This is a genomic window from Curtobacterium sp. 1310 (genome assembly GCF_017834105.1).
Taxonomy (GTDB): Bacteria; Actinomycetota; Actinomycetes; order Actinomycetales; family Microbacteriaceae; genus Curtobacterium.
This window is the reverse complement of record NZ_JAFICY010000003.1, coordinates 281,326-335,402: the sequence shown is the minus strand read 5'-3', so window position 1 is coordinate 335,402 and position 54,077 is coordinate 281,326. Positions and strand designations below refer to the sequence as shown.

At 73.1% G+C, this 54,077-nt stretch carries 62 protein-coding genes and 1 pseudogene (2 of these 63 only partly in view); 30 read left to right on the top strand and 33 right to left on the bottom strand.

What is annotated here, in order from left to right; all coding sequences use genetic code 11:
• On the bottom strand, positions 1-41 hold the 5' end (the start) of the coding sequence (locus JOD95_RS09980) for a hypothetical protein (protein WP_245172042.1). It extends 208 nt beyond the left edge of the window; 41 of the gene's 249 nt are visible here — the first part of the coding sequence; its start codon is at positions 39-41; the stop codon falls past the left edge of the window.
• Between the two features lie 116 nt (positions 42-157).
• Here JOD95_RS09980 and JOD95_RS09975 point away from each other — a divergent pair, with 116 nt between their 5' ends.
• Positions 158-379 (top strand): hypothetical protein, encoded by a 222-nt coding sequence (locus JOD95_RS09975; protein ID WP_066657269.1) that lies wholly within the window; start codon positions 158-160, stop codon positions 377-379.
• A gap of 55 nt (positions 380-434) precedes the next feature.
• Here JOD95_RS09975 and JOD95_RS09970 read toward each other — a convergent pair whose 3' ends face one another.
• A complete protein-coding gene (locus tag JOD95_RS09970) occupies positions 435-1,808 on the bottom strand; it encodes an L-serine ammonia-lyase (RefSeq protein ID WP_209684844.1) in 1,374 nt (457 codons plus the stop codon).
• 87 nt (positions 1,809-1,895) lie between these two features.
• On the opposite strand from JOD95_RS09970, the gene JOD95_RS09965 reads away from it, so the two are divergent.
• Positions 1,896-2,714 carry a shikimate 5-dehydrogenase gene (locus JOD95_RS09965; protein ID WP_066657283.1) on the top strand — a complete coding sequence of 273 codons (819 nt, stop codon included), beginning with the start codon at positions 1,896-1,898 and terminating at the stop codon, positions 2,712-2,714.
• Positions 2,715-2,767: 53 nt separating this feature from the next.
• Here the strand turns inward: JOD95_RS09965 and JOD95_RS09960 are convergent, their stop codons facing one another.
• The 4 genes from JOD95_RS09960 to JOD95_RS09945 form a co-directional block, all read right to left on the bottom strand.
• Entirely contained in the window at positions 2,768-3,211 is a 444-nt protein-coding gene (locus JOD95_RS09960) for an SRPBCC family protein (protein WP_066657286.1), read from the bottom strand.
• A 3-nt stretch (positions 3,212-3,214) separates the two neighbouring features.
• Positions 3,215-4,660 carry an NAD(P)/FAD-dependent oxidoreductase gene (locus JOD95_RS09955; protein WP_066657289.1) on the bottom strand — a complete coding sequence of 482 codons (1,446 nt, stop codon included), beginning with the start codon at positions 4,658-4,660 and terminating at the stop codon, positions 3,215-3,217.
• A gap of 36 nt (positions 4,661-4,696) precedes the next feature.
• Positions 4,697-5,413 carry a hypothetical protein gene (locus JOD95_RS09950; RefSeq protein ID WP_235426401.1) on the bottom strand — a complete coding sequence of 239 codons (717 nt, stop codon included), beginning with the start codon at positions 5,411-5,413 and terminating at the stop codon, positions 4,697-4,699.
• Positions 5,414-5,538: 125 nt separating this feature from the next.
• A complete protein-coding gene (locus JOD95_RS09945) occupies positions 5,539-6,225 on the bottom strand; it encodes a hypothetical protein (protein WP_066657291.1) in 687 nt (228 codons plus the stop codon).
• 116 nt (positions 6,226-6,341) lie between these two features.
• On the opposite strand from JOD95_RS09945, the gene JOD95_RS09940 reads away from it, so the two are divergent.
• Positions 6,342-6,617, top strand: a complete 276-nt coding sequence (locus JOD95_RS09940) for a hypothetical protein (protein WP_209684843.1) — start codon at positions 6,342-6,344, stop codon at positions 6,615-6,617.
• Between the two features lie 48 nt (positions 6,618-6,665).
• Here the strand turns inward: JOD95_RS09940 and JOD95_RS09935 are convergent, their stop codons facing one another.
• The 8 genes from JOD95_RS09935 to JOD95_RS09900 all read right to left on the bottom strand — a co-directional run bounded on the left by JOD95_RS09935 (position 6,666) and on the right by JOD95_RS09900 (position 13,834).
• Positions 6,666-7,193 carry a GNAT family N-acetyltransferase gene (locus JOD95_RS09935; protein WP_209684842.1) on the bottom strand — a complete coding sequence of 176 codons (528 nt, stop codon included), beginning with the start codon at positions 7,191-7,193 and terminating at the stop codon, positions 6,666-6,668.
• A gap of 217 nt (positions 7,194-7,410) precedes the next feature.
• Positions 7,411-8,514 carry a glycine betaine ABC transporter substrate-binding protein gene (locus JOD95_RS09930; RefSeq protein ID WP_209684841.1) on the bottom strand — a complete coding sequence of 368 codons (1,104 nt, stop codon included), beginning with the start codon at positions 8,512-8,514 and terminating at the stop codon, positions 7,411-7,413.
• The gene (locus JOD95_RS09925) at positions 8,511-9,290 is read right to left on the bottom strand and encodes an ABC transporter permease (protein ID WP_209684840.1); all 780 of its coding nucleotides are present in this window, start codon (positions 9,288-9,290) and stop codon (positions 8,511-8,513) included. The genes JOD95_RS09930 and JOD95_RS09925 overlap by 4 nt, the downstream gene beginning before the upstream one ends.
• Positions 9,287-10,564 (bottom strand): ATP-binding cassette domain-containing protein, encoded by a 1,278-nt coding sequence (locus JOD95_RS09920; protein WP_066657297.1) that lies wholly within the window; start codon positions 10,562-10,564, stop codon positions 9,287-9,289. Before JOD95_RS09920 ends, JOD95_RS09925 begins: the two co-directional genes overlap by 4 nt.
• On the bottom strand, positions 10,551-11,198 hold the full coding sequence (locus tag JOD95_RS09915) for an ABC transporter permease (RefSeq protein ID WP_066657303.1): 648 nt from the start codon (positions 11,196-11,198) through the stop codon (positions 10,551-10,553). Before JOD95_RS09915 ends, JOD95_RS09920 begins: the two co-directional genes overlap by 14 nt.
• Positions 11,199-11,496: 298 nt before the next feature.
• On the bottom strand, positions 11,497-12,117 hold the full coding sequence (locus JOD95_RS09910) for a hypothetical protein (protein ID WP_209684839.1): 621 nt from the start codon (positions 12,115-12,117) through the stop codon (positions 11,497-11,499).
• A gap of 57 nt (positions 12,118-12,174) precedes the next feature.
• Entirely contained in the window at positions 12,175-13,053 is an 879-nt protein-coding gene (locus JOD95_RS09905; protein ID WP_245172041.1) for an aminoglycoside phosphotransferase family protein, read from the bottom strand.
• 115 nt (positions 13,054-13,168) lie between these two features.
• Positions 13,169-13,834, bottom strand: a complete 666-nt coding sequence (locus JOD95_RS09900; protein ID WP_209684838.1) for a ScbR family autoregulator-binding transcription factor — start codon at positions 13,832-13,834, stop codon at positions 13,169-13,171.
• 79 nt (positions 13,835-13,913) lie between these two features.
• On the opposite strand from JOD95_RS09900, the gene JOD95_RS09895 reads away from it, so the two are divergent.
• Positions 13,914-14,345, top strand: coding sequence for a hypothetical protein (locus JOD95_RS09895; RefSeq protein WP_158407778.1), 432 nt, complete (start codon positions 13,914-13,916; stop codon positions 14,343-14,345).
• Positions 14,346-14,394: 49 nt separating this feature from the next.
• Here the strand turns inward: JOD95_RS09895 and JOD95_RS09890 are convergent, their stop codons facing one another.
• Together JOD95_RS09890 and JOD95_RS09885 are read right to left on the bottom strand one after the other, a co-directional pair.
• Positions 14,395-15,546 (bottom strand): PP2C family protein-serine/threonine phosphatase, encoded by a 1,152-nt coding sequence (locus JOD95_RS09890; protein ID WP_209684837.1) that lies wholly within the window; start codon positions 15,544-15,546, stop codon positions 14,395-14,397.
• Positions 15,543-16,319 carry a ThuA domain-containing protein gene (locus JOD95_RS09885; RefSeq protein ID WP_200884121.1) on the bottom strand — a complete coding sequence of 259 codons (777 nt, stop codon included), beginning with the start codon at positions 16,317-16,319 and terminating at the stop codon, positions 15,543-15,545. Before JOD95_RS09885 ends, JOD95_RS09890 begins: the two co-directional genes overlap by 4 nt.
• 98 nt (positions 16,320-16,417) lie before the next feature.
• Here JOD95_RS09885 and JOD95_RS09880 point away from each other — a divergent pair, with 98 nt between their 5' ends.
• Entirely contained in the window at positions 16,418-16,870 is a 453-nt protein-coding gene (locus JOD95_RS09880; protein ID WP_209684836.1) for a DUF3817 domain-containing protein, read from the top strand.
• A gap of 192 nt (positions 16,871-17,062) precedes the next feature.
• Here JOD95_RS09880 and JOD95_RS09875 read toward each other — a convergent pair whose 3' ends face one another.
• Entirely contained in the window at positions 17,063-19,273 is a 2,211-nt protein-coding gene (locus JOD95_RS09875; protein ID WP_209684835.1) for an NADP-dependent isocitrate dehydrogenase, read from the bottom strand.
• Between the two features lie 113 nt (positions 19,274-19,386).
• The gene (locus JOD95_RS09870) at positions 19,387-19,875 is read right to left on the bottom strand and encodes a hypothetical protein (protein ID WP_066657341.1); all 489 of its coding nucleotides are present in this window, start codon (positions 19,873-19,875) and stop codon (positions 19,387-19,389) included.
• A gap of 162 nt (positions 19,876-20,037) precedes the next feature.
• Between JOD95_RS09870 and JOD95_RS16695 the strand changes: the two genes are divergently transcribed.
• The 3 genes from JOD95_RS16695 (at position 20,038) to JOD95_RS09855 (ending at position 23,690) form a co-directional block, all read left to right on the top strand.
• Positions 20,038-21,132 carry a M23 family metallopeptidase gene (locus JOD95_RS16695; protein WP_209684834.1) on the top strand — a complete coding sequence of 365 codons (1,095 nt, stop codon included), beginning with the start codon at positions 20,038-20,040 and terminating at the stop codon, positions 21,130-21,132.
• 223 nt (positions 21,133-21,355) lie between these two features.
• Positions 21,356-22,672: a hemolysin family protein gene (locus JOD95_RS09860; RefSeq protein WP_209684833.1), complete on the top strand. Its 1,317-nt coding sequence runs from the start codon at positions 21,356-21,358 to the stop codon at positions 22,670-22,672.
• Positions 22,673-22,784: 112 nt separating this feature from the next.
• The gene (locus tag JOD95_RS09855; protein WP_209684832.1) at positions 22,785-23,690 is read left to right on the top strand and encodes a helix-turn-helix transcriptional regulator; all 906 of its coding nucleotides are present in this window, start codon (positions 22,785-22,787) and stop codon (positions 23,688-23,690) included.
• 39 nt (positions 23,691-23,729) lie between these two features.
• Here JOD95_RS09855 and JOD95_RS09850 read toward each other — a convergent pair whose 3' ends face one another.
• Positions 23,730-24,005, bottom strand: a complete 276-nt coding sequence (locus JOD95_RS09850; RefSeq protein ID WP_209684831.1) for a hypothetical protein — start codon at positions 24,003-24,005, stop codon at positions 23,730-23,732.
• 47 nt (positions 24,006-24,052) lie between these two features.
• Here JOD95_RS09850 and JOD95_RS09845 point away from each other — a divergent pair, with 47 nt between their 5' ends.
• From JOD95_RS09845 to uraH, 4 genes and pseudogenes are all read left to right on the top strand, one after another.
• Positions 24,053-24,691 (top strand): SAM-dependent methyltransferase, encoded by a 639-nt coding sequence (locus JOD95_RS09845; protein ID WP_209684936.1) that lies wholly within the window; start codon positions 24,053-24,055, stop codon positions 24,689-24,691.
• A gap of 218 nt (positions 24,692-24,909) precedes the next feature.
• Positions 24,910-25,392 carry an FBP domain-containing protein gene (locus tag JOD95_RS09840; RefSeq protein ID WP_209684830.1) on the top strand — a complete coding sequence of 161 codons (483 nt, stop codon included), beginning with the start codon at positions 24,910-24,912 and terminating at the stop codon, positions 25,390-25,392.
• A gap of 47 nt (positions 25,393-25,439) precedes the next feature.
• Positions 25,440-25,913: pseudogene (gene uraD, locus JOD95_RS09835) on the top strand (2-oxo-4-hydroxy-4-carboxy-5-ureidoimidazoline decarboxylase); the annotation flags it as partial.
• Positions 25,908-26,246, top strand: a complete 339-nt coding sequence (gene uraH / locus JOD95_RS09830; protein ID WP_209684935.1) for a hydroxyisourate hydrolase — start codon at positions 25,908-25,910, stop codon at positions 26,244-26,246. The pseudogene uraD and the gene uraH, both read left to right, overlap by 6 nt.
• Positions 26,247-26,456: 210 nt before the next feature.
• Here uraH and JOD95_RS09825 read toward each other — a convergent pair whose 3' ends face one another.
• Positions 26,457-27,860: a nucleobase:cation symporter-2 family protein gene (locus tag JOD95_RS09825; protein ID WP_245172040.1), complete on the bottom strand. Its 1,404-nt coding sequence runs from the start codon at positions 27,858-27,860 to the stop codon at positions 26,457-26,459.
• Between the two features lie 197 nt (positions 27,861-28,057).
• A complete protein-coding gene (locus JOD95_RS09820; RefSeq protein WP_209684829.1) occupies positions 28,058-29,044 on the bottom strand; it encodes an aldo/keto reductase in 987 nt (328 codons plus the stop codon).
• 95 nt (positions 29,045-29,139) lie between these two features.
• On the opposite strand from JOD95_RS09820, the gene JOD95_RS09815 reads away from it, so the two are divergent.
• The 8 genes from JOD95_RS09815 to JOD95_RS16405 all read left to right on the top strand — a co-directional run bounded on the left by JOD95_RS09815 (position 29,140) and on the right by JOD95_RS16405 (position 36,743).
• On the top strand, positions 29,140-29,373 hold the full coding sequence (locus JOD95_RS09815; RefSeq protein ID WP_066657355.1) for a hypothetical protein: 234 nt from the start codon (positions 29,140-29,142) through the stop codon (positions 29,371-29,373).
• Positions 29,374-29,492: 119 nt separating this feature from the next.
• On the top strand, positions 29,493-30,041 hold the full coding sequence (locus JOD95_RS09810) for a thioesterase family protein (protein WP_209684828.1): 549 nt from the start codon (positions 29,493-29,495) through the stop codon (positions 30,039-30,041).
• Between the two features lie 42 nt (positions 30,042-30,083).
• Complete coding sequence (locus JOD95_RS09805) at positions 30,084-30,668, top strand: YdeI family protein (protein WP_209684827.1); 585 nt, start codon at positions 30,084-30,086, stop codon at positions 30,666-30,668.
• A gap of 83 nt (positions 30,669-30,751) precedes the next feature.
• A complete protein-coding gene (locus JOD95_RS09800; protein ID WP_209684826.1) occupies positions 30,752-31,633 on the top strand; it encodes an aldo/keto reductase in 882 nt (293 codons plus the stop codon).
• A gap of 155 nt (positions 31,634-31,788) precedes the next feature.
• Positions 31,789-32,370, top strand: coding sequence for a PadR family transcriptional regulator (locus tag JOD95_RS09795; RefSeq protein WP_209684825.1), 582 nt, complete (start codon positions 31,789-31,791; stop codon positions 32,368-32,370).
• Entirely contained in the window at positions 32,367-33,101 is a 735-nt protein-coding gene (locus tag JOD95_RS09790) for an ABC transporter ATP-binding protein (RefSeq protein WP_209684824.1), read from the top strand. Before JOD95_RS09795 ends, JOD95_RS09790 begins: the two co-directional genes overlap by 4 nt.
• Positions 33,098-35,878, top strand: coding sequence for an FtsX-like permease family protein (locus JOD95_RS09785; RefSeq protein ID WP_209684823.1), 2,781 nt, complete (start codon positions 33,098-33,100; stop codon positions 35,876-35,878). The genes JOD95_RS09790 and JOD95_RS09785 overlap by 4 nt, the downstream gene beginning before the upstream one ends.
• A 100-nt stretch (positions 35,879-35,978) precedes the next feature.
• The gene (locus JOD95_RS16405) at positions 35,979-36,743 is read left to right on the top strand and encodes an SGNH/GDSL hydrolase family protein (RefSeq protein ID WP_066657389.1); all 765 of its coding nucleotides are present in this window, start codon (positions 35,979-35,981) and stop codon (positions 36,741-36,743) included.
• A gap of 86 nt (positions 36,744-36,829) precedes the next feature.
• On the opposite strand, the gene JOD95_RS09775 is transcribed toward JOD95_RS16405, so the two are convergent.
• On the bottom strand, positions 36,830-37,495 hold the full coding sequence (locus JOD95_RS09775; protein ID WP_066657394.1) for an SDR family oxidoreductase: 666 nt from the start codon (positions 37,493-37,495) through the stop codon (positions 36,830-36,832).
• Positions 37,496-37,626: 131 nt separating this feature from the next.
• Between JOD95_RS09775 and JOD95_RS09770 the strand changes: the two genes are divergently transcribed.
• From JOD95_RS09770 to JOD95_RS09755, 4 genes are all read left to right on the top strand, one after another.
• Positions 37,627-38,778 (top strand): sorbosone dehydrogenase family protein, encoded by a 1,152-nt coding sequence (locus tag JOD95_RS09770; RefSeq protein ID WP_066657396.1) that lies wholly within the window; start codon positions 37,627-37,629, stop codon positions 38,776-38,778.
• A gap of 75 nt (positions 38,779-38,853) precedes the next feature.
• Complete coding sequence (locus JOD95_RS09765) at positions 38,854-39,759, top strand: helix-turn-helix transcriptional regulator (protein WP_066657399.1); 906 nt, start codon at positions 38,854-38,856, stop codon at positions 39,757-39,759.
• The gene (locus JOD95_RS09760) at positions 39,756-39,983 is read left to right on the top strand and encodes a hypothetical protein (protein WP_066657403.1); all 228 of its coding nucleotides are present in this window, start codon (positions 39,756-39,758) and stop codon (positions 39,981-39,983) included. The genes JOD95_RS09765 and JOD95_RS09760 overlap by 4 nt, the downstream gene beginning before the upstream one ends.
• Positions 39,984-40,006: 23 nt before the next feature.
• The gene (locus JOD95_RS09755) at positions 40,007-41,188 is read left to right on the top strand and encodes an MFS transporter (protein WP_066657406.1); all 1,182 of its coding nucleotides are present in this window, start codon (positions 40,007-40,009) and stop codon (positions 41,186-41,188) included.
• A 9-nt stretch (positions 41,189-41,197) separates the two neighbouring features.
• Here JOD95_RS09755 and JOD95_RS09750 read toward each other — a convergent pair whose 3' ends face one another.
• Together JOD95_RS09750 and JOD95_RS09745 are read right to left on the bottom strand one after the other, a co-directional pair.
• On the bottom strand, positions 41,198-42,169 hold the full coding sequence (locus tag JOD95_RS09750; RefSeq protein WP_209684822.1) for an NAD(P)-dependent oxidoreductase: 972 nt from the start codon (positions 42,167-42,169) through the stop codon (positions 41,198-41,200).
• 144 nt (positions 42,170-42,313) lie between these two features.
• Positions 42,314-42,799 (bottom strand): DUF4126 family protein, encoded by a 486-nt coding sequence (locus JOD95_RS09745; protein ID WP_066657411.1) that lies wholly within the window; start codon positions 42,797-42,799, stop codon positions 42,314-42,316.
• A 98-nt stretch (positions 42,800-42,897) separates the two neighbouring features.
• On the opposite strand from JOD95_RS09745, the gene JOD95_RS09740 reads away from it, so the two are divergent.
• The 3 genes from JOD95_RS09740 (at position 42,898) to JOD95_RS09730 (ending at position 46,819) form a co-directional block, all read left to right on the top strand.
• Positions 42,898-43,539: an SDR family oxidoreductase gene (locus JOD95_RS09740; RefSeq protein ID WP_066657413.1), complete on the top strand. Its 642-nt coding sequence runs from the start codon at positions 42,898-42,900 to the stop codon at positions 43,537-43,539.
• 154 nt (positions 43,540-43,693) lie between these two features.
• Positions 43,694-44,938 (top strand): DUF2254 domain-containing protein, encoded by a 1,245-nt coding sequence (locus tag JOD95_RS09735; RefSeq protein ID WP_209684821.1) that lies wholly within the window; start codon positions 43,694-43,696, stop codon positions 44,936-44,938.
• Positions 44,939-44,971: 33 nt separating this feature from the next.
• Positions 44,972-46,819: a BCCT family transporter gene (locus JOD95_RS09730; RefSeq protein ID WP_209684820.1), complete on the top strand. Its 1,848-nt coding sequence runs from the start codon at positions 44,972-44,974 to the stop codon at positions 46,817-46,819.
• A 65-nt stretch (positions 46,820-46,884) separates the two neighbouring features.
• Here JOD95_RS09730 and JOD95_RS09725 read toward each other — a convergent pair whose 3' ends face one another.
• Positions 46,885-47,586 (bottom strand): SDR family oxidoreductase, encoded by a 702-nt coding sequence (locus tag JOD95_RS09725; RefSeq protein WP_209684819.1) that lies wholly within the window; start codon positions 47,584-47,586, stop codon positions 46,885-46,887.
• A gap of 69 nt (positions 47,587-47,655) precedes the next feature.
• Between JOD95_RS09725 and JOD95_RS09720 the strand changes: the two genes are divergently transcribed.
• Both JOD95_RS09720 and JOD95_RS09715 read left to right on the top strand, forming a co-directional pair.
• Positions 47,656-48,066: a MerR family transcriptional regulator gene (locus JOD95_RS09720; RefSeq protein WP_307810415.1), complete on the top strand. Its 411-nt coding sequence runs from the start codon at positions 47,656-47,658 to the stop codon at positions 48,064-48,066.
• Positions 48,067-48,107: 41 nt separating this feature from the next.
• Positions 48,108-48,932, top strand: a complete 825-nt coding sequence (locus JOD95_RS09715) for a DNA-formamidopyrimidine glycosylase family protein (RefSeq protein ID WP_209684818.1) — start codon at positions 48,108-48,110, stop codon at positions 48,930-48,932.
• Here JOD95_RS09715 and JOD95_RS09710 read toward each other — a convergent pair.
• A complete protein-coding gene (locus tag JOD95_RS09710; RefSeq protein WP_209684817.1) occupies positions 48,890-49,441 on the bottom strand; it encodes an AAA family ATPase in 552 nt (183 codons plus the stop codon). The two genes, JOD95_RS09715 and JOD95_RS09710, sit on opposite strands and share 43 nt — an antisense overlap.
• Before the next feature lie 176 nt (positions 49,442-49,617).
• Here JOD95_RS09710 and JOD95_RS09705 point away from each other — a divergent pair, with 176 nt between their 5' ends.
• The gene (locus JOD95_RS09705) at positions 49,618-50,019 is read left to right on the top strand and encodes an arsenate reductase ArsC (protein ID WP_209684816.1); all 402 of its coding nucleotides are present in this window, start codon (positions 49,618-49,620) and stop codon (positions 50,017-50,019) included.
• Positions 50,020-50,040: 21 nt separating this feature from the next.
• On the opposite strand, the gene JOD95_RS09700 is transcribed toward JOD95_RS09705, so the two are convergent.
• The 7 genes from JOD95_RS09700 to JOD95_RS09670 form a co-directional block, all read right to left on the bottom strand.
• Positions 50,041-50,427, bottom strand: coding sequence for a DUF1304 domain-containing protein (locus JOD95_RS09700; protein ID WP_209684815.1), 387 nt, complete (start codon positions 50,425-50,427; stop codon positions 50,041-50,043).
• Positions 50,428-50,449: 22 nt separating this feature from the next.
• Entirely contained in the window at positions 50,450-50,707 is a 258-nt protein-coding gene (locus tag JOD95_RS09695; protein ID WP_209684813.1) for a VanZ family protein, read from the bottom strand.
• Positions 50,708-50,734: 27 nt separating this feature from the next.
• Positions 50,735-51,451, bottom strand: a complete 717-nt coding sequence (locus JOD95_RS09690; RefSeq protein ID WP_374191730.1) for a CoA pyrophosphatase — start codon at positions 51,449-51,451, stop codon at positions 50,735-50,737.
• Positions 51,448-52,158, bottom strand: a complete 711-nt coding sequence (locus JOD95_RS09685; protein WP_209684810.1) for a copper resistance CopC family protein — start codon at positions 52,156-52,158, stop codon at positions 51,448-51,450. The genes JOD95_RS09690 and JOD95_RS09685 overlap by 4 nt, the downstream gene beginning before the upstream one ends.
• 79 nt (positions 52,159-52,237) lie before the next feature.
• Positions 52,238-52,675, bottom strand: a complete 438-nt coding sequence (locus JOD95_RS09680; RefSeq protein ID WP_066657448.1) for an ester cyclase — start codon at positions 52,673-52,675, stop codon at positions 52,238-52,240.
• A gap of 165 nt (positions 52,676-52,840) precedes the next feature.
• Positions 52,841-53,626, bottom strand: a complete 786-nt coding sequence (locus tag JOD95_RS09675; protein ID WP_209684808.1) for a DUF4097 family beta strand repeat-containing protein — start codon at positions 53,624-53,626, stop codon at positions 52,841-52,843.
• A gap of 62 nt (positions 53,627-53,688) precedes the next feature.
• Positions 53,689-54,077: the 3' portion of a response regulator transcription factor gene (locus tag JOD95_RS09670; RefSeq protein ID WP_209684806.1), read on the bottom strand. 274 nt of this gene lie beyond the right edge of the window; 389 of the gene's 663 nt are visible here — the last part of the coding sequence; its start codon lies off the right edge, out of view; it ends in the stop codon at positions 53,689-53,691.

Genomic DNA, 54,077 nt, shown 5'->3' with positions numbered 1-54,077 from the left:
TCGACGCCGTCGCCGAGGTGGTCGTGGTCCGTGTCGCTCATGCGTCCGACCGTACCCGCGGCGGCCGGAGTGCCTCCCGGCAGTGCACGTGAGCAGCGTTCAGCGATTTGGTGCGCGAATCGGACAGACGCCATGGTGGAGTGATGGAGGTGGAGTGATGGAGACGGAGCGCGCACGAGCACCACGGTGGCGACCGGTCCCCGCCGACGACGTCCCGATCCACGCGGTGGTCCGCTACCGCGACCGCGGGCGACTCGTCGCCGGGACGGCGGTGGACGTCCTCGACACTCCGGGGCGTCCCGCACTCATCGTCCGCACCGACGACGGGCAGCACCACGTCGCACCGCGCGCGATCCCGCTGGAGATGCAGGTCCACTGACCGGCCCGGGCGGTCGTACCGGGGCCGTCGCCACGACGCAGCGCGCTGCGGCCGCTCAGCAGAGGGGGACGTTGACCGCCAGTCCGCCCATCGCGGTCTCCTTGTACTTCGTCGACATGTCCGCACCGGTCTGCCGCATCGTCTCGACGACCTGGTCGAGGGACACGTGGTGCACACCGTCCCCGCGCAGCGCCATCCGGGCCGCGTTGATCGCCTTGTTCGCCGCGATCGCGTTCCGCTCGATGCAGGGGATCTGCACGAGGCCGCCGATCGGGTCGCAGGTCAGCCCGAGGTTGTGCTCCATCGCGATCTCGGCGGCGTTCTCGACCTGTTCGGGGGTCCCACCGAGGACCTCGGCCAACCCGGCCGCCGCCATCGACGCGGCGGAGCCGACCTCGCCCTGGCAGCCGACCTCGGCGCCCGAGATCGACGCCCGCTCCTTGTAGATCGAGCCGATGGCCCCGGCCGTGAGCAGGAAGCGGACCACGGCGTCGTCGCGGTCCTCCGGGAGGACCTCGGAGACGTAGGTCAGGGCGTAGTACAGCACCGCGGGGATGATCCCGGCGGCACCGTTCGTGGGGGCGGTGACGACCCGGCCACCCGTGGCGTTCTCCTCGTTGACCGCCATCGCGGTGAGGTTCACCCACTCCATCGCGAAGAGCGGGTCGTGGTGCGGGTCGTCGCGGGTGAGCTGCTCGTGCCAGTTCGCCGCGCGACGCCGGACCGTTAGGCCGCCGGGCAGCGTGCCGGTGCGGCGGATGCTGCGGTCGACGCTCTCGCGCATGACGTCGTGCACGTGCAGGAGTCCGGCGCGGACCTCGGCACCGGTCCGTGTCGCGGTCTCGTTCGCCATCGCGACGCCGCTGACGGGCAGGCCGGTCGCGGCGCACGCGGCGAGGAGTTCGGCGCCGCTCGAGAACGGGTGCGGGACGGCGTCGTCGACGGGGATCGCGGCCTCGGCCACGGCACCCTCGGTGTCGCTCGTGATGAACCCGCCACCGATCGAGTAGTAGGTCTCCTCGGCGAGGACCGCCCCCGAGGCACCGGTCGCCCGCAGCCGCATCGCGTTCGGGTGGCGGGGCAGCATGGTGAGCGGGTGCAGCACGATGTCGGCCTGGCGGAACGGCACCGTCGCTCCGCCCGCGAGCCGCAGCACACCGGTGTGTTCGAGGTCGTCCAGGGACGCTGCCATCGCGTCCGGGTCGACCGTCTCGGGGTCGGAGCCCATCAGCCCGGCGAGCACCGCACCGAGCGTGCCGTGTCCCTGCCCGGTCGAGGCGAGCGAGCCGTACAGGTGGACGTCGAGCCCGGTCACGGGGGCGTCGGCGAGCCCGGCCGCGAAGGCCGCGCCGGCACGCATGGGCCCGACGGTGTGGGAACTCGACGGGCCGATCCCGACGCTGAACAGATCGAAGACGGAGACCGGCATCCCGCCACACTAACCCGTCCGGACGGCACTGCTGTCGGGTACCGAGAGTGGACCGCTCCATCGGCACGGGCGTGGGAGACTCGTGCCATGCCCATCCTCCACAAGGACATGCAGGTCTGCATCTCGCTCGCGGCCCGACCGAGCAACATCGGCACGCGCTTCCACAACTTCCTCTACGACGAGCTCGGGCTGGACTTCGTCTACAAGGCGTTCACCACGACCGACCTGCCCGGCGCGGTCACCGGGATCCGCGCGCTCGGCATCCGGGGCTGCTCGGTGTCGATGCCCTTCAAGGAGGCGATCATCCCCCTCGTCGACGTGGTCGAGGAGTCCGCGGCCGCCATCCGGTCGATCAACACCGTGGTGAACGACGACGGTGTGCTCACCGCGTCGAACACCGACTACGAAGCCGTCGCGTCCCTGCTCCGCACGCACGATGTCGACCCGACGGCCCGCGTGGTGCTCCGTGGCTCCGGCGGGATGGCCAAGGCGGTCACGGCGGCGTTCCGCGGTGCGGGCTTCGAGCAGCTCACCGTCGTCGCGCGCAACGCGGAGACCGGTCCTGCCCTGGCCGAGCAGTACGGCTTCGACTGGGTCGCGAGCGTGCAGGAGGCGCCCGAGGCCGACGTCCTGGTCAACGTCACCCCGCTCGGCATGCGCGGTGCGGACGAGGACGCCCTCGCCTTCGCGCAGGACCGTGTCGAGGCCGCGTCGACCGTCTTCGACGTGGTCGCGTTCCCCGCCGAGACCCCGCTGGTCCGCGCCGGTCGCGCCGCGGGTGCGCACGTGATCACCGGCGCCGAGGTCATCGCACTGCAGGCAGCCCGCCAGTTCGAGCGGTACACGGGCGTCGCCCTGACGAACGACCAGGTGCGTCGAGCGAGCGAGTTCAGTCGCGCGGAGTGACCAGGTGGCGGCACGGAGGCTCGTGGCGGTGCCGCCACGAGCCTCCAGACCGTCTACTGGGCGCCCGCGCGCCCCTCCGCGACCCAGCGGAGCCGCCGGATGCTCTCGTTGTTGCGGATCCAGATGCCGGGCTGCGCGATGAACCCGGGCACGAGTGATCCGGGACCCCGGACGGGGTTCTCGCGGAGCGTCACCCGGCTCCCCCGCGGGTGCGGTTCCACCTCGACCTCGACCCGGGCCTCGCCGACCGGCCAGCCCTTCGCCTGGATGACGAGCCGCCGGGGCTCGTCGACCTCGAGCGAGATCGTCGTGTCGTTGATCAGGAACGGCCAGATGCCGAACGAGTGGTGCAGCTCCGTACCGACGGCGGGCCACCCCGGGTCCTGACCGCGCATGCGCGAGGCGCCGACCACCCAGGTCGGGTAGAGCCAGCCGTCCCGGAGCACGTCGAAGACGGCCTCCGGGCTGCAGTGCACGATGCGGACGTTCTTCGCCATGGTTCAGTCCTCCGGTGCGAGGTCGACGTGCTCGGACAGGCCGAAGGTGTGCCGCAGGGCGCTGCGGGCCGCGTGCCAGCCCGCCATGCCGTGCACACCCGGGCCGGGCGCGGACGCCTCCGAGCACAGGTACATGCCGCCGCCCATCCGCCACGGATCGGACGACAGGACGGGCCGCTTGACGAGCTGCCAGAAGCTCGCGGCCCCGGCGGCGATGTCGCCGCCGACGTAGTTCGGGTTGTACTCGCCCATCTGGACGGCCGTGCGGCTGCTCGACTGCAGGACGGTGTCGCGGAACCCGGGCGCGAAGCGCTCGACCTGCCGGACGATCGCGTCGGTCGGGTCGACGTCGGAGCCCGCGGGCACGTGTGCGTACGCCCAGAAGACGTGCTTGCCGCGCGGGGCCCGGCTCGGGTCGACCACGGTCGGCTCGCTCCCGAGGACGTACGGGCGTTCGGCGTGCCGACCCTGCGCCACGGCGTGCTCGGCCTCGGCGATCTCCGCACGGGTGCCGCCGATGTGCACGGTGCCGGCCTTCCGCAGCTCGGTGTTCGTCCACGGCACCGGGTCGGACAGCGCGAAGTCGACCTTCGCCGCCGCGTTGCCGAACCGGAAGCGGCGCAGCGCCCCGCGCTTCGGGGTGGGGATCTGCTTCCCGGCGATGTGCAGCATGCCCGGGACGCTCGTGTCGAAGAGGACGGCCTTCGCCGGGGTCAGGTCGGCGAGGGACCGGACCTCGCGCCCGGTCTCGATGGTGCCGCCGTGGGCGACGAGGTCGGCGGCGAGCGCGTCGACGATCGCCTGGCTGCCCCCGATCGGCACGGGCCAACCGCGGGCGTGGGCGTACGAGCCGAGCGAGAGCGCGGCCGCGGCGGTCGACAGGGACGGCATGTGCTGGATCGAGTGCGCCGCGACGCCGGAGACCATCGCCGGTGCGACCTCGTCGCGGAACCGGGCGTTCCAGGCGGCGCTCCCCTGCTCGAGGGCGCGGAGACCGAACCGCAGGACGGTGAGCGGGTGTCGCGGGACGTGCAGCAGCGCGTCGGTGGCGAAGTCCGCGACCTGGTCGGCGCTGCCGGACAGGGGCGCCATGAGGTTCCGGAAGGCGCGGCCGTCGATGCCCAGGCCCTCGGCGGTGCGCTCGAGGTCGCGGTAGGCGATGCCGGCGCGGCCTCGGTCGAGGGGGTGGCCGTACTGCACCTCGGGCAGCCGGAGCTCGATGCGGTCCTCCATGCGGAAGAGCCGGAAGAACTCGGACTGCAGCGCCATGGGGTGCACCGCGGAGCAGACGTCGTGGTGGAACCCGGGCAGCGTCAGCTGTGCCGTGCGGGCACCACCGCCGATCGTGTCGTTCCGCTCGACGACCTCGACCGACAGCCCGGCCCGCGCGAGCGTCACCGCCGCCGCGAGTCCGTTCGGTCCGGCACCGACGACCACCGCATCAACCATGTGCCCGAGCCTAGGGACGCGCGCCCCCGCGGGCGGTCAGATGACCGTCCGACCCGCCTGCAGCGCCTCGTCGCGACGATCGAGCACGGCGTCGATGCGACTCGACGCGACGATGAGTCGCTCGGCGTCCCGGCTCACGGCCCCCGCGATCCTGGCGATGTCGTCACGGATGTGCCCCAGCGGGGCGGTGTGGATCGGCTCGTGGTGCGCGAGGCGGTTGCGGAACCGGCGGACGTCGTCGAGCAAGCGGTGCAGACCCTTGCGGCGGAGCGTGCCGCGGTGCGGGAACGCCGTCGTCAGGCGCGGTTGCCAGAGCACGGTCTCGTAGCTGAGGGTCGGGTGGCGAGGCACCCCGGCGTCGGTCAACCCGACCCAGAACCCGAAGCTCGTCGCGGCGACGACCTGGTCGGCGGTCGGTCGGGCGAAGCCTCGTCGCATCAGCGTGTCCGTGGCACCGTCGACGGCGCGGCGCTCTCGCGGCATGAGGTGCACCGCTTCGTCGTTCCACCAGTCGTCGTTCCGTCCAGCACGCAGGGCGTCGTGCATCGCGTTCCGCACGGCGACCTCGAGCACGGCGATCGGACCCCAGAACGCGGCGGTCATCTCGATGTTCCAGGCGTAGAGCCGGAGAGCGCCAGCTCGATCACCGTCGCACGCGGCGAGGTAGGGGCACAGACGGGCAGCGCTGAAGAGGCGCGGGAGGCCCGCGAGTGCGGCGATGTCCAGCGCATCGACGGCTGCCCGACCGGTCACATCAACTCCCCCGGAGACGACGATCGCCCCAGGAGTCCGGCGGTGCCGAATGGTCCTGGGGCGTTACACCTCTACCGTAGACGAACCTCGGTGGTACATCAAGTACCAGTCCTGCACTCCCGTCGTCAGGGGCGTGCGGTGTCCGCGTCGGCGGGATCCGTACCGTCCTCGGCGGCGTCGCCCTCGTCGGGCTCGTCCGCATCGGCCGGCGTCGCGACCGGGGCCTCGGCGCCCGCCGGGTGCTCCGCGAGCAGCGCCGCGAAGTCCTCGTCGAGCATCTGCTGCAGACGTTCGTCGCGGCCGATCTCGTAGTCCTCGGTCGGGCGCTGCGCCCACCCGAGACGTCCGACGACGGTCGTGCCGATGTCGTCCCACGCCCGGGCACGGGCCTGCAGCACGATGCGGTCGACGAAGCCCTGGTCGTCGCGCCGCCGGTCGAGCATGGCGGCGAGCTGCTCGTAGGTGGCCTCGCGCGTGCGGAGCTTCAGGTCGTCGCCGCGCTTGTAGTCGTGCTGGTGCTGCGAGCGCCCCCGCTTGTTGCTCGACGTGGACCGGATCTCCCGCATGCGGGCGGCGTCCCCGCGCTGCTCCTCGGCCATGCGGTGCAGTTCCTCGCGGGTGGCCTCGGCGATGACGGCGTGGTCGAAGTACCCCTGGTCGCGGAGGGCGTTCGTGATGATCCGGTTCGCCACCGCGACGGTGACGGCGGCCCTGGCGATGAGGAAGCCCTCGTCGACGGCCCGCTTCAGCTCCACCTGGCTGACCGGGCGGTCGCGAACGTCGTTCCTGGGGCGTCGTCCGAACAGGGCCATGCTCCGACGATACCGGCGTGCGGCCGTCCGTCCGCAGGAGGTCCGTCCCCGGGAGGACCCGCGGTCACACCACCGGGGGACGCGCCGCGGCAGCAGGACCCCGTAGCGTCGGGGACATGACCACCGTGCAGCACACCCCTCGGACCGGCCTCGGCACCGCGAGCCTCGTGCTCGGGGTCTGCTCGCTGCTCGCCGGGTGGACCTTCTTCGCCCCCGTCGTCGGCCTGTGCCTCGGGATCGCCTCCCGCAGTCGTGAGCCGATGGCCCGTGGCCGAGCGGGGTGGGGCATCCTCCTCAACCTCGTCGCGCTGGCGGTCTGGATCGTGGTCGGCGTGCTGCTCCTGCTCGGCGGCGCGTTCGCCGTGTGGGCGGGCGTGTCCCAGGGCCGCTGACGCAGCGTTCGTCTCGCCGGGGGCCCGGCGGAGCGCCGCCGAGGACCGTCAGGTCAACAGCCCGTACACCGCCACGTCGACCCGTCGGGGCCCGAGCGGGAGCGCGCTGCGCAGCGTCCCCTCGTGCACGAACCCGAGCCGCTCGGCCAGCGCCCGGCTCCGGGCGTTGTCGACGCCGGTGCGGACCTCCACCCGGGCACTCCCCCGCTCGCGCGCGACCTCGAGCAGTGCAGAAGCGGCCCGTCGGACGATGCCGCGCCCCTCGTACCGCTCGTCGATCCAGTAGCCGAGCGACGCCTGGCCCAGGTACGGGTCGAGCGCGAGCGACACCGAGCCGACGATGTTCCCGTCCACCCGGACGACGCACGGCACCGCCCGGTCCATCGCGTACTGCCCGAGCAGCTGCTCCGTGTGCAGGACGAGCGAGTCCCGGGAGACCGGCGCCCAAGCCCACGGTTCCGCGGCCCGGAGGCGTGCGAGGTTGGCCTGCACCAGGTCGTGGACGGCGTCGACGGTGCTCAGGTCGCGCAGCGTGAGCGTGCACCCGTCGCCGAGGTCCCGTCCCGAAGCCGCCACGCGTCCGAGACTATGCACGCGGCGTGCGCGCCGTCCGGAGCCGGCCGCGCGGACACGCAGACACGCGGCCACGCGGCCACGCGGCCACGCGATGCAGCCCGTCCGGAGCTCGCGAGCAGCGACGCGACCCCGCGGACGACGGGAGGCGCGGTGCCCACCGGCACCGCGCCTCCCGTCCGACAGGTCACCCGGTTCGCCCGGACGACCGAGTCACCCGTCAGGGCGCCGTGATGAAGCCCTTGTCCACCATCCAGTCGAAGGCGACGTCCGCCGGCTCGCGGCCCTCGACGTCGACCTGGCGGTTCAGCTCCTGCAGCGCCTCGTCGGTGAGCTCCGGCGAGATCTGGTCGTACACGTCACGGAGCTGCGGGTACTCCTCGAGCGTCTCGGAGTCGATCACGGGTGCGACGTTGTACGCCGGGAAGAACCCGCGGTCGTCCTCGAGCACGGTCAGGCCGAGCGACTTGATGCGGCCGTCGGTCGTGAAGACCTCGCCGAAGTTGCACTTGCCCCGGTCGGTCGCGGTGTAGACCGTGCCGGTGTCGAGGATGCTGACGTTCGACGTCGGCACGCCGTTCTCGCCCGAGCCCCCGAGCTCCAGGCCGTACTTCTCGAGCATCGGCTTGAAGCCGTCCGCACGCGAGTTGAACTCCGACTCGACGCAGAACGTCCGCTGGTCGACCGGCAGCTTCGTGATGTCCGACAGCGTCTTCACGTCGTCGAGCTCGGACACCGCCTCGTCGCGCACGGCGAACGCGTAGGTGTTGTTCATCGGCGCCGGTTCGAGCCAGGTCAGCCCGTTGCCGGCGTCCTCGTCCTTGACCGCCTGCCACTGCTCGGTCTTGTCGGGGATCCCCTGCTCGTGCGCCATGAACGTGAGCCAGGCGGTGCCCGTGTACTCGTACGTGAAGTCCGCGCCGTGCGAGGTCATCAGCTCGCGCACCGCGACCGACCCCGGCACGTTCGTCTCGTCGGTGACGTCGAACCCGGCCGCCTTGGCGGCGAGGACGGCGATCTTGCCGAGGACGAGCTGCTCCGTGAAGTTCTTCGACGTCACGGTCAGCTTCGCGTCGTCCGGCAGGTCGTCGATCCGCTGGATCGATCCCGGCGCGGCACCCGGCACGAAGGACGCGGCCGGCTGCAGGCCGCAGCCGGTCAGGACGAGGGCGCTCGCCCCCGCGACGGCGGCGGCGGCCACCCAGCGGCGACCGGTGGACGGACGGGAGGCGCGGCGGGCGCCCGTCCCGTCGGTGCGGGGGGCGCGACGTACGCCCTGCTCGCGGGTCGTCTCGTCGGCGTGCGTCGTGTCGTCGGGCGTCATCGGAGTCCCTTCGGTCGTGCGACCGTCTCGACCACGCGGCCGATCCAGTCGATGGTCAGGGCGAGGAGCGCCACCAGGAGCGCTCCGGAGACGAGCACCTTCGGCAGGAACAGGTTCACGCCCGTGGTGATGAGGAGCCCGAGGCCACCCGCGCCGACGAAGGTCGCCAGGCTCGCGGTGCCGACGAGCAGCACCAGGGCCGTCCGGATGCCGGAGAGCATGACCGGGACCGCCAGCGGCAGTTCGACCTTGAGCAGCACGCTGAGGGCGCTCATGCCCATGCCGCGGCCGGCCTCGACGAGCCGGTCGTCGACGCTCTGCACACCGAGCATGGTGTTCCGGAGCACCGGCAGGATCGCGTAGAGCACGAGGGCGACGACCGCCGACCAGCTGTTCAGGCCGAGCCAGGCCGCGAGCAGCACGATGAGCCCGACCGCGGGGGCCGCCTGTCCGAAGTTCGCGACGGCGATGACCGTGGTGCTCGCCCGCCGGAAGGGGCCGCGGGTGAGCAGGACCCCGAGCGGGATGCCGATCACGAGCACGAGCACGGTGGCCTGGAGCGTCAGGACGAGGTGCTGTCCGGTGAGCTCGAGGATGCCCGACGGGTTGAGGGTCGAGCGCTCGGTGGCACTGAGGTCCGCGGTGTTCAGCCAGAGGACCCAGGCGGCCAGGACCACCAGGATCGCGATCGGCTGGACGAGCAGGCCCTTCCAGGGGGTGCGCTGCGCGGTGCCCGGGCCGGCTGCGGCGGGCGCGTCGGTCGCGACGGTGGTCACAGGTCCTCCCCGGACGTCGCGACCGTCGGGGCCACGGGCGAGGACGGCAGGGTCTCGATCGGGTTCGTGTTCGTACCGACCGGCGTGTACGCCTGCTCGTCCGCGGCGGCCGCACGGGACCGGGTGATGGCCTCCATGACGGTCTCGACGGTGATGACGCCGCGGAAGGCGTCACGGCGCCCGGTGACGAGCGCGGCACCGGCGCTCGAGACGAGCATGGTGTCGAGCGCGTCGTTGAGCGTCGCCCCCTCGCCCACGACGGGCAGGGCGGGGTCGATGCCCTCCGGGATGCGGTCGAGGCGCTCGAGCTGCCGCCGGGACGGCCACCCGATCGGGCGCTGACGGCGGTCGACCACGACGGCGTGCCCGTGCCGTCCGGCCTCGTCCATGCGCTGCAGGACGGCCTTCGCCTCCTCGCCCGGCGAGCAGGTCACGGCGTCGACGACGTCGACGTCCCGCACGCGGTTGAGGGTCAGCTGCTTGAGGCCGGCGCCGGAGCCGATGAAGTTCTCCACGAACTCGTTCGCCGGTTCGGCCAGGATCCGCTCCGGGGTGTCGTACTGCACGATGTGCGCACCCTCGGTGAAGATCACGATCCAGTCGCCCAGCTTCACGGCCTCGTCGAAGTCGTGGCTGACGATGACGATCGTCTTGTGCAGTTCCTCCTGGATGCGCAGGAGCTCGTCCTGCAGGCGCTGCCGGGTGATCGGGTCGACGGCGCCGAACGGCTCGTCCATGAGCAGGACGGGCGGGTCCGCGGCGAGCGCCCGGGCGACACCGACGCGCTGCTGCTGGCCGCCGGAGAGCTCGCGGGGGAAGCGGTCGCGGTAGGTGGCCGGGTCGAGCGAGACCAGGTCGAGGAGCTCGTCGACGCGGGCGGCGATCTTCTCCTTCGACCAGCCGAGCATCTTCGGGACGATCCCGATGTTCGCCGCGACGGTCATGTGCGGGAAGAGGCCGCCGGCCTGGATGACGTAGCCCATGCGTCGGCGGAGCTCGTCGGCGTCGATGCCGGTGACGTCCTCGTCCCCGACGACGATGCGGCCCTCGGTGGGTTCGATGAGCCGGTTGATCATCTTCAGCGTGGTGGTCTTGCCGCAGCCGGACGGGCCGACGAGCATGACGATCTTGCCGGCCGGGATCTCGAGCGTGATGCCGTCGACTGCGGGCTTCTGCTGGCCCGGGTACCGCTTGGTGACCTCGTCGAGCAGGATGCTGCGGCCGGTGACGTCGCCCTCGGGGGCGGTGGTGGTGGCGGAGTCAGTGCTGGACACGGATACCTCTCGGGGTGGTCAGGCGGCCGAGGCCGATGAGGAGCAGGTCGAGGACGAGGGCGAGCAGGACGACCCCGACCACCCCGACGACGACGGAGTTCAGGGCGTTGGCGCCGCCGAGGCGGGACAGGCCGGAGAAGATGAAGCCACCGAGGCCGGGGCCGAGCGCGTAGGCGGCGATCGCGGCGATGCCCATCACCATCTGCGCGGACACCCGCACGCCGCTCAGGATGATCGGCCACGCCATCGGCAGCTCGACCTGCAGCAGGGTGCGCATCCGGCTCATGCCGATCCCCCGCGCCGACTCGACGACCGTCGGCGGGATCTCGGCGAGGCCGACCACCGCGTTCCGCAGGATCGGCAGCGTGGCGAAGAACACGACCGTGACGACGGACGGCACGACGCCGAACCCGAGCGGCACGATGAGCAGACCGATCACGGCGAACGACGGCAGGGTCAGCCCGACGGCGGACACCCCGTTCGCGATCGAGGTCAGCTGCGGACTGCGGTAGACGAGTGCTGCGAGCACCACGGCGATGAGCGTGGCGAGCACGGTGCACTGGACGACCAGTGAGAAGTGCTGCCACGACGAGAACCAGATCTGGTCCCATCGCTCCACGACGTACTGGAACACGGTTGGGCGCCCCTCCCTGGTCGGCCGAACGCCCCACCGGACGGGGCACGAACTCGACCGACCGTACGCAGGGGTCGGGGTACTTGACCAACGGCAAACGTCCGATCCGTGCAGTTCCTGCAATTTCGCGCAGGAAGAAACCCCAGTTCAGCGGGCGAGGGAGCGGTGTCACCTGGGAGAACGGTAACGATGTCGAGCAGCGGTCGGCTACTGCGGGATCCTGCCCGCAGCGGGGACGACCCGCCGCACGGGGTACGACGGGTCGTCCGGTGGGACCCGGGACGGTCCGGCTCCCCGATCAGGCCGGCAGGGGGACGCGTCGGGCGGCGACCCGCTCGGCCTCGTGCACGGCGACCCGCTCCGCGGTGAGGAGCAGCGACGCGACCTCGGCAGCGCTCCGCCCGGGCCGGTCGTTCCAGGTGGTGAGGTCGCGGACCCGGGCCATCCGGACGTCCGGCGCCGGGCACCAGACCACCGGTCGCCCCTCGTCGGCGGCCAGGGCGTGCCACACCAGGTCGAGGGCCCGCTGCACCGGCTGCGAGTGCACGACCTGCGGGCCACCCGCCGCCGAGACGACGGCCCCCACCAGGCAGGCGGCGACGAGCGGTCGGCCCTGGGCGGCGAGCGCCGCAGCACTCGACGCCTTGCGCAGGCGTCCGTGCTCGTCGAGGTAGGCGAACCAGGAGTGTTGGATCCACCCCTGCTCGACGACGCCCCGTGCGCCGGTGAGCAGCCGTTGCAGGTCGTCGAGCTCGTGCAGGTGGGCGACCAGCCGTCGGTCGCGGGCTGCCGCGCGCCGGACGGCCAGGCGGTCGAGCAGACCGCGGAGACCGGTGCGACGGACGGCGTCGGGTCGGGCGGACGGGGCGGGAGAGGCGTCGGTGTCGACGTCGTGCGGGACGCGGAACTCGAGGGTCATCAGGCCCCTCCGATCTCCAGTGCACGGACAGGTGAGGGAACGGTAACCCCTGCGGGCTCAGCCGTCCAGCACCGCGTCGATCGCCCGGGCCGCGACCGTCCGGAACGCGTCGTCGTCCGTCACGGCGAGCGCCGACGCGATCGACACGGCCCACCCGCGCGCCCGGGTCCAGGTGGCGGGGTCCGCGTCGACGAGCGACGCGAACGTCCGCCCGCCGGCGTCGTCGAGCGTCAACCACCGGGTGGCGAGGTCGACCGCCGGGTCGCCCGCGGTCAGGTCACCGAAGTCGACCACGGCCGACAGGCGTCGGTCACCGAGCGGCGTCGGCTCGACGAGCAGGTTGAACGGGTGCAGGTCACCGTGCACCCAGACGGGAGGCCCGACGTGCGTCGGCGCACCGGCAGCGGTCCGCCAGAGCGTGGCCAGCTCCACGGCGCGGGGCACGTCGTCCGTCGCCAGTCGCGTCGTCACGGCCTCGCTCCGCGTCGCGAGCGGGACGGCGCGGACCGGGTTCGCGGGGGCGTCCGCCGGTGCCGGCACGTGCAGGCGGGTCACGACGGCGGCGAGGTCCCGTGCCACCCGGACGCCCTGGGCCTGCTCACCCGCCGGTCGCCCGGGCAACCACGGCACGATGCTCCACGCCCACGGGTAGCCGAGCGCGGGACGGCCGGTGCGGACGGGCTCCGGGACGGGTGCGGCGTCCCCCACCAGCGCAGCGATCGTCGGCAGCCACCGCTGCTCGTGCTCGACGAGGGTGGCGGCCGCGGCGCGGCGGGGCAGCCGCACGGCGAGGGCGTCACCGGCACGGACCACGACGTTGTCCCACCCGCTCGCCACGACCCGCAGGGGCAGGTCGGCGAGGTCCGGGTGCTGGTCACGGAGCAGTGCGACGACCAGCTCGACGTCGACGTGGAACTCGGCCGCCGGGGTGCCCATCAGGCCAGGGTACGACGTCGTCGTCATCCCCGCGAAGTGGGGCTGCTGCGGAAACGTACTCCTTGGTATCCTCCAAGAGAAGCGACGTGGGTGTCCCTGGGGGGACCCGCGTCGCTCAGACCTCCCCGGGGCCCTCCGGCCGGATGATCGCCACGAGTCGAGGCACCTCGGCCCGGGTCCGTTCGGTCGCCATCGCCGACAGCAGCATCGTCCAGAGCTCCTGCAGCCGGTCGTACAGGTCCGCCCGGTCGTGCAGCATGTCCGACACCATCTGCACACCGGCGACGGCGGGGCTCACGACGTGCCCGACGAGCTCCGGGTCCCACGACGGGTCGACCTCGCCGACCTCGATCGCCCGACGGATGATGTCGGCCGTGTGCTCCACCCAGCGGCCGAACGGGTGCTCGCGCGGGATCTCCCGGGCGTTCGGGTCCGCGGCGAGCCGGAGCCCCGCACGGACCACGACCTCCCGCGTCATCTGCGTCGCCACGCCCTGCGACATCCACATCAGGGACTCCAGCGGCGATGCCGAACGCGCGGCGGCGACCTCCGCGTAGTGCCGGGAGATCTCGTCCTGCCGAGCGATCACCGCGCTGGCGATGTCGGCCTTCGACCGGAAGTGGAAGTACAGCGCCCCCTTGGTCATGCCGGCACGCTCGGCGACGCCGTCCATCGACGCCCCGAGGTAGCCGCGCTCGTCGAACTCGGCCGCCGCGGCCTCGATGAGGGCCGCGCGCGTCGCCACCGCCCGCTCCTGCCTGATCCGGCCGTCCTGCGCCATGTGCTCGATGGTAGCCAGCCGGCCCCGCCCGGAGGAGGCCCTCAGGGGACCCCCCGAGCGCTGCCGTACCGTGACCGGCATGGACGGATGGCGGGCCCCGCGGCGCTGGGTACGGGTGGGACGGTGGCTGCTGCTGCCGATCGCCGTGCTCGACTGGGTGGCCCTCACCCCGCAACCGGTCGTCGTCATCGCCTTCCTGCTCGCCGTGGCCGGCATGGCCGGCATGGCGGCAGCCCTCGTCGTGCGGATGCTGCACCGGTCCCGTGGCGCGATGGCGGGCCTCGGCGTGGTGCTGCTCCTCGGGGGACTCGTGGTCCTCGGGCTCGACCCCTTCCCCGGCACGGTGCCGTTCCTCGATCCGTGGTGGCCGGACGCGATCACGCAGCCGCAGGTCGTCGGCAGCGCCTACTGGAAGACCGCCGGCCTCGGGGTCGAGCTCGCCGGCTTCGCGCTCCTGGCCACGCTGCTCGTCGCGGCCGCCACCGGACGACCGGCGCCCCGCGGCCGCTGACGCCGCAGCACGTCCGCCCGGAGGGGCACCCGCCCCCGACTCCGCGCGGTCAGGTGCGGGTGAGCACCACGACGGCGACGTCCGCACCGTCGCCACCGACGGGGACGAGCGACCGGACGTGCGCGACGAGGTCCTCGGGGTGCTCCACCGCGAGCGCTCCGAGCCCCTGCACGTCCCCGACGCCGTCGAGCGCCAGCGCGCCGTCGGTCGCCAGCACCACGCGGTCCCCCGGCCCGAGGTCCAGCGCGCCGACCGTGCGCGGCACGGTGTCCGGCTGCAGGCCGATCGGCAGGTCCGACGACCGCAGCGCGGCCACCGTCCCGTCGGCCCGCACGAGCAGCGCCGGACCGTGCCCGGCGTCGACCCACTCGGCGTGACCCGTCGTCGGGTCGAGGCGCACGTGCAGGAGCGACCCGACGGCACCGCCGGCCGACAGGTCGGGGGCGAGCTGCGCCTCCAGGCCGGCGAGCGCGTCGTGCAGCGGCAGGTCCGTGCGGGCGACGACGGCGGCACGGACCGACGCCGCGAGGAGCGCCGAGGCCCGACCGCCCGCGGTGACCGTGCCGATCGTGGCCTGGACGGACCCGTCCGCGGCGGTGCGCCAGTCGACCAGGTCGCCCCCGTCCTCGTCCGGCTCGAGGAACCCGTCGACCGCGGCTCCCCCGGTCGTGACCGGGTCGGGCACGAGCCCGGTGAGGACACGTCGTACCCGGCCCCGCTCGATCGAGTGGCCGAGCTCGCGCTCCGCCCACCGGGCGAGGTCCCCGAGGAGCGCGAGGTCCTCGTCGGAGAACACTCGCGGCTGCGCGTCCATCACGCACAGCGTCCCGACCCGCGTGCCGTCGGACATCGTCAGCGGTGCGCCGGCGTAGAACCGGACCCCGTACTCGGTCACGGCGGGGGTGTCGGCGAAGCGGAGGTCGAGGAGCGTGTCCGGGACGACCATCGGCTCGGGAGTGAGCACCGTCGTCGCGCAGAACTGCCCGGTCGCCGGCACGCTCGTGCCCTGCTGGAACCCGAACGTCGACTGCGTGGTGACGAGGTCGTGGTGGACGAGGTTGAGGAAGGTCAGCGGGACGCCGAACGCCTCGTGCGTCATGCGGGTGATGCGGTCGAAGCGCTCCTCGGGCCCTGATCCGAGTACCTCGAGCGCCTCGATCACCGCAGTGCGGCGGGCCGCACCGTCGAGATGGTTGGTCACCCCTCCTGTGTACCCGCACCACCGGCGAGGAACCAGTCCCGCGGGTGGGGGTCAGCCGTCAGCTCGCGTCGCTCGGACACCGGGGCCGCCCAGGCCGCCGCGTTCGCGAGCACCCGCTGGATGTCCGGGTGGTGGTAGACGGGGTACTCCTGGTCGCCCGGCGAGAAGTAGAAGACCCGGCCGAGTCCCCGGCGGTAGGCGACACCGGAGCGGAAGACCTCGCCGCCGGCGAAGGTCGACAGGAAGACCTCCTCGTCGGGGCGCGGGATGTCGAAGTACTCGCCGTACATCTCCTGGCGGTCGATGACGATCGGGTGCGGGACGCCGGCGGCGATCGGGTGCTCGGGTGCGATCGTCCAGACGAGCTCGCGCTCTCCGTCGTTCCGCCACTTCAGCGAGCACGTCGTGCCCATCAGCCGGGTGAACGGCTTCGAGTAGTGCCCCGAGTGCAGGACGACCAGGCCCATCCCGGCGTGCACGGCCTCGACCACGCGGGTGACGACCTCGTCCGACACGTCCTGGTGCGCGACGTGTCCCCACCAGAACAGCACGTCCGTCTCCGCCAGGCGCTCGGCGGTCAGACCGTGCTCGGGCTCCTGCAGCGTGGCGGTGCCCACCGATGCCTCGGGGTGGTGCTCCCGGAGCGCGGCGGCGATCACGGTGTGCATGCCGTCGGGGTAGTGCCCGAGCACGGTCGCGTCACCGCGGCTCTCGTGCACGTTCTCGTTCCAGACGACGATGTTCAGGGGACGGCTCTCGGTCGGCGCTGACATGCCCCCGACGCTACCCGCTCCCCTGGTCGAATCGATACGACCGGCGGTGTGTCGGGGGTGTCGGGGGTTCTCCCGGACGGGTGCGCGACCATGTCGGCATGACCCCTCGCTCCCTGTTCCGTGCCGCCGCGGTGGCCGAACTCGTGACCTGGACACTGCTGATCGCCGGGATGGTGCTGAAGTACGGGCTGGACGCCGGCGACCTGGGCGTGCGCATCGGCGGGAGCATCCACGGGTTCGTGTTCCTGGCGTACCTCGTGGTGACGACGGTCGTCGCGGTGAACCAGCGCTGGTCGGTCGGGGCGCTCGTGCTCGGGTGGGCGAGCGCCGTCGTGCCGTACGCGACCGTGCCGTTCGAGGTCGCGGTCGCCCGGCGCGGCATGCTCGAGGGCCCCTGGCGACGGACCGCCGACGAGCGGTCCGGGGTCTGGGACCGCCTGCTCTTCTTCGTGGTGCGTCGGCCCGGGGTGTCGGTGGCGATCGGGGTCGTGGCGGTCGCGCTGGTGTTCTCGGCGCTGCTGGTCGTCGGTCCCCCGGTCCCCAAGGGCTGACGCGGCGCCGCCCTCGGCCGACCCGGTCGCACGACTTGCCGCCCGCGATCGTCCCGGTCGCACGACTTGCCGCTCACGTCCGGCGGCGACGGCATGTCCTGCGACCAAGACAGGGTCTGAGCGCGACCGCGTGACGGACGGGAGGCGCGGTGCCAGCTGGCACCGCGCCTCCCGTCCGTCGTCGGTGCGCGCCTAGAGCGCGGCCAGCGCCTCGTTGAGGGTGGCCGACGGACGCATCACGGCGTTCGTCTTCGCCGCGTCCGGGCGGTAGTAGCCGCCGATGTCGGCCGGCTTGCCCTGGACCGCCACCAGCTCGTCGACGATCGTCTGCTCGTGCTCGTCGAGCTGCGCCGCCAGGCCCTGGAACGCCGCTGCGAGCTCGGTGTCCTCGGTCTGCCGGGCGAGCTCGTCGGCCCAGTACTTCGCCAGGTAGAAGTGGCTGCCGCGGTTGTCGATCGATCCGAGCTTGCGGCCGGGCGACTTGTCCTCGTCGAGGAACGTCCCCGTGGCACGGTCGAGCGTGTCCGCCAGCACCTTCGCCCGTGCGTTGCCCGTCACACCCGCGAGGTGCTCGAGCGACACCGCGAGCGCGAGGAACTCACCCAGGGAGTCCCAGCGCAGGTAGTCCTGCTCGACCAGCTGCTGCACGTGCTTCGGGGCCGACCCGCCGGCACCGGTCTCGAACAGCCCGCCGCCGCCCAGGAGCGGGACGACGGAGAGCATCTTCGCCGAGGTGCCGAGCTCCATGATCGGGAACAGGTCGGTGAGGTAGTCGCGGAGCACGTTGCCCGTGACCGAGATGGTGTCCTCGCCGCGACGGATGCGCTCGAGCGAGAAGCGCATGGCGTCCTCGGGTGCCATGACCTCGATCTGCAGGCCGTCGGTGTCGTGCTCGCCGAGGTACTGCCGGACCAGCCCGATCAGGTTCGCGTCGTGCGCACGCGTCTCGTCCAGCCAGAACACGGCGGGCGAACCGGTGGCACGGGCGCGCGTGACGGCGAGCTTCACCCAGTCGCGGATCGCCACGTCCTTCGTCTGGCAGGCACGCCAGATGTCGCCCTGCTCGACCTCGTGCTCGATGACCGTCTCACCGGAGCTCGTGACGACGCGGACCTTCCCGTCGCCGGGGAGCTCGAAGGTCTTGTCGTGCGAGCCGTACTCCTCGGCCTTCTGCGCCATGAGCCCGACGTTCGGCACGGAGCCCATGGTCGACGGGTCGAAGGCGCCGTTCGCGCGGCAGTCCTCGATGACGGCCTGGTAGATGCCGGCGTAGCTCGAGTCGGGGATGACCGCGAGGGTGTCGTGCTCCTCGCCGTCCGGGCCCCACATGTGGCCGGAGGTGCGGATCATCGCGGGCATCGAGGCGTCGACGATGACGTCGCTCGGCACGTGCAGGTTGGTGATGCCCTTGTCCGAGTCGACCATCGCGAGCTCGGGGCCTGCGTCGATCCCGTCGGCGAACGCCTGCGTGATCTCCGCGCCGTTCGGCACGCTGTCGAGCCCGGCGAGGATCGAGCCGAGGCCGTCGTTCGGGTTCAGGCCGGCGGCGGCGAGGTCGGCCCCGTAGCGCTCGAACACGGTCGGGAAGAACGCCCGGATGACGTGGCCGAAGATGATCGGGTCGGAGACCTTCATCATCGTGGCCTTGAGGTGCACCGAGAACAGGACGCCCTGGTCCTGCGCGGCACGGATCTGGTCCTGCAGGAACGCCTCGAGCGCGCGGACGTGCAGGACGGTGCCGTCGACGACCTCGCCCGCGAGGACGGGGATCGACTGCTTGAGCACGGTGGTGTCGCCGTCGGCGGCCACGAACTCGATCGTCAGGGTGTCGTCGGCGGGGGCGATCCACGACTGCTCGTTCGAGCGGAAGTCGTCCTTGCCCATCGTCACGACGTTGGTCCGCGACTCGTGGCTCCAGGCGCCCATGCGGTGCGGGTGCTTGCGGGCGTAGTTCTTCACCGACAGCGGCGCGCGGCGGTCGGAGTTGCCCTCGCGCAGGACCGGGTTGACGGCGCTGCCCTTGACGCGGTCGTAGCGGGCCCGGACGTCGCGCTCCTCGGCGGTGGTGGGCTCGTCGGGGTAGGCGGGCAGGTCGTAGCCCTGCGCCTGGAGCTCCTTGACCGCCGCCTTGAGCTGCGGGATCGACGCCGAGATGTTCGGCAGCTTGATGATGTTCGCCTCGGGCGTCCCCGCGAGCTCGCCGAGCTCCGCCAGGGCGTCGTCCAGGCGCTGCTCGTCGGTGAGCCGCTCCGGGAACTGGGCGATGATCCGACCGGAGAGCGAGATGTCGCGGGTCTCGACGTCGACCCCCGCGGTGCGCGCGAACGCCTCGACGACCGGCAGGAACGAGTGGGTGGCGAGGAACGGTGCCTCGTCCGTGAGCGTGTAGATGATCTTGGCCATGCTGGCGGGTACTCCCTTGTTCGACCGTGCCGGACCTCGGTCCGTCCACGGTACTCGCGGCGCGGTTTCTCTCGACGTCAAGATACCCGGTCGGGCACTGCCGTGGGGTCGGGTCAGATCGTGATCCGGAACACCCGCACCCCGGCGGCCCGCAGTCCGGCGGTGCCGAGGCGGGTCCGCATGCTCCGGAAGGGGCGCTTGAAGCCCGAGCGGGCCGAGGCCACGCCGATCTGGTGGAGCACCTCGGACGTCAGCGTCCGCTCGACCTTCGGGGCGAGCCGGGTCACCCCCGAGACCGTGATGACGATGCGCACGGCGTTCGGTGCGAGCAGCGGCGCGATGAGTTCCGCGGCCTCCTGTGCCCGGTGGAACGCGGGGTCGTCGCCCGGTCGGCGGATCGCGATCACCGCGAGGTCGGCATCGGCGTGCTCGTGGGGATCGGGGAGGTCGTCCACCCCGACGACCCGCATCCTGGCGGCGTCGACGCCCGCACGGACGGCCGACGCCCGGAGGACGGGGAGCAGTTCCTGGGTGCCGGCGAGCACGACCTCGGCGGTCGCGAGGTCGATGGGTTCGTGGCGTTCCCGCGGCGTTCGGGCCATGGCGCAGGTCCTTCCGGTCGCTGGTCTCGGACACTACCGACGCAACGTCCAGCGGGCACGCAACCGCGGTGACACGTCAGCGGACTGCCAGCCGTTCGGTAACGGGAAGATCACGATCACCCCTGTACAAAGCGACAGACTCGTGCAGAATGGTCTGCGGCCATGACGACGACACACGACACCGACCAGCAGCAGCCGGAGACCCCGGTCGTGCACCTGTCCCGTCGCGCTGCCCTCGAGGCCGAGCGCGCAGCGGCTGGCAAGGCAGCGCGTCGCACCCGCGCTCCCCGCCCGTCCCGCTCGGACGCGGCCCCGGCGGTCGCGACCGTCTCCCCCGCACCGGCGCCCGGACGCACGCCCGAGTCGTCGGCCGCTCCGGCTCCGGCTCCGGCTCCGGCTCCGCACACCGTCCCGGTCGCTGCGCGGTCGGGACGTCGCACCACCGAGGCCCGGGCCACCACCGAGCACGTCGACGCGCGGATCACCCGGGTCGTCCGTCGACGGAGTGCCGCGCTGCCGGTCGCCGCGACGCCCGCGGCACGTGCAACGCGCCCGTCCCGCTCGCACCGCGCGAGCCGCATCACGCTGACCAGCGCCGCTGCCGCACTCGCGATGTTCGCCGCGTCCGCGATGCCCGCCCACGCCAGCGCCGGCACCTCGTCAGCGACGTCCACGCTCGCGCCGCAGGTCCGCACCCAGGACTACGCGGTCACCCAGGCGGTCACGGCGGCCGCCCTCGACCGCGACGACTTCACGGTCGGCGGCGGGCAGCAGGTCGTCGTCGCCGGTGACGGCGGCGCCGAGGGCGCGGTGTCGTACGGTGGCGAGGTCCGCTCGCCGTTCCCCGGCCCGGTGCGCATGAGCTCCGGGTTCGGGTACCGCTCCGCTCCGTGCGCCGCGTGCTCCTCGCTCCACCAGGGTCTCGACTTCAACCCGGGCATGGGCGCCCCGATCGGCGCCGTCGCCGCCGGCACCGTCCGCGTCTCGGGCACGTACTTCTCGTACGGCACGACGGTGATCATCGACCACGTGATCGAGGGCCGCCGGGTCTCGACCCTGTACGGGCACATGATCCCCGGGTCGTCGCCGCTGCGGGCCGGCGACACCGTCGAGGCCGGCCAGTTCATCGGCAGCGTCGGCTCCTCCGGCGTCTCGACGGGCGCACACCTCCACCTCGAGGTCCTGATGGACGGCGTCACGCCGATCGACCCCGAGGCCTGGCTCGAGGCCCGCATCGGCCGCTCGCTCACGATCTGACCCGAGCACGACCCGGCCCGAGCACGATCCGACCCGGGCTCGATCCGACCCGGGCGACCCGGCGGATCGTCGGGACCGCTGACGTCCCGGTCCGTGCACCCCGGACCCACAGCACTCGTGCAGCACCGGCGCGGCGGCGTCCCAGCATGGCTGTACAGGATCACAGCATGGACGATCACCACAGACCGCCCGCCCGTCGCCGACCCACGGTGGTGTCCCGCTGATGGACGCCGACACCTGGATCGCCTTCGGGCTCGTCATCCTCTTCGTGCTCGTCGGCGGTGTCTTCGCCGCGGCGGAGATCGCCCTCGTCTCGCTCCGCGAGTCACAGCTGCAGCAGCTCGAGCGACGTGGCTCCCGCGGAGCCCGGGTCGCCGCGCTCGGGCGTGACCCGAACCGCTTCCTGTCCGCCGTGCAGATCGGCGTGACCGTCGCCGGGTTCTTCTCGGCCGCGTACGGTGCGTCGTCGATCGCGCCGGACGTCGCGCCGCTGCTGTCCGGCCTCGGACTCGACCAGGGGGCGGCCGAGGCCGTCGCCCTCGTCCTGATGACCCTGGTCATCGCCTACCTGTCGCTCGTGTTCGGCGAGCTCGTGCCGAAGCGCCTCGCCCTGCAGCGCGCCGAGGGCTTCTCGATGGCCGTCGCGCCGACGCTCGACCGGTTCGCGACCGCGATGCGCCCGGTGATCTGGGTGCTGTCGAAGACCACGAACGGCGTGGTCCGGCTGCTCGGTGGCGACCCGGACGCCCGCAGCGAGTCGATGAGCACGGAGGAGCTCCGCGGTCTGGTCGAGGACCACGACGCCATCGACGCGCAGGGCCGCCGCATCGCCCGCAGCGCCCTCGACGCCGGCGACCGGATCCTCCGCGAGTCGATGCGCCCCTGGTACGACGTCTCGACCATCGACGCCTCGCTCAGCATCGCCGACGCGACCGACCACGCCATCGAGGTCGGCCACACCCGGTACCTGGTCACCGAGGGCTCGCGGGACGACGTCGCGGGCTTCGTGCACCTCCGCGACCTGCTCCGCCCGACCGACCCGACGGCACCCGTCTCGACGCTCGTGCGCCCCGTGCTCGCGCTGCCGGAGACGAAGTCGCTGTCGAGTGCCATCGCGGACATGCGCACCGAGGGACACCAGATCGCGCTCGTGGTGGACGAGTACGGCGGCAGTGCGGGCATGGTCACGCTCGAGGCGCTGCTCGAGGACCTCGTCGGCCGCATCAGGGACGAGTACGACCCGCCGGCCGCCGAGTCCGACGGGATCGACGGTGCGACCGTGCTCGAGGACCTCGCGGCCGACGGCGGTCCGCTGCTGCCGGACGGCGACTACGAGACCGTCGGCGGGCTCGTGCAGGTGCACCTCGACCGCGTGCCCGAGGTCGGTGACGTGGTCGAGACCGGCGAGCACCGCCTCGAGGTCACCGAGATGGACGGGCACCGGGTGGCGCGTGTGCGGGTCACTCCCCGAGCGGCGGACGCCGCCACGGCGGCGCCGGCGGCCACCGAGCCGGTGCACGCGGTCCCGCCCGTCTCCTAGCCGGGCCACCACCGGACGGGAGGCGCGGTGCCGACCCGCACCGCGCCTCCCGTCCGTCACGGGTACCGCCGGTGCCTGTCGTCGCGACGGTGCCGCCACGTACGCTCGTGCCATGGGTATCGACGTGCGCAACGAGATCCGTGACTTCCTGTCCTCGCGACGGGCGCGGCTCACCCCCGACGAGGTCGGCATGCCGTCGTTCGGCGGCGGCGTCCGCCGGGTGCCCGGCCTGCGTCGGCACGAGGTCGCGATGCTCGCCGGGGTGAGCGTCGACTACTACACGCGGCTCGAGCGCGGCTCGCTCAAGGGCGTCTCGGACAGCGTGCTCGAGGGACTCGCGGGCGCACTGCAGCTCGACGAGGACGAACGGACGCACCTGTTCGACCTCGCCCGTCTGGCCAACGCCGGCGTCAAGGTGATGCACCGGAACGTGCCGACGCGTGTCCGGCCGGGCGTGCAGCGCCTGCTCGACGCGATCACCGGCGCGCCCGCGTGGGTGCGGAACGAGCGCGGCGACGTCGTCGCGACGAACGAACTCGGCCGGGCCCTGTACGCGCCGATGTTCGCGGGCCCCGGGCGCCCCGTGAACACCGCACGGTTCACGTTCCTCGACCCGGCCGCGCGCGAGTTCTTCCCCGACTGGGCGGCCACCGCGCGCGAGGCCGTCGCCGTCCTCCGCGCCGCGGCCGTCGCGAACCCCTGCGAGCCCGGTCTCGTGACGCTCGTCGGCGAGCTCTCCACACGGAGCGAGGAGTTCCGCGGCTGGTGGGCTGCCCACGACGTCCGGGTGCACCGACGGGGCGGCAAGCGCATCGCGCACCCCGTCGTCGGGGAGCTGCAGCTGGACTTCGAGGCGCTCGAGCTCGTCGCCGACCCGGGCCTGACGATGTTCACCTACTCGGCGGAGCCGGGCAGCGAGTCCGAGCGGTCGCTCGCGCTGCTGGGGACCTGGGCCGCGACGGAGCGGTCCGAGCGGCTCGCCGCCGTGCGTGCGGGCGAGGCCGAGCTGGACGACTGACGGGCCGACCGGACGACCGCCGTGGTCAGCGGTCGGTCGTCACGGCGCGGTCGGTCCTGCGGGTCCCTCGGGGCGAGGGGCGCCGTCGGCGCCGTCGGTGCCGTCGGTGCCGTCGGTGCCGTCGTCGCTCCCGAGCGTGTCGACGAGCGAGTCCACGCGGAGCCGGTCGATGCGCAGTTCCTTCTCGGTCGCGGTCAACCGCAGCACGCGGATCGCGGCGAACACGAGCACGATGAGTGCGACGACGAGCACGAGCAACAGCAGCACGACCGCCAGGTAGACGATGCTGACGACGGCGAATCCCCCGGAGACCATGCGACGACGCTAGCAGGGAGCGTTCGTAGGGTGGGGCCGTGACGAGGATGCCGGTGGACGAGGACACAGCGGCGCTCCTGCGACGACACCGCCGCCCGGAGCCGACGTTCGTCCGTGCGGTCGCGGGGTCCCTGGCCGATGCCCGCACCGTGCGCGAGGAACGGCCTGGTCCGGTCTCGTACGTGCCCGCGGACCGGCGGGTCGTCTCCGACGGGGACGCCGACGCGGTGCTGCTCACCTTCCCGAGCGTGGACACCGTCGCCGGGCTCGCACGGCCCGAGGACGGCCGGGTCGTCGTCCTCGCGCGCGACCCGGACCGGCTCCGCACCGGTTGGCTCGCCGAGTACGCGTCCGCGGTGGTCGCCGCCGAGGCGGACACGCTGCCGACGGTCGACCGGCTGGCGACGCTCGTCGGACCGTCCGTCGAGGTCGTGCGCCTCCCGGTGCCGTTCACCTGCGTGGACGGCTTCGGCGAGGGCTACTACGCGCGACCCGAACGGCTCCTCGACGCCGAGGTCCGCGCCGCCGACCCGGCGTGGAGCCTGGTCGACGACCTCACCGCTCGCCGATCGGTCGCCGCCCTGCGGAGCGCGCTCGCGTCGGGCGAGTGGGACAGCCGGTACGGGGCTCTCCGCCGGCGGCCCGCGCTCGACGGGTCGGTCGTCCTGCTGCGGCCCGCTCCGTGACTCCCTGACCGGGTCGACGACGCGACACGCCCGGCTTGACACGCCGTCGTAGGCTGGGACCGTGAGTCAGCAGGAGGTGGTCGGCGCGCAGAGCGCCGGCATCAGGGCGTGACGCCCCCGGCTGTGCCGTCCGGCACGGCCGCGTCCGTCGAACCCTGACCACACCTCCGCCCGTGCGGCGCGCACCCGCGCCCGGGCCCGTCGAGAGCGACCACACCGTGCTGCCCATCAGCGAGAAGACCATCCGTTCGTCCTTCGTCAACGCCTCCCGCAAGGAGGTCACCGACCTGACCCTGCCGACCGACCTCGAGACGCTGGACTGGGAGTCGCTCGACTTCCTCGGCTGGCGCGACCCGAAGACCGCGCGCCGCGCCTACGCCGTCGTCCCGACGCTCGAGGGCGACCTCGTCGGCATCCTGTTCCGGCAGGCCGAGGCGTCGCCGCGTGCACGGGCGCAGTGCTCGTGGTGCCAGGACGTCAAGCTGCCCAACGACGTCGTCTTCTACGCCGCCAAGCGCTCGGGGAAGGCCGGGCGGAACGGCAACACCGTCGGCACGCTCGTCTGCCAGGACTTCCAGTGCTCCCGCAACGTCCGACGCCCGGTGCCCCCGGCGTACGAGGGCTACGACGTCGAGGCCGCCCGGGTCCGCCGGATCGAGGACCTGCAGCTCCGGATCGCGTCCTTCGCCGCCGACCTCTGAGCCCGCCGAAGCCGCGGGAAACGTCGGCGTAACGCGCGGTCCCTAGGGTGTGGCGGGTGGACCTCCGCGACTTCGACTCCGCCCCCGCCGACGACGCCCGACGGACCGCCCTGCACTGGGCAGCGGTGCCGGCGTGGGCGGACGCCCTGGTGGCCGCTCGACCGTTCCGCACCGTGCCGGCCCTGGTCGCAGCGGCCACCGAGGCGGCGGCGCAGTGGACCGCGGCGGACCTCGACACCGCCCTCGCCGAGCACCCCCGCATCGGCGAGCGCACCACCGAGGCGTCGTCGGCCCGCGAGCAGGGCGCGATGGCGACGGCGGCGGACGACGTCGCAGCGGCCATCGCCCGCGGGAACGCCGCGTACGAGGACCGGTTCGGCCGGGTGTTCCTCGTGCGTGCCGCCGGGCGGACGCCGGAGGAACTCCTCGCCGAGCTCGAGCGGCGCCTCGCGGGGGAGCCGGACGCCGAGGTGACCGAGGCCACCGCTGCCCTGGCCGACATCGCCGTGCACCGGATCCGAAGGACATTCGGCGTCCCGCACCTGACCACGCACGTGCTCGACGCCCGCACCGGCACCCCGGCCGTCGGTGTCGCGCTGACACTGCGAACCCCCGAGGGCGAGGTCCTGGCCACGGGGGAGACGGACGCGGACGGGCGTGCGGGGCTCGGACCGGACGTGCTGCCCCGTGGGGACCTGGAGCTGCGGTTCGACACCGGCGCCCACCACCGCGCCGCCGGGGTCCCGACCTTCCACCCGTACGTCGTCGTCGCGTTCACGGTGACCGGGACCGACCACCTGCACGTGCCGCTGCTGCTCAGCCCCTTCGCCCACAGCACCTATCGCGGCAGCTGACCAGGCGGTCGCCCGGCGCCCGGCGCCCGGCGCCCGGCGCCGAGTCTCGCCCAGGCGGACACGTTCGTGGTCCCACGACCGCGAACGTGTCCGCGGAGCCGAGTCTCGCTGGAGCCGCGGCGGCGCGGCGCGGCGGCGGCGCGCCCGGCGCGGCGGCGGCGCGCCCGGCGCGGCGCGCCCGGCCCGGCGCGGCCCGGCGCGCGCGCCGCGTCAGGACCGGCCGTCGCCGACCGTCGCGACCGGCGCCGTCGAGCGCACCGCGTCGTACGACCCCACGGCGGGGTCGGCGCCGTAGCGCTCCCGCAGCCCGCGCGACCCGAGCAGCAGGTTGAGCAGGATCGCGGCGATCGCTCCGGCCGAGATGCCCGAGTCGAACACGAGCGTGAACCACGTCGGGAACGCCCCGTAGATCTCCGGCGCGACGGTCGGCAGCAGCGCGATCGCGAGCGGCAGCGCCACGACGAGCACGTTCCGGTTGTCGAACCGCACCTTGGAGAGCGTCCGGATGCCGCTCGCCGCGACCATGCCGAACAGGGCGACCCCGGCACCGCCGAGCACCGCGTGCGGCACCGCCTCGACGACCGCTGCGACCTTCGGCACGAGCCCGAGCACGACGAGCATGCCGCCGGCGGCCGTCGCCACGTACCGCGAGCGCACCCCGGTCAGGGCCACCAGCCCGACGTTCTGCGCGAACGCCGTGTACGGGAACGTGTTGAAGACGCCGCCGAGCACGGTACCGAGGCCGTCGGCCCGCAGTCCGTCGGCCAGCGTGCGGCGCGACACCGGACGGTCGACGACCTCGCCGACGGCCACCATGTCGCCCGTGGTCTCGGTCATGATGACGAGCCCGACGACGAGCATCGACACGATCGACGCGAGGTCGAACGCCGGCAGCCCGAAGTGGAACGGCGTGACGACGGCGAACCAGGCGGCGTCGCCGATCCCCGACCCGTCGACCATGCCGGGGACGAACAGCGCCGCGACGGTGCCGAGGACGAGCCCGAACAGCACCGAGACCCGAGCCAGCCCGCGCGGCGCGAAGCGCTCGACGAGCACGACGGCCAGCAGCACGCCGGCCGCGAAGGCCACGTCGAGCGGATCGGCAGCGCCGTCCTCCCCACCGTCGGTGATCCACCCGGCGGCGACGCTCGTGAGCGAGACGCCGATGATCAGGATCACGGTGCCGGTGACGATCGGCGGGAACAGCCGCACGAGCTGCGAGAACCACGGCGCCACGAGCACCATGAACACCCCGCAGGCGATCGTCGCCCCGTAGACCGCGGTGATGCCGTGCGCACTGCCGATCGCGATCATCGGACCGACGGCGGCGAAGGTCACGCCCTGCACGAGCGGCAGGCGGACCCCGAAGCGCCAGAAGCCGACGGACTGCACGATCGTCGCCAGCCCGGCGACGAACAGGTCGGCGCTGATCAGGAAGGCCAGGTCGGCCCGGTCGAACCCGAGCGCCCCACCGACGATGAGCGGGACGGCGACCGCCCCGGCGTACATCGCCAGGACGTGCTGCAGGCCCAGCGGCAGGAGCCGACCGAGCGGCGGGACCGTGTCCACCCCGTCCGGTCCGGTGGTCGTGCGTGGTGGTGTCGTGCTGGTCATGGTGCCCCCGTCGCGGTGCCGGTCACGTGTCACCTCGACGCTAGGGAGCCCCTGTTTCCGCCCCGTGACGAGCTCGGGTCGCGCGCGTCACGCACCGCGGCCCCGGAACGCGCGTTCCGGAGTGACCGCCGACACCGTGACGGACGGGAGGCGCGGTGTCGGCCGACACCGCGCCTCCCGTCCGTCTCCTGGTCGCGTCAGCGACCGATGGACGACATGTCGGGGTACCGGTCCCCGGTCGGTACGGGCAGCGCCGACAGGCGCGCGAGCTGGTCGGCGGAGAGCGTCACGTCGGCGGCGCCCACGTTCTCCTCGAGCCGTGAGACCCGCTTGGTGCCGGGGATCGGCACGACGTCGTCGCCCTGCGCGAGCAGCCAGGCGAGCGCCACCTGACCGGGCTTCGCGCCGACCTCGTCGGCGATCGCCGTGACGGCGTCGACGATCCGCATGTTCTCGGCGAACGCCTGCTCTGCGAAGCGGGGGTTCTGGCGGCGGAAGTCGTCCTCGTCCAGGTCGGACGGCTTCGTGATCGCGCCGGTCAGGAAGCCGCGGCCGAGGGGCGAGTACGGCACCAGGCCGATGCCGAGCTCGCGGAGGGTGTCGAGCACGTCGCCCTCCGGGTCGCGCGTCCACAGCGAGTACTCGCTCTGGAGCGCGGTGATCGGGTGCACGGCGTGCGCCCTGCGGATCGTGGCGGCGCTCGCCTCGGAGAGCCCGATGTGGCGGATCTTGCCCTCCTGCACGAAGCCGGCGAGCTGTCCGACCACGTCCTCGATCGGGACGGCCGGGTCGACGCGGTGCTGGTAGTAGAGGTCGATGTGGTCGGTGCCGAGGCGGCGGAGCGAGCCCTCGAGCGCCTCGCGGACGGACTCGGGTGCGCTGGAGATGCCGCGCTGCTGCGTGGGGGTCTGCTCGCCGGCCTCGTGCCGGTAGAGGCCGAACTTGGTGGCGATCACGACCTGGTCGCGGCGGTCGCCGAGGGCACGACGGAGGAGCTCCTCGTTCGTGTACGGGCCGTAGGCCTCGGCGGTGTCGAAGAGCGTGACGCCGAGGTCGATCGCGCGGTGGATCGTGCGGATCGACTCGTCGTCGTCGGTGCCGGCGCCCGTGTAGAAGGCGCTCATGCCCATGGTGCCGAGGCCGACGGAGCCGACCTCGAGGTCTGCGAGCTTGCGTGTCTGCATGGGTGCAGGTCTACTCCTGCCGGCACCTCGTCAGGGAGGTACCGGCACGGCTACGCTGAGGGCACGGACAGTGTCCGCGACGGAAGGGGAACGTCATGACCGTGGTCTGGATCGTCATCGGCCTCGTGGTGGTCGTCGCCGCCCTGCTCGTCGTGCTCGAGGTGCAGAACGCCCGGCGTCGGAAGGCCCTGGCGCACCTGGAGCCCGTCGACCCGCGCGTCGGGGAGCGCGCGATGTCCGAGGCATCGGGGGAGCACGCGATCATCGAAGGCGTGGCGAAGTCGGCGCACCCGGGGATCAGCGGCGCCGGGGGCGGCCCGCTCGGCTGAACCGCCCCGACCAGGCGGTTGCAGGTTCCGCTGCACGGTGTTGCACTCGACACCGGACGCGCTCGTGCGGTTCCTCCAACGGGATCGGACGCACAGCCCGGCACTGGTGTGATCGACCCGTGAACCTGTACCTCCGGCTCTTCCTCCTCGGTCTGCGCCTCCGGCTGACCGCCCTGCGACCGGGGCGGCGCCCCTCGCTGTGGGACGAGGCCCGCACGCCCTTCCGCGTGCTGCCGACGGACCTGGACACCTTGCGGCACGTGAACAACGGCCGGTACCTGACACTGATGGACCTCGGCCGCTACGACCTGCTGTACGGGTCCGGCTTCTGGCAGGAGTCCGCCCGCCGCGGCTGGTACGCCGTCGTCGCTGCGCAGACGATCACGTACAAGCGCTCCCTGACGCTCGGGGAACGCTTCACCCTGCACACCCGGGTGCTCGGCGTCGACGAGCGCGCCGTGTACATGGAGCAGACCTTCGTCCGGCAGGGCGCGGTCGTCGCTCGGGCGGTCGTCCAGGCACGGTTCCTGCGGCGCGAGGGCGGCCAGGTGACACCCGACGACGTGGTGGCCGCGGCGGGCGGCGCGGCGCGTGACCTCACGCTGCCCGGCTGGGTGCACGAGTGGGCCGACGCCGTGCGGATCAGCAGCGGCGGCGGCGTTCGCTGACCGGTCCGCCCGCGGCCGCGGTGCCCGTCCTACGATGACGGCGTGGACGACGACGACCTGGTGCTCCCCGACGCAGCCGCCTGGCGTGCCTGGCTCGACGAGCACGAGGACGATCCCGACGGCGTCTGGCTGGTGCTCGCCAAGAAGGGCACGACGGAGCCGACGTCGCTGACGTACGACCAGGCGCTCGACGAGGCCCTGTGCTCGGGGTGGATCGACGGGCAGAAGCGCGGCCGGGACACGGCGACCTTCCGGCAGCGCTTCACCCCGCGCCGCCGGGCGTCGCTCTGGTCCCAGCGCAACATCGGGCTCGTCGCGGCACTCGAGGACGCCGGCCGCATGCGCCCACGCGGTCGCGCCGAGGTCGACCGCGCGAAGGGCGACGGACGGTGGGACCGCGCCTACGCCGGAGCGGCGACCGCCACCGTGCCCGACGACCTGCGGGCCGCGCTCGACGCCGCACCCGCTGCGGCCGCGCTGTTCGCCGAGCTCGACGCGACGAACCGGTACGCCGTGCTGCACCGGGTCGTCACGGCACCGAGCGTCTCCGCACGGGCGAACCGGATCGCGAAGCTCGTCGCCGGGCTCGCGACCGGCGAGACGCCGCACCCACGCCCGGGTCGCTGACCAGGGCGCCCGCGCTGCCCGTCGCACGCGCGAGGGGGACACCGATCCAGCAACGGGTCACACCACGGGCGTAGACCGGGGTCATGACCACTGGTACCGACACCACGAACCGTCCTGCCGCCGCCTCGGGCACGTTCCGCATCGGCGGTGACCTCGAGGTCCACCGCCTGGGCTACGGCACCATGCAGCTCACCGGCCCGGGCGTCTGGGGGCCGCCGAAGGACCACGACGAGGCCGTCCGTGTCCTCAAGCGCGCGGTCGACCTCGGCGTCGACTTCTTCGACACGGCCGACTCCTACGGCCCGTACGTCGCCGAGGAGCTGCTCCGTGAAGCCCTGCACCCCTACGGCGACGACATCGTCATCGCGACCAAGGCCGGCCTGACCCGCACCGGCCCGAACGAGTGGCCGCCGGTCGGCCGCCCGGAGTACCTCCGCCAGGAGGCCGAGATGAGCCTCCGCCGCCTCGGCCTCGAGCGCATCGACCTGTTCCAGCTGCACCGCATCGACCCGAAGGTCCCGCTCGAGGACCAGGTCGGCGAGCTGAAGAAGCTGCAGGACGAGGGCAAGATCCGCCACATCGGCCTGTCCGAGGTCTCCGTCGACGACGTGAAGGCCGCGCAGGAGCACGCCGAGATCGTCACCGTCCAGAACCTCTACAACCTGCAGAAGCGCGACGCCGAGGAGCTCCTCGACTGGTCCGAGGAGCAGGGCATCGGCTTCATCCCGTGGTTCCCGCTCGCGACCGGTGGACTGACCGGCGAGGACTCGCCGCTCACCGAGATCGCGCAGCGCAAGGGCGCCACGCCGGCACAGCTCGCGCTCGCGTGGCTGCTGAAGCGCTCGCCCGTGATGCTGCCGATCCCGGGCACCTCGAGCGTCGACCACCTCGAGGACAACATGCAGGGCGCGACGATCGAGCTCACGGACGAGGAGTTCGCGGAGCTGTCGAAGCTGGGGGAGTGACCCCACCAGGCACCGGACGGGAGGCCCGTGGCGACACCGCCACGGGCCTCCCGTCACGTCTCGTGACCACTTCGTGACCCGTCCGGGCTTGTCGGGGGCTACCCGGTATGTGCATACTCGGTATGTCCGAGACGGACCGAGACGGGGGAGTCACGATGAGCGTCAAGATGGGCGTACTCGCGCTGCTGGTGGGAGGACCCGGGTACGGGTACCAGCTCCGGGGCGAGTTCGAGCACCGCACCGGGGGGAGCTGGCCGCTCAACATCGGCCAGGTCTACACGACGCTCGACCGTCTCGAACGGGACGGACTCGTGGCCCGCGGCGACGCCGACGACGACGGACACGTCGTCTACACGGCGACCGACGCGGGCCGCGAGGAGGTCGCACGCTGGTTCAGCGAGCCGGTGCCCGCGAAGCGCGGTCGCGACGAGCTCGCGATCAAGTTCGCGCTCGCCGTCACGGTCCCCGGCATCGACGTCCCTCGACTGGTGCAGGTGCAGCGCGCCTCGGCGATGCATGCACTGCAGGACCTGACGCGGCTGAAGCGCTCCGCCGACCCGTCGGAGGACCTGGCGTGGTCCCTCGTCCTCGAGTCGATGGTCTTCCAGGCCGAGGCCGAGGTCCGGTGGCTCGACCACGTGGAGAGCTCCGTCGCGCGGTACATGCCGCCGGCGGCACATGTACCGAAGGCACCGGTTGAGCCCATCGCCGACACGGCACACGAGGGCGTCCGATGAGCGCCGCCGACTCCGATGCGCTCCTCACCCTCGATGCCGTCAGCGTCCAGTACGGCTCCGGTGAGCGATCCGTAACCGCACTGGCGGGTGTCGACCTGACGATCCGACGAGGAGAGATGGTCGCCGTGATGGGGACCTCCGGGTCCGGCAAGTCGACCCTCCTCGCGTGTGCCGGAACGCTGCTGCCGCCCACCAGCGGCGAGGTGCGCATCGGCGGCGAGTGGGTCTCCGACCGCCCGGCGCGGGAGCTCGCGGCGCTGCGTCGACGCCTCGTGGGGTTCGTGTTCCAGGACTTCAACCTCATCCCGTCCCTCACGGCGGTCGAGAACGTCGCCCTCCCGCTCGAGCTCGACGGGTGGAAGGCGAGCAAGGCCCGCCGCGCGGCCGAACTCGCGCTCGAGAACGTCGAGCTCGGTGACCGCGCCGACGCCTTCCCCGACGACCTGTCCGGCGGGCAGCAGCAACGCGTCGCCATCGCCCGTGGCGTCGTCGGTGACCGGCGACTGGTGCTGGCGGACGAGCCGACCGGTGCGCTCGACTCGCAGACCGGCGAGGTGGTGCTCCGGATGCTCCGCCGGCACGTCGACAACGGTGCGGGTGCCCTGCTCGTGACGCACGACGCACGGCACGCCGCCTGGGCGGACCGGGTCGTCTTCCTGCGCGACGGTCGGGTCGTCGACGAGACGGTCTACGCCGGCGTCGAGTCGCTCGTCGGCCGAGCAGCCTCGTGAGGCTCTGGCCGGCGCTCCGACTCGGTCGCCGCCTGGCCTTCGCGAAGACCGGCCGCGCGGTGCTGATCGTGTCGCTCATCGGCATCCCCACCGCGGGGTTCGCGGCGGCGGCCGTGGTCATCCAGTCCACACTGCCCACCGTGCAGGAGCAACTCCGGTACGACCTCGGCCACGCAGCCGCCCAGATGCGCCTGTCCGGCCCGGACCTGCCCGGGATGCGGCAGGACCCCCTGCAGTGGCAGCTGACCGACTCGGCGCGGGACAGCCCGGTGACGAGGGCGGACGAGGACTCCCCCTGGGCCGACCTGCTCGACCACGTGCCGGCGGGAGCCGAGGCGATCCCGGTCCGGACCACGCAGGTCGTCGTCGCCGGCCCGGGGGTGCCCGTCGCCGTCTCCGCGGACGAGGGAGCGACGTGGTCGCCCGACCTCGACGGACACTGGCACGTGCTGTCCGGCCGTGCACCGACCTCCCCCGACCAGGCGATGGTGACCCCCGCGACGCTCGAGCGCCTCCACCTGTCCGTCGGCGACACACTGACGGTGACCGATCCGGTCCGCGAGCGGTTCACCGTCACGGGCACCATGCGCGACGCCGCCTCAGGCCCGGGTGCCCAGGGGGTGTTCCTGCCGCCCGGGTCCCTGCCGGCCGAGCTCCCGTACTCCGTGCAGCGGGGTGGGTCGGACACGACCGTGTACCTGCCCGAGGTCGCCCCGACGTGGTCGGAGATCCGCGCGCTCAACGCGCACGGGATCGTCGTCGAGTCCCGTCCGGTCGTGCTCGACCCGCCGGCGGACCGACTCGAGGGCGTCCCGACCGAGATGACCGTGAACGCGTACCTCGGTGCCCTGGCGCTGGTCGGGGTGTTCGCCGCCTTCGAGGTCGCACTGCTCGCCGGTGCCGCGTTCCTGGTCGGTACCCGGGCGGACACCCGCACGTACGCGATCGTCACGAGCCTCGGCGGTGAGCGCGGCTTCGTGCGGGCGGTCGTCGCCGGCTCCGGGCTGGTGCTCGGTCTCGTCGGCGCCGTGCTCGGGACGGCCCTGGGCACCGGGATCGGTGTGCTGGCGTTCCACCTGCTCGACGACGGCAACGTCGGGACCTGGCCGGGGCTGCACGTGCCGGCGCTCGCCCTCGTCACGATCGCGGCGGTCGCCGTCGTCGCCGGGCTCGTGGCGGCCCTGGTCGCGGCACGTGCAGCGACCAGGATCGACGTCCTCGCGGCCCTCCGCGGGTCCCTGCGCCCCGCTGCACCCCGTCCCCAGGCGGAGCGTCGGCGGCGGATCTGGGTCCCCGTCCTGGTCGTCAGCGGGACGGCGATGACACTGGCGTGCGGCGTCGGCGTGCTCCTGCTCAACGACCGACCCGTGCAGCAGGACCGGTGGGCCGTGCTCGCCGGCGTCGGTGTCGCGCTCGGGCCGTGCCTGGTGCAGCTCGGTGTGGCCCTCGCGTCGCCGTGGGTCCTGGCCGGCGTCGCACGGCTCTCGGCCCGCCTCGGTCTGTCCGCCCGGATCGCCGCGCGGGACGCTCGACGCAACCCGGTCCGCACGGTCCCGGTGCTCGCGAGCGTGATGAGCGTCGTGTTCGTCGCCTCGGTCGTGATCACGTGGAGCGCCTCGGAGCACGCCCGCTTCGTCCGGGGGTACGAGTACACGACCGCCGTCGGGGTCGCGACCGCGAACGTCTCGCTGACCGACCGCGACGGGTACAGCGACGGGTACGACGCCGCGGTCACCGAGCGGGCCGCGCACGTGCTCTCCGGAGCGTTGGACGGCGTCCGGCTGCACGTGCTCGCCGTGAACCGCGAGGACGCCGGCAAGGAGCCGACCACGATCACGACGCCGCACGACTTCGTGCAGCGGGACTGCCAGACGTACGACACGACCGGTTGCGCGGGCTTCCTGCAGAGCGTCGGGAGCGGCGAGCCGCACATCGCGGCGGGGACGGTCGACGACTACGCCCTGCTCACCGGGCACCGTCCGTCCGCCGAGGTCCGACGGGCGCTCGAGGACGGCGAGGCCGTGTCGCTCTGGCCCGAGTACGTCCGCGACGGAGCGGTCCGCATCGACACCTTCCGGAACCGCACGATCGACGACACCGCGCAGCTCGAGGACACCCGCCCCGATGCCTCGACGACGATCCCGGCCGTCGTCGACGTGCAGACGCCACGGATCAAGATCGGGGTCTTCATGACCCGGGGCACGGCAGCGGCCCACGGGGTCCCGCTGGTCGACGGCCTGCTCGCGATGCACCTGCCGCAGGACCTGACCCCGGCGCAGTACGACGCGCTGTCGTCCGCGTGGCAGAGCGGTGGCGGCGCTGACCGGGAACGGTGGGGTGGTCCGGGCTTCGCCTACGAGCGCGGTCCGGTCGACGACCAGGCCGCCGTGCAGGCCCTCGTCCTCGCACTGGCCGCCGCCGTCACGATCGGTGCCACCGCCGTCGCGGTCGGGCTCGCCCGCTCCGACGGACGCCGGGACGACGAGGTGCTCGACGCGATCGGGGCGGAACCGGTGCTGCGGCGCCGGGTGTCGGCGTGGCAGGCGGCGATCCTCACCACGGTCGGCGCGGTCGTCGGCACGCTGCTCGGGCTGCTGCCGATCCGGGCGCTCACCCTGCGGTTCGACGGCGGCCCGACGGGGACCACGCACCTGCCGTTCGTGGCGGACTGGCCGGTGCTGGCGCTGCTCGCCCTCGGCCTCCCGCTCGTCGTGACGGCGGGCACCTGGGCGACCGCCGGACGCAGCTCCCGCCCGGTGGTGCGCCGTGCCCCGTGAGCCCGAACCTGAGAACGGCCGCGAGGACCCTCAGCGACGCTGCGCGTTCCCCAGGTCTGGGGCCTGGTCCCGGCGGGCGATACGGAGGATACCTGTACCCGTGACCCGCACCACCCGTCTCGCCGTCGTCGCGAGCATCGTCTCCGCAGCCTGCCTCGTCGGGGCCGGCGTCTTCGTCGTCGCCGCACCCCACACGGCGAGCGCCGAGGACCGCCCCGTCGCCGCAGCAGCCGACACCCGCGTCGAACGCGGCACCACGGACCTCGCTCGTCCGAGCACGCCGGACCAGGTGGTCTCCGGAGCGCTCAGCACCCCCGCGCTGCCGGACGCCGTGCCGTTCGCGTACGCCGGCGACTCGATCACCGCCCGACCCGACTCGTGGCTGCACCAGCTGGAGTCCGACGACCGGCTGCGCGCCGTCGGTGGCTACGCGCACAGCGGGTACCGTGCCGACCAGGTCCTCGCGGAGATCGGCCCGGTCCCGCAGGCGCGCGTGCTCGTGGTCGAGGTCGGCACGAACGACGTCAACCAGGCCGTCCCGCTCGACCGGACGATCGCCGGTGTGGACGCGATCGTCCGCAAGGTCGGTGCGGCGCGGGTCCTCGTCGTCGCCGGTCCGCCGTCCGACTGGACGTGGAGCCGGTGGGGTGCCGACCGTCGCTCGGGTCAGATCGTCCTGACCGATGCGCTGCACGCGGATGCCGACGCCCACGGGTGGGCGTTCGTCGACCCGTTCCGCTCGCTCCGGGCGGCCGACGGGGCCTACGTGGCGGGGACGACGCCGGACGGCATCCACCCGACGGCCGAGGCGAACCGTTCGGTCGCCGCGGCGATGGCCGACGCGATCGAGCGCACCGCGCGCTGACGCTGCCGGCTCGGGCGTAACGAAGCACCGTGCGACGGACGGGAGGCCCGTGGCGATCCCGCCACGAGCCCGGCGTCCGTCGTCGCTCACTCCGGCAGCGGCTCGGCGTGGGTCCGGAAGTCCCCGCGCTCGGTGTGGATGCTCCAGAGCCGCTCGGCGACCGCAGCCGACGAGTGGTCGTCCTGTCCGTCGTCGATGCCGAACGGGATGATCAGCTGACCGACGTGCACGTGCTCGTCGGCCACCGCGTCGTGGAGGAGCTGCGCGTAGGCGCTCTCGCCCGCGAACGCGACCGACGTGCCCGTCACCCGGGCGCCGGGTCGGACCGCGCTGCCGCCGTTGACGAAGAGGATCGTGCCCGTCCCGATCGCCCGCATGCCCGGGAGCACCTGGCGCACGGCGTTCACCGAGCCGTAGACCGAGAACTCGATCGGGCCGACCAGGTCCTCGGCGGTGGTCTCGAGCACCGGGCGCATGTACTCCTTCGCGGGCAGCGGGCTGTACTGCAGCACCTCGATCGGGCCGAGCTGTTCGGTGGCGGCCTCGAGCGCGGCGCGGAGCGAGTCCCCGTCGCGGACGTTCGCGGCGAAGCCCTGCGCGCGGTACCCCGACGACCGGAGCTCGGCGGCGAGCGCGTCGAGCCGGTCCTGGTTGCGGGAGATCAGGGCGACGTCGAAGCCCTCGCGGCCGAAGCGGTCCGCGACGGCGAGCCCGAGGCCCTTGCCGGCGCCGACGATGGCGATGGTGGTCATGCGGTGGTCCTTCCGTGGGTGTGGCGCCGACGGTAGGCCGCCCCGCGCAGCGGTGAGGGGTTCCGCCGGGAACCCCCAGCCGTTTCCCGACGGGGCCGTGTGGACTCGGGGCACGACCCGGGAGGATCACCGTGGACACCACCCGCACACGCCGCAGCCGCCGCACCTGGTCCGCCCTCGGGTTGGCCGCCGTGGCAGCCCTCGGCCTGGCCGCCTGTTCGGACGACCGCGCGACGACCGGTCCGGGCGACCCCGCCGGGCAGGGCAGCACCGCGAGCCCGCCCGCCGACCTCGCTGCCGGCCAGCTGGCGCCGGACGGCCGGACCACGGACGTCGTCTCGGGCCTCGAGGCGCCGTGGTCGGTGGTCCCCGTCGGCGACGACGGCGACGCGTTCGTCAGCGAGCGGGACTCGGCGCGCGTGCTCGAACTCCGGGCGGACGGGTCGACGCGGGAGGTCGGGACCGTCGACGGGGTCCGGCACGGCGGCGAGGGCGGACTCCTCGGCCTCGCCCTGCACGACGGAGACCTGTTCGTCTACTCGACCGCCGACGACGGCAACCGGATCCAGCGGTACGACCTGACCGGGGACACCGGCTCGTACCGGCTCGGTGCGGCGACGACGGTGATCGACGGGCTGCCCGCGAACACCTTCCACGACGGCGGGCGCATCGCGTTCGGCCCCGACGACATGCTCTACGCGAGCGTCGGCGACGCGGGGCAGCGGTCCGAGGCGCAGGACCGCGGCTCCCTGGCGGGCAAGATCCTGCGGCTGACCCCGGACGGCCAGGTACCCGACGACAACCCGTTCGACGGTTCGCCCGTGTGGTCGCTCGGGCACCGGAACGTGCAGGGCATGGGTTGGGCCGAGGACGGCACGATGTTCGCCGCGGAGTTCGGGGAGGACCGCTGGGACGAGCTCAACGTCATCGAGCCAGGGGGGAACCACGGGTGGCCCGAGGTCGAGGGCACCGGCGGCGAGGACCGCGGGTTCGTCGACCCGGTGCAGCAGTGGTCGACGGACGAGGCCTCGCCGAGCGGGCTGACCGTGATCGGCGAGACCGTGTTCGTCGCGAACCTCAAGGGGGAGTCCGTCCGCGCCGTCCCGGTCTCCGACCCGTCGAGCTCGACGGTGTACTTCCAGGGCGAGCACGGGCGCATCCGCACGGTGCTGCCCGGCCCCGACGACACCCTCTGGTTCGTGACGAACAACACCGACGGCCGCGGCGACCCACGCGACGGCGACGACCGGATCCTGTCCGTGCCGCTCACCAACGTGCGCTGACGGGAGACACCGTGCGCTGACGGGGGTTCCGGCAGCACCTCGTTGCGGATCCCGCACGGCCGTACCGTGGGGCGCATGGATCACCGTGACGAAGCCCGCGACTTCCTGTCCAGCCGTCGCGCACGCATCAGCCCGGAGCAGGTCGGCCTCCTGACTTCCGGCACCCGTCGGCGCGTCCCCGGACTGCGGCGCGAGGAGGTCTCCCGCCTGGCCGGCGTGAGCATCGACTACTACACGCGGCTGGAGCGCGGGAACCTGCAGGGCGTCTCCGACAGCGTGCTGGACGCCGTCGCCACGGCGCTGCAGCTCGACGCCGCCGAGCACGAGCACCTGCGCGACCTCGCCCGGCACCAGAACACCAGCCCCCGCCGGGCGGCCCGGTCCGTCCCGGTCGCCGCCGTGCGCCCGGAGCTGCAGTACCTGCTCGACGTCGTGACCGAGGCGCCCGCCATGATCGTGAACAACCGGCAGGACATCGTCGCCGCGAACACGCTGGGGTGGGCGTTGCACGCCGAGATCGTCACGGGCGACCGACCGATGAACTTCGCGCGGTACATCTTCCTCGACTCCAGGGCGCGCGACTTCTACCGTGACTGGGACCGCGCGGCGCACACGAACGTCGCGATCCTCCGGCGCGAGGCCGGTCGGGCCCCCGGAGACCGGGAGCTCGCGGCGCTCATCGGTGAGCTGGCGATGCGCAGCGAGGACTTCCGGGAACTCTGGGCGTCCCACGACGTGCGGCGGCACTACGCCGGCGTGAAGTCCTTCGACCACGGCGTGGTCGGACCGATCGAGCTGCACTTCCAGTCGTTGGAACTCACCGAGGACCCCGGCCTGTCGCTGACGATCTACCCAACGACCCCGGGCAGCGCGACCGCCGACGCGCTGCGGGTACTCGCGTCGTGGGCCGCAACGGAGCGGATCGCCGAGCGTGCCACAGGTCCGACGACGGCCGACGCGACGGGACAGGAGCTCGCGTGACCGACACCTCCGCCGTCGCCACACCACTGTCCGGGCGACCGGGGCCGTGGGCACGCCTGCGCTTCCGGTGGCAGGCCGAGCAGGAGGTCCACGAGCTCACACGCGACCGGGAACACGAGCGACGGGTCCTCGCCGAGGCGGCCGTCCGCCTGCAGCCCGGCCCGTGGGCCGTCGGCCTGCTCCTCCGCCGTGATGCGGACACCGACCAGGGCACGTCCCGGTGAGCAGAGAGCAGGCTCCGGCGACCATGACCCGCGGCCGCACGCTGCTCTTCGCCGTCGCGGGCGGTGCGGCGGTGGGCAACCTGTACTGGGCGCAACCGCTGCTCGACGACATCGCCGCCGACCTCGGCACCTCGCCCGCGTCCGCGGGGTTCCTCGTCACGCTGACGCAGGTCGGCTACGCCCTCGGGATCCTGCTGCTCGTGCCGCTCGGCGACGTGGTCGACCGTCGTCGGCTGGTGCCGGGCGTGCTCGCAGCCTCCGCCGTGGCCCTGCTCGCGGCCGCACTCGCCCCGGGGTTCAGCGCCCTGCTCGTCGCACTCGCGCTGGTCGGCGCCACGACGGTCGCCGGACAGCTCCTCATCCCGCTCGCGGGCGACCTGGCCGACCCGGCGTCACGTGGTCGGGTGGTCGGGACGATCGCGTCCGGCGTGCTCACCGGCATCCTGCTGTCCCGGACCGTCAGCGGCGTGATCGCAGAGGTCGCCGGGTGGCGGAGCGTGTACGTCCTGGCCGCGGTGGTCGCGGTCGTGCTGGCGTTCCTGCTCGCGCGGGCGGTCCCGCGCCTGCCACGGCGCGAGCGGGTGCGGTACCCGCAGCTCATCGCGTCGGTGGTCGGAGTCGTCCGGGCACACCTGGCGGTCCGCGTGACGCTGGTCGTCAGCGCGTCGGTGTTCGCCGTGTTCACGATGTTCTGGACGGCGCTGACGTTCCTGCTCAGCAGCGCACCCTTCGGGTACTCGACCACCGCGATCGGCGCCGTCGGTCTGGTCGGGCTCGCCGGGGCGGTGGCGGCGCAGCGCGTCGGGCGGCTGCACGACCGCGGCTGGTCGGTCCCGGTCACCGGTGCCGCGCTCGTGCTGGTGCTCGTCTCGCTGGTGGTCGCGGGGCTGGGGGCGCGGTCGATCGTGGTCGTGCTCGTCGCGGTGCTGCTGCTCGACGTCGGGGTGCAGGCCACGAACGTGCTGAACCAGACACGGCTGTTCGCGATCGACCCCGCGGCTCGCAGCCGGTTGAACACGGCGTTCGTCACCGGGAACTTCGCCGGCGGCGCGGTCGGGTCGGCGATCGCCGGCGTGCTCTGGAACGCCGGCGGGTGGACCGCCGTGACGGTCGGCGCTGCCGTGCTGGTCGGCTTCGCGACGACGGTCTGGGCGGTGCACCGACGCGGGGCACTCGCGCTCCCGGGGCGCACCGCGTCGAGCTGACGGTCGGGATCAGGGGCGGAACGACTCCGGCACGTCGAGGTCGCCGTGCTCCGCCTGCCACCGCAGCGCATCGCGCACCGTCGCCGACGCCGTGTACGCCGGTGCGTACCCGAGGACACGCCGCGGCTTCTCGGTGCTGAACACCTGGCTGCGGGACAGGTGCTCCCAGCTCGCGTCGGCGTGCTCCGGATCCGTGGTCTGCCGGAACCGGTCCCAGTCGACGGACTCGAGCCGTGCCTCCCGGCCGGCCCACGACGCGACCAGGTGGGCGTACCCGCGCACCGTGAGCGCCGTCGGGGCGGTCGCGAAGAAGTCCTGCCCGGCGGCGGCGTCCCGCTGCTCGACCGCGAGCTGGAACAGCTGCGCGACGTCGTCGGCGTGCACGTGGGCCATCGACTCCGCGCCGAGGCCCGGGACCTCGACGACCTCGCCCGCGGCGAGCCGTTCGACCACCGTGGGGTCGAGGTTGCCGAGCGGACCGATCGGCATCCAGCCCGGACCGCTGATGTGCCCGGGGTGGATCGACGTCGTGACGACCCCGCCGTCGGCGGTCTCCTGCAGGAGCATCCGGGCGATGGCGTCCTTCTGCGTGCCGTACTCGCCGAAGGGCGGCGTGGCGGTCTCCTCGGTGATCGGCAGGACGTGCGAGACGCCGGCGCGCCAGATCGACCCGCAGTGGACCAGGTGGGTCCGGCTGCCGCGGAGCGCCCGGACGAGCTGCTCGGCCGACCCGAGCGTGAAGCAGACGAGGTCGACCACGGCGTCGGCGCCGAGAGCGGCGATCCGGTCGCCGAACGTGCCGTCCCGGTCCTCCTGCTCGCGGTCGGCGGTGATCCGCTCGACCTGCTCCCACTCGGGAGCCTCCGCGTACGGGCTGCTGGTGCCGCGCGTCACGACCCTGACGCGGTGCCCGGCGCGCACGAGGCGGGGGACCAGGAAGGTGCCGATGTGGCCGGTGGCTCCGATGACGACGATGTCCATGCGGGCCACGCTAGGCGCGCGTCCCCGTGTGCGGCAGGCCCTGCCGGTGCTCCCCGGCGGACGGGACGGCGACGGACCGGACACCGGACGGACGGGAGGCGCGTGGCGGGTCCGCCACGTGCCTCCCGTCCGGTGTCGGTCCGGTCAGGACCCGCTGACCACCTTGACGGAGCCGGCGATGACCGCCGCGTCCTCGGCGAGCGCGCCGACCGGGTCGGGCAGGCCGGAGCTGCTGAGGAGCTTGCGGGCGGCCCACCCGGCGAAGCTGCCGACGATCGCGCCGACGCCTCCGAGGATCGCGCCCTCGAGTCGGAGGTCCCGCCGACCGGTCGTCCCGAGCGCCGCACCCGCGAACGCACCGGCACCGATGCGGCCGACCAGGCCGAGCGGCGAGATGCGGGCGGGGGCCTTCGGGGACTTGTCGCCGACGAGCTCGCCGATGGCGGACGCGACGAGCAGGCCGCGGCCGAGCGGCGAGCTGAAGGCCTTCCACTGCTGCCAGTCGCCCTTGACGGCCTTGTTGTCGTGGTTCAGCGCGAGGACGGCCAGCGGGGTGCTGCTCCGTCCACCGCTGAGGAACCCGAGTGCCAGAGTGCGGACCAGGGTGTGCTGCTCGTCGTGCTTGCTCATCGGTTCTCCCGTCGTGTCGCACCGGACGGTACTCGCCGGGCGCTGGGGGACGGACCCGCTCCCGCCGCTTCCGAGCCGCACCGCGTACCGTCCGGGCCATGAGCAACGTCATCCTGTTCGGCGGCCACGGCAAGGTCGCGCTCCTCGCCACCCGGATCCTCACCGAGCGCGGACACCGCGTGACCTCCGTGATCCGCGACCCCGACCAGCAGGACGAGGTGCGCGCCCACGGCGGCGAGCCCCGGGTCGCCGACGTGCAGGAGCAGTCGCTCACCGACTTCGCCGACCTGGTCCGCGGGCACGACGCCGTCGTCTGGTCGGCCGGTGCCGGCGGCGGTTCCGCGGACCGCACCTGGGCGATCGACCGCGACGCCGCCGTCCTGTCCGTGCAGGGCGCCGCGCAGGCCGGGGTCGACCGCTACGTGATGGTCTCGTGGTCCGGGTCGAAGCTCGACCACGGGATCCCCCAGGACCAGGACTTCTTCGCGTACGCGCAGTCCAAGATGATCGCCGACGCCGTGCTCCGGGACTCCGGGCTGCAGTGGACGGTCGTCGCGCCGAGCACCCTGACCGACGACGAGCCGACCGGCTCGGTCGACTGGGACGGCTCGGCGTCGCAGGTCCCGCGCGGTGACGTGGCCCACGTGGTCGCGGACGTGCTCGAGGACCCGTCGACGGCCGGTCGGACCATCCGCTTCAACGGCGGCGACACGGCGATCGCCGACTTCCTCCGGGGCTGACCGCGTGGCGGACGCCCCCCGGTCGCTCACGCTGGAGATCGGGGACCACGAGCTGGTGATCCGGCTCGTGCGGCGCGTCCACCTCCGACGGATCGGGGGCCCCGTCACCGAAACGTCGCGAGACTTCTGACCACCGGGACGAACGGACCAGTCCATGCACGCTCTCCTCGTCCGCATCCGGGAGTCCTTCTGGTTCCTGCCGGCCGTGCTCGGTGTGGTGGCGATCGTCGCCGCGCAGCTGCTCGTCACCCTCGACCGCGAGGTCCTCGACGGGCGGGTCCCCGCGGTGCCGTTCCTCGACGCGCTGAGCGCCGGGGGCGGTCGGTCGATCCTGACGACGATCGGCACGGCGATGCTCACGGTCGCCGGGACGTCGTTCTCGATCACGATCTCGGTCCTCGCCACCACGTCCTCGACGTACGGCCCGCGGCTCGTGCGGAACTTCACGGCCGACCGGGCGAACCAGCTCGTGCTCGCGGCGTTCACGTCGACGTTCCTCTACGCGATGGTCGTGCTGCGGACGGTGCACACCGACGTCGACGACGGCGACCCGTTCGTCCCCGTCGTCGCGATCCACGTCGCGGTCCTGCTCGCCGTGCTCGACGTGGGCGTGCTCGTCTTCTTCATCCACCACATCGCGTCGAGCACGCAGATCACGTCGCTGCAGCGGCAGGTGCAGACCGACCTGCGTGCAGCGGTCGACGAGGCCTACCGGGACGGCGACGACGATCGACGGACGATCGCCCCCGTCGTCGTGCCCGAGGACGGGTGGTCCGCGGTCCGGGCTGCGGCCGACGGCTACGTGCAGTCGGTGGAGTGGCGGGCCCTGACGGCCTGGGCGGGCCGCAACGACCGTCTCGTCGACGTCGTCGCGACCCCGGGCCGGTACGTGATCCAGGGCGACGTCGTCGTCCGGGTCCGCGCGGACGGGGGCAGCAGGCCGACGGTCGACGCCGCCACCGCTCGGACGCTGCGCGCCGCGGTGGTCCTCGGCACCGCCAGGACGCCCGTGCAGGACGTCGAGTTCGCCCTGCAGCAGCTGGTCGAGATCGCCGTCCGCGGGCTCGCTTCCGGCTCGAACGACCCGTACACCGCGGTCAGCGCCCTGGACATGGCGACGCCGGTCCTGGTGCCGCTCTGGCGGGACCGGGCGGCCGTCACGGCGCTGCTCGGCCCGGAGGGAGCGCCGCGCGTCCTGCAGCACTGGCCGGCACCGGAGGACCTCGTGGCGGGCCTCTTCGCGACCGTCGGCCACTACGGCGCCGGGCAGCCGCTCGTCGAGCGTGCCGCCGACCGGCTGGCCGGTCGGCTCGAGCAGCAGGCGTCCCAGCGGCGGCGCGGACTCGTCGCGACGATGCGTGCGCGGACCGTCGACCCCGGCCAGGACAGCCCCGCCTGAACGGTTCCACAGCACATCAGGCACCATGGACGGATGGCCACCACCAGACCACCCGCAACCGCATCCGATCAACTCCGGCCCGGTGAGCCGGTCCGCACCACCCCCCAGCTCGCTCGTTGGGTCTTCTGGCCGGCCGCCGTGATCGTGCTCGGCTTCGTCGCCTGGACCCTCATCGCGCCGTCGTCCGCCGAGGCCGTGTTCACCGCACTGCAGAGCGGGATCGTCCGCAACTTCAGCTGGTACTACGTGCTCATCGCGGCGTTCTTCGTCGGGTTCTCCCTGTTCGTCGGCTTCTCGAGGTACGGCGACATCAAGCTCGGCAAGGACCAGGACGAACCCGAGTTCTCCACCGGCTCGTGGTTCGCCCTGCTCTTCGCTGCGGGCATGGGCATCGGCCTCGTCTTCTACGGTGTCTCCGAGCCGCTCAGTCACTTCGCCTCGCCCCGGCCCGGTGTCACGGGCACCGAGAACCAGCTCGCCCAGCAGGCGATGACCCAGACCTTCCTGCACTGGGGCCTGCACGCCTGGGCCATCTACGTCGTCCTCGGCCTCGCCCTGGCGTACGCGATCCACCGCAGGGGCCGCCCGGTCTCGATCCGCTGGGCCCTCGAACCGCTGCTCGGCAACCGCGTGCGCGGCGGGTGGGGCAACCTCATCGACGTGATCGCCCTGATCGGCACGCTGTTCGGTGTCGCGACCTCGCTCGGCCTCGGTGTCATCCAGATCGGTGCCGGCCTCGAGAGCGCGGGCCTCGCCGAGAGCAGCACCGTCAGCCAGATCGCCATCATCGCGGTCATCACCGCCGTGACGATCGTCTCCCTGGTCACCGGTGTGACCAAGGGCATGAAGATCCTCTCGAACTTCAACCTCATCCTCGCGGCGGCACTGCTGCTCTTCATCCTGATCGTCGGCCCCACGCAGTTCCTGCTCCGCGACTTCGTCCAGTCGATCGGTGCCTACCTGCAGAACGTGGTGGGCCTGTCCTTCAACGTCACCGCGCAGCAGGGCGCCGCGGGCGAGGAGTGGCAGGGCGCCTGGACCACGTTCTACTGGGGCTGGTGGATGTCGTGGGCCCCCTTCGTGGGCATCTTCATCGCCCGGATCTCGCGCGGTCGCACCGTCCGTGAGTTCGTCTTCGGCGTGCTGCTCGTGCCGACCGCCCTCACCTTCCTCTGGTTCGCCGTCCTCGGCGGTGCCGCGATCCACCAGGAGACCGACGGTACCGGCGGCCTCGTCGGCGCGGACGGCTCCGTCGACGTCGAGGGGTCGCTCTTCACGCTGCTCGCCGACCTGCCCGCGGGCGTCGTGCTGACGTTCGGCGCGATCCTGCTCATCGGTGTGTTCTTCGTGACGTCCTCGGACTCGGGGTCGCTCGTCATGGCGATGATCGCCTCGGGCGGTGACATCGAGCCGAAGAACTGGCTCCGCGTCTTCTTCGCGGTCGTCGCCGCCCTGCTCGCCGTCGCGCTGCTGCTGACCGGCGGGCTGAACGCGTTGAAGACCGCGGCGATCACCACGGCACTCCCGTTCAGCGTCGTGCTGCTCATGGTCTGCTGGTCCACCGTGATCGCCTTCAACCGGGAACGCCGGGCGTACGACAAGGCGGAGCGCGAGGTCCTGCTCGAGCACGTCGGCGCGTACTACGGTCTCGAGGTCGACGCACCGGAGCAGCGGCAGTCCGGTCGCCCCTGGGACCTGGTGCGCCGGATCCGCGGCGGCCGTGGGCGTTCCGCGTCGGCCGTCGGCGAGGTCAGCACCTCGCCGGACGCCTTCCCGGTGCACACGCAGACCGTCTCGCCGGACCCCGGCATCGACGCGACCCTCGACCCGGCGCCGGCGGACACGTCCGCCGACCGCCCGGAGGAGCGCCCAGGCTCCTGACGCGACCCGGTGACGGACGGGAGGCGCGGTGCCGGCTGGCACCGCGCCTCCCGTCCGTCCTGCCGTCAGCCGAGCTGCGCCGCGAGCACGTCCGGCGTCTGCTGGAGCGACGCCTTGACCATCGCGCTCCACTCGTCGACGACGACCTCCGCGAGCCCCTGCTCGACCCCGTCGAGCGACGCGCGTGCGACGTCGGCCGGGTCGGTCATGTGGCCGTCGTACCCGGCCATCATGTCGGTGTCGGCCGCGCCGAGGTGCAGCCCCTGGACCGTGATCCCGGCGTCGCGCAGCTCGAGCCGGACCGCGTTCGTCATGTTCCACTCCGCGGCCTTCGCCACCCCGTAGGCACCTGACCCCGGGTACGCGAACCAGGAGAGCGCGGAGAGCACGTTGACCACCGCGCCACCACCGTTGCGCTCGATGACCGGTGCGAAGGCCCGCAGCATCGACAGGGTGCCCCAGAGGTGGGTGTCGAGCAGCCGGTGCGCGTCGGCGAGGTCGTCGCGCAGGAGCGAGCCGGTCCCGGCGATCCCGGCGTTGTTGACGAGCAGCGTGACGTCCTGCGCGGCGGCAGCCGCAGCGGCGACCGACGTCTCGTCGGTGATGTCGAGCGGCAGCACCTCGACGCCGTCGATGTCCACGAGCTCGGGACGGCGAGCGGTCGCGTAGACCTTCGACGCGCCGCGCTCGAGCAGCTGGGTGACGAAGCGGCGGCCGATGCCCCGGTTCGACCCGGTGACGAGTGCGACGGATCCGGCGATGTCCATGGTGTCCTCCTGCCTGGCGGGTCCTTCCCGCTGCGGCTCGGCTACGGTAGGACCTCACATCGGTGTCAGGTGCAAGTGTGGATCGGAGACGACGTGCGGATCGGTGACCTCGCTGCGGCGACGGGTGCGAGCGTGCGCTCGCTGCGGTACTACGAGGAGCAGGGGTTGCTCAGCGCGGAGCGGACCGCGGGTGGCCAGCGGTCCTACGCGGCGTCGTCGGTCGAACGGGTGCAGCTCGTGCAGCAGCTCTTCGCCGCCGGACTCCCGAGCCGGACCATCGTGCAGCTGCTGCCGTGCGTCGACGCGGGGGTGGCGACGCCGGAGTCCTTCGCGCTGCTGGTCGCCGAGCGCGACCGGATCACCGCACAGCTCGCGGAGCTCGAGGCCGCCCGCGACCGGCTCGACGAGGTCATCGCGATCACCGAGCACCCGACGCCCGAGCACTGCCCGGCGCTCCGGGAGCACGCCGCCGCGGCCTGAGGGACGCCGACGCTGTCGGTGGCCCCGCCTAGCGTGAGGGCATGCCCGAGGGTGACTCCGTCCACCGCCTGGCAGCTCGACTCCGTGCCGTCGACGGGGCCCTGGTCGCCCGCGGCGAGCTCCGCGGCGGCGCCGACGCCGGCACCCCGCTCGGCGGCCGGCGCATCGTCGCCCACGCCACGCACGGCAAGCACCTGCTCACCCGGTTCGACGACGGCACGACGCTCCACACCCACATGCGGATGACCGGTTCGTGGACCACGACGGGTGCGGGGAAGCGGCTGCCGGTCCGCGCCGCGCAGGACGCCCGGGTGCGCATGGCCCTCGACGACGGACGGACGGTGTGGGGGATCGCGCTGCCCGTGGTCGAGCTGCTCCCCACCCGCGACGAGCACCTGGCGGTCGGGTACCTCGGCCCGGACCTGCTCCACGACGACTTCGACCGCGACGAGGCCGTCCGACGCTGCACGGCCGACCCGGACCTGCCCGTGCGCACGGTCCTGCTCGACCAGCGGCGCGTGGCCGGGCTCGGCAACCTCTGGGCGAACGAGCTCGGCTTCGTCCGCGGGCTGCACCCGGACCGGCCGATCGGCACGGTCGACGTCGGGACCCTGCTCGACACCGCGCAGCGGATGCTCCGCCACTCGGCGACGACACCGGACGCCCACCAGGTGACGACGGGGGTGCTCCGTCGTGGGGAGCGCCACTGGGTCGTCGGGCGGGCCGGTCGGCCGTGCCTGCGCTGCGGCACGCGGGTGCGCGCCCGCGACGACGTCGAGGTGGTCGGCTCCGCGCCCCGACGCGTCTGGTGGTGTCCCCGCTGTCAGCCCGCGGCGATCGGGCTCGCCGGGACCGCCGCGGGCTGACCGTCAGCGATGCCCCGGGCGACCTGCTCGGGCGTGCGTCCGACGGTCGACACGACCTCGGCGGCGTCGTGCAGCCAGCCGTCCGCCGCCTCGGCGTACGGGGCGAGGCGGCTCATCCGGAAGGTCGAGTAGCCGACGACGGCGTCGTCCTCGATCCGTCGGCGCAGGGTGTCCTGGTCGGCGTGCAGGACGACGTGCCGCACCGGGATCCCGTGCTGCGCGAACCCGTCGGCGATCTCCCGCCAGTAGGCCTCGACCAGCACGGTCTGCGGCATGACGAGGGTGCCGCCGACCTGGTCGAGCACCCGCCGCGCGGTCTCGACGACGAGGGGGCGCCACGGGGCCCAGTGCTGGAAGTCCCCGTGGTCGGGCAGCGCCGGTCGGACGTCCATCAGGACCTCGCCGATCTTCTCCGGGTCGAGCACGTGGGCGTCGGGCAGCATCGGCTGCAGCAGGCGGGCCGTCGTCGTCTTGCCGGCCCCGTGGGTGCCGTTGATCCACACGATCACCCCGCGGACGCTACCGCACCGACCCGCTCGGGTGGGTCACGATCTGGACGCGCCACGGGACGGACGGGAGGCACGGTGCCGGCCCGCCACGGGCCTCCCGTCCGCCGCCGGGCCCGTCCGTTCACCTCGGTGCGGCAGGATGACCCCACCCCGTCCCGACGACCCCCGGAGTCACCGTGCCCGACCAGAAGCCCGCCGTCCTGTTCGTCTGCGTCCACAACGCCGGCCGCTCGCAGATGGCAGCCGGGTGGCTCCGGCACCTCGGCGGCGACCGTGTCGACGTCTTCTCCGCCGGGTCGGAGCCCGCCGACCGCATCAACGCCGTCGCGGTGCAGGCGATGGCCGAGGAGGGCATCGACATCGCGGGGGAGCAGCCCGCCGTCCTGACCACCGACGCGGTGCGCCAGGCGGACGTCGTCGTGACGATGGGCTGTGGGGACGCGTGCCCGGTCTTCCCGGGCAAGCGCTACGAGGACTGGGCGCTCACCGACCCGGCCGGCCTGCCGATCGACCAGGTGCGCCCGGTGCGCGACGACGTCCGCCGCCGGGTCGAGGCCCTGCTCGCCGAGCTGCTCTGAACCAGCGCCGCGACCGCTCGGTCAGACCAGCGCGGCGATCCCGAGCAGGAGCAGCGCGAGGAGCGGCAGCGCGCCCTGCGTGGTGGCGGCACGGCGCTTCGTCGCGTCGCTCGTGAACAGCACCAGCGCGGCGGCCAGCATGCTCCCGGTGCCGGCGACGACGAGCGTCAGGCCGACGGCGGTGCCGCCCGACGCGACGACGACGATGCCGACCAGGACGAGCACGGCGAGGAACAGGTTGTAGAAGCCCTGGTTGAACGCGAGCGAGCGTGTGGCGGCGGCCTCCTGCTCGGAGGTGCCGAAGGTGTTCCGCGCACGCGGGGTGGTCCAGAGGACGGACTCGAGCACGAAGATCCAGACGTGCAGGAGCGCGGCGAGGGCGGCGAGCACCAGGGCGACGACGGTCATGCCCAGACCCTACGACGTCCGGTCAGCGACGTCGCGTGGCCCGGCGTCGCACGAGCCCGAGCGCCGCTGCCGCGAGCAGGCCGCCGATCACCGCGCCGATGCCGTTCGTGACCAGGTCGCTCGTGTCGCAGGCCCGGCCGATGCCGAGCACGAACGCCTGCACCACCTCGATGCCGGCGGACAGGCCGATGCCGGCAGCCGCCGTCAGCAGCGGCCGGCCGGTGCGCAGCCCGGCCAGGAACACGACCGGGACGAGGACGCCGGAGGCGAGCCACGGCACCTCGACGAGCAGGGTGGAGAACAGGGGTCAGGTCCTTCGGTGCGCAGGGAGCGGGAGCTCGTGCCCCGCGTCCCAGGGCTCCGTCCAGCCGAGCCGGTCGAAGAGCGCGTCGAGCAGCATCGCCGTGAACCCCCAGAGCGTGTGCACGCCCTGGTCCGACCGTACCGTGAAGGCCGGCCCCCGCCACTCCCGGCCGCCGCGACGGAGGACGGTCACCCCGCGGTTCGCCGGGTCGAGCAGGTCGGCCACGGGCGTCCGGAAGACGGCGGCGGACTCCCGCTCGTCGACGACCCGCACGGGAGTGGGTTCGCGCCACCACCCGAGCACGGGCCGCACCAGGTGGTTCGAGTGCGCGAGCGGTACGGCGGGCAGGGTGCCGAGGACCTCGACACCGGACGGGTCGAGCCCGGTCTCCTCGCGGGCCTCCCGCAGGGCCGCAGCGGGCGCGTCGACGTCGTCCGGGTCGATGCGCCCGCCGGGGAACGCGATCTCGCCCGGGTGCGAGCGGAGGGTCGAGGCGCGGGCGAGCAGCAGGACGTCGAGGTCACGGTGCACGGCGTCGGCGACGGCGGGGCGCGTGCTCGGGGTGCGGTCGAGCACTCCGAAGAGCATGAGCACGGCCGCCGCCCGGGGGTCCGGCGTGCTCGGCATCGCGGGCACGAGCGGGGCGGCTCCGGGGCCGGCGGCGGCGGCGAGCGCCGCGCGGGCAGCGTCGGCCGACGGGACCTGCGCCGCCCTGGTCACCGCCGTGTGCCGTCCTCGTCCGTGCCGTGTCCGACCGTGCCGTCCTCGACGTCCGGTCCCGCGGCGGGGACACCGTTCCGACGGGCCAGCAGGGCGCGGACGCCGACGACGCCGGCGAACACGACGACGACCAGCGCGACGATCAGCAGCAGGATCGTGTGGTGTCGGTGGTCGACCGGGGCGACGGCCGCCTGGGTGGCCGACACCTCGTCGGAGGTGCCGGACGCGGCGTCCGCCGTCGCCGTCGCGGTCGGCGCTGCGGAGGACGCAGCAGCGGTCGGGGTCGGCGTCTCCGCGATGCCCGAGGTCGTCGAGGAGTCGAGCGCTGCCGGGCCGCTCGACGCGAACCGGTACTCGCCGGAGATCGGGTGCCCGTCGACGGAGACGCTCCGCCACCGCACCGAGTACGACCCCGCTTCGGAGATGTCGAGGTCCTTGCCGATGGTGTTGCCCTCGACCGTGACCTCGCCGGACGTGTGCTCGGCGTCCTGGGCGTCGGTGACGCTGATCACGATGCCGGTCTGCAGGCCGCTGAGCGGCGGTTCGGAGAGGGTCAGGGTGATGCGGTCCAGGTCACCCGCGACCGTCGCGTCGGCCACCGGGTCGGACGCGACCAGCACGTCGTGGGCCGATGCCGGTCCGGCGACGAACAGGACGGGCGCGAGCGCTGCGACGACGACGGTGGCGAGGAGGGCTCGGAGACGCACGGGTGCCTTTCGACGAGGGCGGACCCGGCTGGTACCGGACGCCCCGAGCGTACCCGGGGCGTCCGGCAGAGCGGCCCGGTCAGCCCTTGCTGACGAACTGCACGTCGGACGAGCCGAGCTGCAGCTGCTCCTCGATGCCCTGCTGGTCCGTCGAGCCCCAGCGCTCCGCGATCCTGCCGTCGACGAACTTCGACACCTGGATGCCACGGACGGTGAACGAGCGTCCGGTCGGCTCGTGCCCCTGGAACGGACCCGTGTGCGTGCCGTGGATCGTGAACACCGCGGTGACGAAGTCGTCGGTGACGATCAGCGGGTCGGCCTCGAGCGTGACGTCGGGGAACGCCGTCGTGAACTCCGTCCAGAAGTCGACGATGCCGGCGAGTCCGGGCGCCTGCCCGGGTGCGGGGTCGTGGTCGACGACGTCCTCGTGCCAGGCCTCGTGCATGCGACCCCAGTCGCGGGCCTCGAGGATCCCGCCGAGCTTCTCCTGCGTGGCGGCGTTCGCGTCCTTGGTCATGTGGGTTCCTCCCGTGGTCGGACGGTGAGGGTCCTGGCTACGCCGGAGACCCCGGAACGACCCGGGTGTCCGAGGGACACGCTGTCCGATCGGCGAACGACGGTGGCGACGGACGGGAGGAGCGTGGCGACCCCGCCACGCTCCTCCCGTCCGTCCGCCGACCGGTCAGCGGCCCGTCCCGCGCTGGATCTCGACGTCGCCCGCCACCGCCGTGAACCGGTACTGCTGCGCGGCACCGGGGTCGGTACCGAGCTCGTTGTCGACGTCGCCGACGGTGGCCTCGGCGGTGATCCGGTAGTCGCCGTCCGGCAGGCTGACCACCTGGTCGCCCGACGTCGTCTCGACCGTGATGCTCCGCGGCGCCGCAGCGAGGGTGAGCTGCACGTCGCCCGAGGTCGCCTCGACGGCGAGGGCGTCCGCCCGCCCGTCGAGCGTGACGTCACCGGCGGTGCTCGTCAGTGCGACGTCACCCCAGCTGCCGGCGAGCAGCACGTCGCCGGCGGTGGCGTCGACCTCGACCGGGACGTCCGCGGCGTCCTCCGGCACCCGCACGGTCAGGTGGGCGCCCTGCCGGACCCCGACGGAGAGGTCGACGATGCTCCACGCCGGACCGGACACCGTGAGGTCGAGCACCCCGTCGCGGACCGCGTGCCGCTCACGGAGTCGTGTGTCACCGGCGACGAAGACGACCTCCGTGCGGTCCACGTCGACCCGCTCGACGCGGACGTCGGTTGCCCCGGCCTCGATCCGGATGCGGTCGAAGGACTCGTCGACGGCACTCGTCCGCGAGTGGTCCTGCCGGTCGCTGGCGGCGACGGACTGCACCACGACGACGGCGAGCAGTGCGACGAGCAGCACGGAGCCGACCACGAGCAGGACGGTCCGCAGGGTGCGGGGACGTCGGGGAGCCGGTGGGGGCGTGGAGCTGGTGGGCGGGGCGGTGGTCGTCACGGGGATCTCGTTCCTTCGGGTGCTGGTGCGGGGTGGGCGGGCGGGGCGGGGCGGGTGCGCGGTCAGCGTCCCCGGCCGGCGGCCTCGGACAGGTAGCGGAGCACGGCGAGCACGCGGCGGTTGCCGGTGCCCTCGGCCGGGACGCCGAGCTTCGTGAACACGGCGGAGACGTGCTTCTCGACCGAGCTCTCGGTGATGTGCATCGCAGCGGCGACCGCGCTGTTCGACCGACCCTCGGCCATGAGCTGCAGGACCTGGAGCTCCCGCGGGGACAGGGTGTCGATGCCGTCCGTGCGGCGCGAGCGGGCGAGGATCTGCGCGACCACCTCGGGGTCGAACACGGTGCCACCCGAACCGACCCGCGCGACGTCACCGAGGAACTCGTCGACCTCGACCACGCGGTCCTTGAGCAGGTACCCGAGTCCTGCGGTGTCGCTCGTGATGAGGTCGG

Coding starts and splice junctions, on each gene's coding strand:
- JOD95_RS09975 (WP_066657269.1), top strand. CDS start 158: ATGGAGACGGAGCGCGCACGAGCACCACGGTGGCGACCGGTCCCCGCC.
- JOD95_RS09970 (WP_209684844.1), bottom strand. CDS start 1,808: ATGCCGGTCTCCGTCTTCGATCTGTTCAGCGTCGGGATCGGCCCGTCG.
- JOD95_RS09965 (WP_066657283.1), top strand. CDS start 1,896: ATGCCCATCCTCCACAAGGACATGCAGGTCTGCATCTCGCTCGCGGCC.
- JOD95_RS09960 (WP_066657286.1), bottom strand. CDS start 3,211: ATGGCGAAGAACGTCCGCATCGTGCACTGCAGCCCGGAGGCCGTCTTC.
- JOD95_RS09955 (WP_066657289.1), bottom strand. CDS start 4,660: ATGGTTGATGCGGTGGTCGTCGGTGCCGGACCGAACGGACTCGCGGCG.
- JOD95_RS09945 (WP_066657291.1), bottom strand. CDS start 6,225: ATGGCCCTGTTCGGACGACGCCCCAGGAACGACGTTCGCGACCGCCCG.
- JOD95_RS09940 (WP_209684843.1), top strand. CDS start 6,342: ATGACCACCGTGCAGCACACCCCTCGGACCGGCCTCGGCACCGCGAGC.
- JOD95_RS09930 (WP_209684841.1), bottom strand. CDS start 8,514: ATGACGCCCGACGACACGACGCACGCCGACGAGACGACCCGCGAGCAG.
- JOD95_RS09910 (WP_209684839.1), bottom strand. CDS start 12,117: ATGACCCTCGAGTTCCGCGTCCCGCACGACGTCGACACCGACGCCTCT.
- JOD95_RS09905 (WP_245172041.1), bottom strand. CDS start 13,053: ATGGGCACCCCGGCGGCCGAGTTCCACGTCGACGTCGAGCTGGTCGTC.
- JOD95_RS09900 (WP_209684838.1), bottom strand. CDS start 13,834: ATGGCGCAGGACGGCCGGATCAGGCAGGAGCGGGCGGTGGCGACGCGC.
- JOD95_RS09895 (WP_158407778.1), top strand. CDS start 13,914: ATGGACGGATGGCGGGCCCCGCGGCGCTGGGTACGGGTGGGACGGTGG.
- JOD95_RS09885 (WP_200884121.1), bottom strand. CDS start 16,319: ATGTCAGCGCCGACCGAGAGCCGTCCCCTGAACATCGTCGTCTGGAAC.
- JOD95_RS09880 (WP_209684836.1), top strand. CDS start 16,418: ATGACCCCTCGCTCCCTGTTCCGTGCCGCCGCGGTGGCCGAACTCGTG.
- JOD95_RS09875 (WP_209684835.1), bottom strand. CDS start 19,273: ATGGCCAAGATCATCTACACGCTCACGGACGAGGCACCGTTCCTCGCC.
- JOD95_RS09870 (WP_066657341.1), bottom strand. CDS start 19,875: ATGGCCCGAACGCCGCGGGAACGCCACGAACCCATCGACCTCGCGACC.
- JOD95_RS16695 (WP_209684834.1), top strand. CDS start 20,038: ATGACGACGACACACGACACCGACCAGCAGCAGCCGGAGACCCCGGTC.
- JOD95_RS09860 (WP_209684833.1), top strand. CDS start 21,356: ATGGACGCCGACACCTGGATCGCCTTCGGGCTCGTCATCCTCTTCGTG.
- JOD95_RS09855 (WP_209684832.1), top strand. CDS start 22,785: ATGGGTATCGACGTGCGCAACGAGATCCGTGACTTCCTGTCCTCGCGA.
- JOD95_RS09850 (WP_209684831.1), bottom strand. CDS start 24,005: ATGGTCTCCGGGGGATTCGCCGTCGTCAGCATCGTCTACCTGGCGGTC.
- JOD95_RS09845 (WP_209684936.1), top strand. CDS start 24,053: ATGCCGGTGGACGAGGACACAGCGGCGCTCCTGCGACGACACCGCCGC.
- JOD95_RS09825 (WP_245172040.1), bottom strand. CDS start 27,860: ATGACCAGCACGACACCACCACGCACGACCACCGGACCGGACGGGGTG.
- JOD95_RS09820 (WP_209684829.1), bottom strand. CDS start 29,044: ATGCAGACACGCAAGCTCGCAGACCTCGAGGTCGGCTCCGTCGGCCTC.
- JOD95_RS09815 (WP_066657355.1), top strand. CDS start 29,140: ATGACCGTGGTCTGGATCGTCATCGGCCTCGTGGTGGTCGTCGCCGCC.
- JOD95_RS09800 (WP_209684826.1), top strand. CDS start 30,752: ATGACCACTGGTACCGACACCACGAACCGTCCTGCCGCCGCCTCGGGC.
- JOD95_RS09795 (WP_209684825.1), top strand. CDS start 31,789: ATGAGCGTCAAGATGGGCGTACTCGCGCTGCTGGTGGGAGGACCCGGG.
- JOD95_RS09790 (WP_209684824.1), top strand. CDS start 32,367: ATGAGCGCCGCCGACTCCGATGCGCTCCTCACCCTCGATGCCGTCAGC.
- JOD95_RS09775 (WP_066657394.1), bottom strand. CDS start 37,495: ATGACCACCATCGCCATCGTCGGCGCCGGCAAGGGCCTCGGGCTCGCC.
- JOD95_RS09765 (WP_066657399.1), top strand. CDS start 38,854: ATGGATCACCGTGACGAAGCCCGCGACTTCCTGTCCAGCCGTCGCGCA.
- JOD95_RS09755 (WP_066657406.1), top strand. CDS start 40,007: ATGACCCGCGGCCGCACGCTGCTCTTCGCCGTCGCGGGCGGTGCGGCG.
- JOD95_RS09750 (WP_209684822.1), bottom strand. CDS start 42,169: ATGGACATCGTCGTCATCGGAGCCACCGGCCACATCGGCACCTTCCTG.
- JOD95_RS09745 (WP_066657411.1), bottom strand. CDS start 42,799: ATGAGCAAGCACGACGAGCAGCACACCCTGGTCCGCACTCTGGCACTC.
- JOD95_RS09740 (WP_066657413.1), top strand. CDS start 42,898: ATGAGCAACGTCATCCTGTTCGGCGGCCACGGCAAGGTCGCGCTCCTC.
- JOD95_RS09735 (WP_209684821.1), top strand. CDS start 43,694: ATGCACGCTCTCCTCGTCCGCATCCGGGAGTCCTTCTGGTTCCTGCCG.
- JOD95_RS09730 (WP_209684820.1), top strand. CDS start 44,972: ATGGCCACCACCAGACCACCCGCAACCGCATCCGATCAACTCCGGCCC.
- JOD95_RS09725 (WP_209684819.1), bottom strand. CDS start 47,586: ATGGACATCGCCGGATCCGTCGCACTCGTCACCGGGTCGAACCGGGGC.
- JOD95_RS09715 (WP_209684818.1), top strand. CDS start 48,108: ATGCCCGAGGGTGACTCCGTCCACCGCCTGGCAGCTCGACTCCGTGCC.
- JOD95_RS09700 (WP_209684815.1), bottom strand. CDS start 50,427: ATGACCGTCGTCGCCCTGGTGCTCGCCGCCCTCGCCGCGCTCCTGCAC.
- JOD95_RS09680 (WP_066657448.1), bottom strand. CDS start 52,675: ATGACCAAGGACGCGAACGCCGCCACGCAGGAGAAGCTCGGCGGGATC.